The sequence below is a fragment of the uncultured Caulobacter sp. genome (assembly GCF_947036865.1).
In the GTDB taxonomy this organism is placed as follows: Bacteria; Pseudomonadota; Alphaproteobacteria; order Caulobacterales; family Caulobacteraceae; genus Caulobacter.
Map to the genome: position 1 here is coordinate 1 of NZ_CAMQSF010000029.1, position 48,088 is coordinate 48,088.

At 68.7% G+C, this 48,088-nt stretch carries 44 protein-coding genes and 1 pseudogene; 22 read left to right on the forward strand and 23 right to left on the reverse strand.

Features of this window, described 5'->3' with window-relative positions:
* The 11 genes from Q0V34_RS14625 to Q0V34_RS14675 all read right to left on the reverse strand — a co-directional run.
* A partial coding sequence (locus tag Q0V34_RS14625) for a biotin/lipoyl-containing protein (protein ID WP_297513144.1) occupies positions 1 to 270 on the reverse strand: 270 nt, incomplete at its 3' end.
* Between the two features lie 60 nt (positions 271 to 330).
* Positions 331 to 3,294, reverse strand: coding sequence for a 2-oxoglutarate dehydrogenase E1 component (locus Q0V34_RS14630; protein ID WP_297513146.1), 2,964 nt, complete (start codon positions 3,292 to 3,294; stop codon positions 331 to 333).
* A gap of 176 nt (positions 3,295 to 3,470) precedes the next feature.
* Positions 3,471 to 4,355, reverse strand: coding sequence for a succinate--CoA ligase subunit alpha (gene sucD, locus Q0V34_RS14635; RefSeq protein WP_297513148.1), 885 nt, complete (start codon positions 4,353 to 4,355; stop codon positions 3,471 to 3,473).
* On the reverse strand, positions 4,356 to 5,555 hold the full coding sequence (gene sucC / locus Q0V34_RS14640) for an ADP-forming succinate--CoA ligase subunit beta (RefSeq protein ID WP_297513150.1): 1,200 nt from the start codon (positions 5,553 to 5,555) through the stop codon (positions 4,356 to 4,358).
* Positions 5,556 to 5,901: 346 nt separating this feature from the next.
* Positions 5,902 to 7,515: an alpha/beta hydrolase-fold protein gene (locus Q0V34_RS14645; protein WP_297513152.1), complete on the reverse strand. Its 1,614-nt coding sequence runs from the start codon at positions 7,513 to 7,515 to the stop codon at positions 5,902 to 5,904.
* Between the two features lie 59 nt (positions 7,516 to 7,574).
* Positions 7,575 to 10,937 carry a glycosyltransferase gene (locus Q0V34_RS14650; protein ID WP_297513154.1) on the reverse strand — a complete coding sequence of 1,121 codons (3,363 nt, stop codon included), beginning with the start codon at positions 10,935 to 10,937 and terminating at the stop codon, positions 7,575 to 7,577.
* Between the two features lie 202 nt (positions 10,938 to 11,139).
* Positions 11,140 to 12,450: an MFS transporter gene (locus tag Q0V34_RS14655; protein WP_297513156.1), complete on the reverse strand. Its 1,311-nt coding sequence runs from the start codon at positions 12,448 to 12,450 to the stop codon at positions 11,140 to 11,142.
* Positions 12,451 to 12,536: 86 nt separating this feature from the next.
* On the reverse strand, positions 12,537 to 14,783 hold the full coding sequence (locus Q0V34_RS14660; protein WP_297513158.1) for a TonB-dependent receptor: 2,247 nt from the start codon (positions 14,781 to 14,783) through the stop codon (positions 12,537 to 12,539).
* A gap of 166 nt (positions 14,784 to 14,949) precedes the next feature.
* The gene (locus tag Q0V34_RS14665; RefSeq protein WP_297513160.1) at positions 14,950 to 15,642 is read right to left on the reverse strand and encodes a TetR/AcrR family transcriptional regulator; all 693 of its coding nucleotides are present in this window, start codon (positions 15,640 to 15,642) and stop codon (positions 14,950 to 14,952) included.
* Between the two features lie 72 nt (positions 15,643 to 15,714).
* Positions 15,715 to 16,146, reverse strand: coding sequence for a DUF2141 domain-containing protein (locus Q0V34_RS14670; RefSeq protein ID WP_297513163.1), 432 nt, complete (start codon positions 16,144 to 16,146; stop codon positions 15,715 to 15,717).
* Between the two features lie 28 nt (positions 16,147 to 16,174).
* Entirely contained in the window at positions 16,175 to 16,735 is a 561-nt protein-coding gene (locus tag Q0V34_RS14675; RefSeq protein WP_297513164.1) for a DUF2306 domain-containing protein, read from the reverse strand.
* 50 nt (positions 16,736 to 16,785) lie between these two features.
* Here Q0V34_RS14675 and Q0V34_RS14680 point away from each other — a divergent pair, with 50 nt between their 5' ends.
* Positions 16,786 to 17,625 carry a LytTR family DNA-binding domain-containing protein gene (locus tag Q0V34_RS14680; RefSeq protein ID WP_297513230.1) on the forward strand — a complete coding sequence of 280 codons (840 nt, stop codon included), beginning with the start codon at positions 16,786 to 16,788 and terminating at the stop codon, positions 17,623 to 17,625.
* Between the two features lie 148 nt (positions 17,626 to 17,773).
* Here Q0V34_RS14680 and Q0V34_RS14685 read toward each other — a convergent pair whose 3' ends face one another.
* From Q0V34_RS14685 to Q0V34_RS14695, 3 genes are all read right to left on the reverse strand, one after another.
* On the reverse strand, positions 17,774 to 19,171 hold the full coding sequence (locus tag Q0V34_RS14685) for an efflux transporter outer membrane subunit (protein ID WP_297513166.1): 1,398 nt from the start codon (positions 19,169 to 19,171) through the stop codon (positions 17,774 to 17,776).
* Between the two features lie 185 nt (positions 19,172 to 19,356).
* Complete coding sequence (locus Q0V34_RS14690; RefSeq protein ID WP_297513169.1) at positions 19,357 to 22,539, reverse strand: efflux RND transporter permease subunit; 3,183 nt, start codon at positions 22,537 to 22,539, stop codon at positions 19,357 to 19,359.
* A 222-nt stretch (positions 22,540 to 22,761) separates the two neighbouring features.
* Entirely contained in the window at positions 22,762 to 23,940 is a 1,179-nt protein-coding gene (locus tag Q0V34_RS14695) for an efflux RND transporter periplasmic adaptor subunit (protein WP_297513171.1), read from the reverse strand.
* 425 nt (positions 23,941 to 24,365) lie between these two features.
* On the opposite strand from Q0V34_RS14695, the gene Q0V34_RS14700 reads away from it, so the two are divergent.
* Positions 24,366 to 24,998 carry a TetR/AcrR family transcriptional regulator gene (locus Q0V34_RS14700; RefSeq protein ID WP_297513172.1) on the forward strand — a complete coding sequence of 211 codons (633 nt, stop codon included), beginning with the start codon at positions 24,366 to 24,368 and terminating at the stop codon, positions 24,996 to 24,998.
* Positions 24,999 to 25,146: 148 nt separating this feature from the next.
* Here Q0V34_RS14700 and modB read toward each other — a convergent pair whose 3' ends face one another.
* On the reverse strand, positions 25,147 to 25,818 hold the full coding sequence (gene modB / locus Q0V34_RS14705) for a molybdate ABC transporter permease subunit (protein ID WP_297513175.1): 672 nt from the start codon (positions 25,816 to 25,818) through the stop codon (positions 25,147 to 25,149).
* A gap of 2 nt (positions 25,819 to 25,820) precedes the next feature.
* Positions 25,821 to 26,579 (reverse strand): molybdate ABC transporter substrate-binding protein, encoded by a 759-nt coding sequence (modA, locus tag Q0V34_RS14710; protein WP_297513177.1) that lies wholly within the window; start codon positions 26,577 to 26,579, stop codon positions 25,821 to 25,823.
* A 70-nt stretch (positions 26,580 to 26,649) separates the two neighbouring features.
* On the opposite strand from modA, the gene Q0V34_RS14715 reads away from it, so the two are divergent.
* The gene (locus tag Q0V34_RS14715) at positions 26,650 to 27,399 is read left to right on the forward strand and encodes a TOBE domain-containing protein (protein ID WP_297513179.1); all 750 of its coding nucleotides are present in this window, start codon (positions 26,650 to 26,652) and stop codon (positions 27,397 to 27,399) included.
* 10 nt (positions 27,400 to 27,409) lie between these two features.
* On the opposite strand, the gene Q0V34_RS14720 is transcribed toward Q0V34_RS14715, so the two are convergent.
* The gene (locus Q0V34_RS14720) at positions 27,410 to 27,868 is read right to left on the reverse strand and encodes a MarR family winged helix-turn-helix transcriptional regulator (protein ID WP_297513181.1); all 459 of its coding nucleotides are present in this window, start codon (positions 27,866 to 27,868) and stop codon (positions 27,410 to 27,412) included.
* 122 nt (positions 27,869 to 27,990) lie between these two features.
* On the opposite strand from Q0V34_RS14720, the gene Q0V34_RS14725 reads away from it, so the two are divergent.
* Together Q0V34_RS14725 and Q0V34_RS14730 are read left to right on the forward strand one after the other, a co-directional pair.
* Positions 27,991 to 28,812, forward strand: a complete 822-nt coding sequence (locus Q0V34_RS14725; protein ID WP_297513183.1) for a VOC family protein — start codon at positions 27,991 to 27,993, stop codon at positions 28,810 to 28,812.
* A 14-nt stretch (positions 28,813 to 28,826) separates the two neighbouring features.
* Positions 28,827 to 29,396 carry a DUF1993 family protein gene (locus Q0V34_RS14730; RefSeq protein WP_297513186.1) on the forward strand — a complete coding sequence of 190 codons (570 nt, stop codon included), beginning with the start codon at positions 28,827 to 28,829 and terminating at the stop codon, positions 29,394 to 29,396.
* On the opposite strand, the gene Q0V34_RS14735 is transcribed toward Q0V34_RS14730, so the two are convergent.
* A complete protein-coding gene (locus tag Q0V34_RS14735) occupies positions 29,393 to 29,953 on the reverse strand; it encodes a GNAT family N-acetyltransferase (protein ID WP_297513188.1) in 561 nt (186 codons plus the stop codon). The two genes, Q0V34_RS14730 and Q0V34_RS14735, sit on opposite strands and share 4 nt — an antisense overlap.
* A 29-nt stretch (positions 29,954 to 29,982) precedes the next feature.
* The gene (gene mtgA / locus Q0V34_RS14740) at positions 29,983 to 30,678 is read right to left on the reverse strand and encodes a monofunctional biosynthetic peptidoglycan transglycosylase (protein ID WP_297513190.1); all 696 of its coding nucleotides are present in this window, start codon (positions 30,676 to 30,678) and stop codon (positions 29,983 to 29,985) included.
* An 85-nt stretch (positions 30,679 to 30,763) separates the two neighbouring features.
* Here mtgA and Q0V34_RS14745 point away from each other — a divergent pair, with 85 nt between their 5' ends.
* The 3 genes and pseudogenes from Q0V34_RS14745 to Q0V34_RS14755 all read left to right on the forward strand — a co-directional run.
* Entirely contained in the window at positions 30,764 to 31,426 is a 663-nt protein-coding gene (locus Q0V34_RS14745) for a nitroreductase (RefSeq protein WP_297513192.1), read from the forward strand.
* Positions 31,427 to 31,607: 181 nt separating this feature from the next.
* On the forward strand, positions 31,608 to 31,826 hold the full coding sequence (locus Q0V34_RS14750) for a GIY-YIG nuclease family protein (RefSeq protein WP_297513194.1): 219 nt from the start codon (positions 31,608 to 31,610) through the stop codon (positions 31,824 to 31,826).
* Between the two features lie 60 nt (positions 31,827 to 31,886).
* Positions 31,887 to 31,988 (forward strand): annotated as a pseudogene (locus Q0V34_RS14755) (hypothetical protein); the annotation flags it as partial.
* An 18-nt stretch (positions 31,989 to 32,006) separates the two neighbouring features.
* On the opposite strand, the gene Q0V34_RS14760 reads toward Q0V34_RS14755, so the two are convergent.
* Positions 32,007 to 33,038 (reverse strand): WD40 repeat domain-containing protein, encoded by a 1,032-nt coding sequence (locus tag Q0V34_RS14760; protein ID WP_297513232.1) that lies wholly within the window; start codon positions 33,036 to 33,038, stop codon positions 32,007 to 32,009.
* Between the two features lie 253 nt (positions 33,039 to 33,291).
* Between Q0V34_RS14760 and Q0V34_RS14765 the strand changes: the two genes are divergently transcribed.
* Positions 33,292 to 33,741 (forward strand): biopolymer transporter ExbD, encoded by a 450-nt coding sequence (locus tag Q0V34_RS14765; protein ID WP_297513196.1) that lies wholly within the window; start codon positions 33,292 to 33,294, stop codon positions 33,739 to 33,741.
* Positions 33,742 to 33,976: 235 nt separating this feature from the next.
* On the opposite strand, the gene Q0V34_RS14770 is transcribed toward Q0V34_RS14765, so the two are convergent.
* Both Q0V34_RS14770 and Q0V34_RS14775 read right to left on the reverse strand, forming a co-directional pair.
* The gene (locus Q0V34_RS14770; protein ID WP_297513198.1) at positions 33,977 to 35,068 is read right to left on the reverse strand and encodes a GTP-binding protein; all 1,092 of its coding nucleotides are present in this window, start codon (positions 35,066 to 35,068) and stop codon (positions 33,977 to 33,979) included.
* A 94-nt stretch (positions 35,069 to 35,162) separates the two neighbouring features.
* Positions 35,163 to 35,792: a hypothetical protein gene (locus tag Q0V34_RS14775; protein WP_297513200.1), complete on the reverse strand. Its 630-nt coding sequence runs from the start codon at positions 35,790 to 35,792 to the stop codon at positions 35,163 to 35,165.
* 203 nt (positions 35,793 to 35,995) lie between these two features.
* Between Q0V34_RS14775 and rplU the strand changes: the two genes are divergently transcribed.
* The 3 genes from rplU (at position 35,996) to Q0V34_RS14790 (ending at position 37,592) form a co-directional block, all read left to right on the forward strand.
* Complete coding sequence (gene rplU, locus Q0V34_RS14780; protein WP_297513202.1) at positions 35,996 to 36,574, forward strand: 50S ribosomal protein L21; 579 nt, start codon at positions 35,996 to 35,998, stop codon at positions 36,572 to 36,574.
* Between the two features lie 30 nt (positions 36,575 to 36,604).
* Entirely contained in the window at positions 36,605 to 36,874 is a 270-nt protein-coding gene (gene rpmA / locus Q0V34_RS14785; RefSeq protein ID WP_297513204.1) for a 50S ribosomal protein L27, read from the forward strand.
* 184 nt (positions 36,875 to 37,058) lie between these two features.
* Positions 37,059 to 37,592, forward strand: a complete 534-nt coding sequence (locus Q0V34_RS14790; RefSeq protein WP_297513206.1) for a GNAT family N-acetyltransferase — start codon at positions 37,059 to 37,061, stop codon at positions 37,590 to 37,592.
* A 7-nt stretch (positions 37,593 to 37,599) separates the two neighbouring features.
* Here Q0V34_RS14790 and Q0V34_RS14795 read toward each other — a convergent pair whose 3' ends face one another.
* Complete coding sequence (locus tag Q0V34_RS14795) at positions 37,600 to 38,559, reverse strand: hypothetical protein (protein ID WP_297513208.1); 960 nt, start codon at positions 38,557 to 38,559, stop codon at positions 37,600 to 37,602.
* 207 nt (positions 38,560 to 38,766) lie between these two features.
* On the opposite strand from Q0V34_RS14795, the gene obgE reads away from it, so the two are divergent.
* The 10 genes from obgE to Q0V34_RS14845 all read left to right on the forward strand — a co-directional run bounded on the left by obgE (position 38,767) and on the right by Q0V34_RS14845 (position 48,032).
* Entirely contained in the window at positions 38,767 to 39,831 is a 1,065-nt protein-coding gene (obgE, locus tag Q0V34_RS14800) for a GTPase ObgE (RefSeq protein WP_297513209.1), read from the forward strand.
* On the forward strand, positions 39,828 to 40,958 hold the full coding sequence (gene proB, locus Q0V34_RS14805) for a glutamate 5-kinase (protein ID WP_297513211.1): 1,131 nt from the start codon (positions 39,828 to 39,830) through the stop codon (positions 40,956 to 40,958). The genes obgE and proB overlap by 4 nt, the downstream gene beginning before the upstream one ends.
* 202 nt (positions 40,959 to 41,160) lie before the next feature.
* The gene (locus tag Q0V34_RS14810) at positions 41,161 to 42,693 is read left to right on the forward strand and encodes a UbiD family decarboxylase (protein WP_297513213.1); all 1,533 of its coding nucleotides are present in this window, start codon (positions 41,161 to 41,163) and stop codon (positions 42,691 to 42,693) included.
* Between the two features lie 38 nt (positions 42,694 to 42,731).
* Positions 42,732 to 42,992: an AbrB/MazE/SpoVT family DNA-binding domain-containing protein gene (locus tag Q0V34_RS14815; RefSeq protein WP_297513215.1), complete on the forward strand. Its 261-nt coding sequence runs from the start codon at positions 42,732 to 42,734 to the stop codon at positions 42,990 to 42,992.
* The gene (locus Q0V34_RS14820; RefSeq protein WP_297513217.1) at positions 42,986 to 43,303 is read left to right on the forward strand and encodes a type II toxin-antitoxin system PemK/MazF family toxin; all 318 of its coding nucleotides are present in this window, start codon (positions 42,986 to 42,988) and stop codon (positions 43,301 to 43,303) included. The genes Q0V34_RS14815 and Q0V34_RS14820 overlap by 7 nt, the downstream gene beginning before the upstream one ends.
* Positions 43,304 to 43,362: 59 nt before the next feature.
* Positions 43,363 to 45,138, forward strand: coding sequence for a M14 family metallopeptidase (locus Q0V34_RS14825; RefSeq protein ID WP_297513220.1), 1,776 nt, complete (start codon positions 43,363 to 43,365; stop codon positions 45,136 to 45,138).
* Between the two features lie 81 nt (positions 45,139 to 45,219).
* Positions 45,220 to 45,621: an MAPEG family protein gene (locus Q0V34_RS14830; protein ID WP_297513222.1), complete on the forward strand. Its 402-nt coding sequence runs from the start codon at positions 45,220 to 45,222 to the stop codon at positions 45,619 to 45,621.
* A 48-nt stretch (positions 45,622 to 45,669) separates the two neighbouring features.
* Entirely contained in the window at positions 45,670 to 47,001 is a 1,332-nt protein-coding gene (locus Q0V34_RS14835; RefSeq protein ID WP_297513224.1) for a TldD/PmbA family protein, read from the forward strand.
* Positions 46,998 to 47,777 carry a 3'(2'),5'-bisphosphate nucleotidase CysQ gene (locus Q0V34_RS14840; protein WP_297513226.1) on the forward strand — a complete coding sequence of 260 codons (780 nt, stop codon included), beginning with the start codon at positions 46,998 to 47,000 and terminating at the stop codon, positions 47,775 to 47,777. Before Q0V34_RS14835 ends, Q0V34_RS14840 begins: the two co-directional genes overlap by 4 nt.
* A 21-nt stretch (positions 47,778 to 47,798) precedes the next feature.
* Positions 47,799 to 48,032: a DUF4170 domain-containing protein gene (locus Q0V34_RS14845; protein WP_297513228.1), complete on the forward strand. Its 234-nt coding sequence runs from the start codon at positions 47,799 to 47,801 to the stop codon at positions 48,030 to 48,032.
* The last annotated feature ends 56 nt before the right edge of the window (positions 48,033 to 48,088 follow it).

Here is a 48,088-nt window from a genome sequence, read left to right on the forward strand (position 1 = left end):
AGCCGGCGCGGCGGCCGGCGCGGCCGAGGCCGTGGCGCCTTCGGCGATCACGCCCAGCACCGTGCCCGGCGTCACGGTCGCGCCTTCCTCGGCGCCGATGGCCGACAACACGCCGTCGGCGGGCGAGGCCACTTCCAGCGAAACCTTGTCGGTTTCCAGCTCGACGAGGATCTCGTCCTTCTTCACGGCCTCCCCGGCCTTCTTGGTCCAGCGGGCGACCGTCGCTTCGGTGACGGATTCGCCCAGGGCGGGGGTCATGATGTCGGCCATGGGGGCTGTTCCGAGTCTCTCTTGTTTGGTCCGGCGAGGTTTAGCGGTGAAGTCCGACGCTTACGCGAAGGCCTCGTTGAGGAAGGTCTCGAGCTCTTTCAGGTGGCGGCTCATCAGGCCAGCCGCCGTCGAGGCCGAGGCGGGACGACCGACATAGCGGGCGCGCTTGGCCTTGATGTCCAGCTTGTCCAGCGTCAGCTCCATCCACGGATCGACGAAGGTCCAGCCGCCCATGTTCTTCGGCTCTTCCTGGCACCAGACCAGGTCGGCGTTCTTGAACCGGCCGAGCACGTTCATCAGCGACTTCATCGGCCACGGATAGAACTGCTCCAGACGCAGCAGATAGACGTCGTCGCGACCGGTCTTGGCGCGCTGGTCGACGAGGTCGAAATAGACCTTGCCCGAGCAGACGATGACCCGCTTGATCTGATCGTCGCTCTTCAGCGTGATGCCGCCGACGTCGCAGCCGGCCTCGGCCCCGTCGACCATCACGCGGTGGAAGGTCGAGCCCTCGGTGAAGTCGGTCAGGTTCGAGACGGCGCGCTTGTGGCGCAGCAGGCTCTTGGGCGACATCACGATCAGCGGCTTGCGGAACTCGCGATGCATCTGCCGGCGCAGAGCGTGGAAGTAGTTGGCCGGCGTCGTGCAGTTGACGACCTGCATGTTGTCCTCGGCGCACAGCTGCAGGAAGCGCTCCAGGCGCGCCGAGCTGTGTTCCGGGCCTTGGCCCTCGTAACCGTGCGGCAGCAGCATGACGAGACCGCTCATCCGCAGCCACTTGCGCTCGCCCGAGCTGATGAACTGGTCGATCACGACCTGGGCGCCGTTCACGAAGTCGCCGAACTGGCCTTCCCACAGGGTCAGGGTGTTCGGATCGGCCAGCGAGAAGCCGTACTCGAAGCCCAGCACCGCCTCTTCCGACAGGGCCGAGTCGATGACCTCGTAATTGGCCTGCCCCGGACGGATGTTGTTCAGCGGCGTGTAGTGCTCTTCGGTCTTCTGGTCGATGATGTCCGAATGGCGCTGGGTGAAGGTGCCGCGCACCGAGTCCTGGCCCGACAGGCGGACCGGAATGCCCTCGTCGAGCAGGGTGGCGAAGGCCAGGTGCTCGGCCGTGCCCCAGTCGATGCCCTCGCCCTTCTCGATCGCCTCGCGGCGGTTCTCGATGGCGCGCTTGACGGTCTTGTGGGCGTCGATGCGCTCGGGGATCGTGGTGATCAGGCGGCCCAGCTCCAGGAGGCGGGTCTTGGGGAAGGCCGTCTTGCCGCGGCGATCCTCGTCGCCCGGCAGGGTCAGGCCGGCCCACTTGCCGTCCAGCCAGTCGGCCTTGTTGGCCTTGTAGGTCTTGCCGGCCTCGAACTCGGCGTCGAGGAACTTCTCGAACTCGCCGACCCAACCGTCGGATTCGGCCTGGGTGATGACGCCCTCGCCGATCAGGCGGTTCGAATAGAGCTCGCGGGTCGAGGGGTGGCCCTTGATCTTGGCGTACATCAGCGGCGACGTCATGGTCGGGTCGTCGCCTTCGTTGTGGCCGAAGCGACGGTAGCAGACCATGTCGATGACCACGTCCTTGCCGAACTTCTGGCGGTACTCGGTCGCGACCTTGGCGGCGAAGACGACGGCTTCCGGATCGTCGCCGTTCACGTGGAAGATCGGCGCCTCGACCATCAGCGCCATGTCGCTGGGATAGGGCGAGCTGCGCGAATAGCGCGGGCTGGTGGTGAAGCCGATCTGGTTGTTGACGATGAAGTGGATGGTGCCGCCCGTGCGGTAGCCCTTCAGGCCCGACAGGGTGAAGCACTCGGCCACCACGCCCTGGCCGGCGAAGGCCGCGTCGCCGTGCAGCAGCAGCGGCAGCACGTGGCCGCGGCCGGCGTCCGGCTGCTCGCGCAGCACGAAGGCCTGCTTGGCGCGGGCCTTGCCGATCACGACGGGGTTGACGATTTCCAGGTGCGAGGGGTTGGCCGTCAGCGACAGGTGGACCTTGTTGTCGTCGAACTCACGGTCCGACGAGGCGCCCATGTGGTACTTCACGTCGCCCGAACCCTCGATGTCCGAGGGCACCGACGAGCCGCCTTGGAACTCGTGGAAGATCACGTGATAGGGCTTGCCCATCACGGCGGCCAGCACGTTCAGGCGGCCGCGGTGCGGCATGCCCAGCACGATGTCCTTCACGCCCAGGGCGCCGCCGCGCTTGATGATCTGCTCCATGGCCGGAACCATGGCCTCGCCGCCGTCCAGGCCGAAGCGCTTGGTGCCGGGGAAGCGCTTGTGCAGGAAGCGCTCGAAGCCCTCGGCCTCGATCAGCTTCTTCAGGATGGCGACCTTGCCCTCCTTGGAGAAGGTGATCTCCTTGTCGCGACCCTCGATGCGCTCCTGCAGCCAGGCCTTCTCGGCCGGGTCGGAGATGTGCATGTACTGCACGCCGACATTGCCGCAGTAGGTGCGGCGCAGGATCGACAGGATCTCGCGGATCGTCGAGGTCTCCAGACCCAGCACGAAGTCGAGGAAGATCGGACGGTCGTAGTCGGCCTCGGTGAAGCCGTAGGTGGCCGGATCCAGCTCGCTGGCGTCCTTGGGCGGATCCAGGCCCAGCGGGTCGAGATTGGCCGCCAGGTGGCCGCGCATGCGGTAGGCGCGGATCATCATGATGGCGCGCAGGCTGTCCAGCGTGGCGGCGCGGACGGCCTCGGCATTGGCGCCGGGGGCCTTCGCCTCGATGGCCTTAGAGACCTTGGCCTCGACGGCCGGGGCGACGGTGGCCCACTGGCCATCCAGGGCCGACAGCCAGTCCGGACGGGCGGTCGGGACCTTCTTGGGGGTCCAGGCCGGGTCCTGGGCGGCGCGTTTGACCTGGTCGGCCTGCTCCTGCAGGCTGGCGAAGAAGGCGTTCCAGGACGGATCGACCGAGCCGGGGTTCTCCGCCCACTGGGCGTAGAGGTCTTCCACGAAGGCGGCGTTGGCGCCGTAGAGGAAGCTGGTCTCGGTCAAGACCTGGTTGATGATGCCTGCGTCGTCCGCCATGGAATTGTCGCCTTCAGATCCGCTGCTCACGGGACCGCTAACCCGCGGGCCGTAAATATAGTCTCTCAATCACCCGAGCGCCCGTCGCTTGGCGGGGCCCAGGTGATTTTTTCGGATCGTCGACTGGCGGTCGCAAAAAACCTGGGCCCCGCGCGAGGCGGGGTTTCGGTGTCTTATCAGCCTTTGAGCACTTCCAGCAGGGTCTCGCCCAGCTTGGCCGGCGACGGCGAGACGCGGATGCCCGCGCTCTCCATGGCCGCGATCTTGTCCTCGGCGCCGCCCTTGCCGCCCGAGACGATGGCGCCGGCGTGGCCCATGTGACGGCCCGGAGGCGCCGTGCGGCCGGCGATAAAGCCGACCATCGGCTTCTTGCGGCCGCGCTTGGCTTCGTCCTTCAGGAACTGGGCGGCGTCCTCCTCGGCCGAGCCGCCGATCTCGCCGATCATCACGATCGACTTGGTGGCGTCGTCGGCCAGGAACATTTCCAGGACGTCGATGAACTCGGTGCCCTTGACCGGGTCGCCGCCGATGCCCACGGCCGTGGTTTGGCCCAAGCCAGCGTTCGTGGTTTGGAAAACCGCTTCATAGGTCAAGGTGCCCGAGCGCGACACGACGCCGACCGAGCCTTCCGAGAAGATCGAGCCCGGCATGATGCCGATCTTGCACTGCTTGGGCGTCAGAACGCCGGGGCAGTTCGGGCCGATCAGGCGCGACTTGCTGCCTTGCAGGGCCTTCTTGACCTTGACCATGTCCAGCACCGGGATGCCCTCGGTGATGCAGACGATCAGCGGGATCTCGGCCTCGATGGCCTCGAGGATCGAGTCGGCCGCGAAGGGCGGCGGGACGTAGATCACCGAGGCGTCGGCGCCGGTGCGGTCCTTGGCTTCGGCGACGGTGTCGAACACCGGCAGGCCGATGTGCGTCTGACCGCCCTTGCCCGGGGTGACGCCGCCGACCATCTGGGTGCCGTAGGCAATGGCCTGCTCGGTGTGGAAGGTGCCTTGAGCGCCGGTGATGCCCTGGCAGATGACCTTGGTTTGCGAACCGATCAGAACCGACATTTAGCGGGCGCCCTTCACAGCGGCGACGATCTTCTCGGCGCCGTCAGACAGATCGTTGGCGGCGATGACGTTCAGGCCGCTTTCCGAGATGATTTTCTTGCCGAGTTCGACGTTGGTGCCTTCCAGGCGGACCACCAGCGGAACCTTGAGGCCGACTTCCTTCACCGCGGCGATGACGCCCTCGGCGATGATGTCGCAGCGCATGATGCCGCCGAAGATGTTGACCAGGATGCCTTTGACGGCCGGGTCGGCGGTGATGATCTTGAAGGCCGCGGTGACCTTCTCCTTGCTGGCGCCGCCGCCGACATCGAGGAAGTTGGCCGGCTCGGCGCCGTACAGCTTGATGATGTCCATGGTGGCCATGGCCAGGCCCGCGCCGTTGACCATGCAGCCGATCTCACCGTCCAGGGCGATGTAGGCGAGGTCGTACTTCGACGCTTCGATTTCCTTGGGGTCTTCCTCGGTCTCGTCGCGCAGCGCCTTGATGTCCGGGTGGCGGAACAGGCTGTTGCCGTCGAACGACAGCTTGGCGTCGAGGACGCGCAGGTGATCATCCGCCGTCACGATCAGCGGGTTGATCTCCAGCATGGCCATGTCCTTGGCCATGAACGCCGTATAGAGCTGGGTCAGCAGCGAGGCGGCTTCCTTGGCCAGGCCGCCGGTCAGGCCCAGGGCCTTGGCCAGGGCGCGCTGGTGGGTCGGCCACACGCCGGTCGCCGGGTCGATGGTGAAGGTGTGGATCTTCTCGGGCGTCGAGTGGGCGACGTCCTCGATGTCCATGCCGCCCTCGGTCGAGGCGACGACCGAGACCTTGCTCGAGGCGCGGTCGACCAGCAGCGACAGGTAGAATTCCTTGGCGATCGCCGCGCCTTCCTCGATGTAGAGGCGGTTGACCTGCTTGCCCTTGGGGCCCGTCTGGTGGGTCACCAGCACCCGGCCGAGCATTTCCTCGGCGTTGGCGCGAACCTCTTCGACCGACTTGACGACGCGGACGCCGCCCTTGGCGTCGGGGCCCAGGCCCTCGAACTTGCCCTTGCCGCGGCCGCCGGCGTGGATCTGGCTCTTCACGACGAAGACCGGCGTGCCGAGCTTTTCGGCGGCGGCGGCGGCTTCGTCCGGCGTGAAGGCGGGGAAGCCGCGCGGCACGGGAGCGCCGAACTCGGCGAGTACGGCTTTGGCTTGATGTTCGTGGATGTTCATGAGGGCCCGGTCTCGACGACGGCTTTCAGAAATGTGGCCGGGTTATAGGAGCGGTATTTCGCAGGCGCAACCGCGCGACGACGATAAGGTGAAGGCTTGCGCGGTTATGGGGTTCGATAGGACAGGCGGACCGGGCATCCGCGCCCCCGGAAGCCCTTCCCCTTGATGGGGAAGGGTTGGGATGGGGTGGCCGCTGAATTTCAGCCGCGACGCGCTCGGCCATGGTCATCGCCTTGCGAAGACGGCGAGCGCGTTTCACGGCGCCCAGCGGGCGCCTGGGGAAGGGAGAGGGTGACCCGACCTTTAGTTGTTTACCCGCTAGCCGATGCTTGGCGCATCAAGCCGCTTACGGCGCGGCCGGCGCGGTCGGGATCGGGACCGGCGGCTTGGAGCCCGGACGGGCGACCGCGTACATCTCCCAGGCGATCGTCTTCATCAGCGCCTGACGGTCCTCGCCGACGGCATAGAGGTCGCCGTGGGTCTTGTCCTTCAGGTAGCGGAAGTCGGTCTTGGCCCCCAGGCCCTTCATGACCGCCTCCAGTTTCCGGGCCGCGCCGTCCAGATAGAAGGTGTCGGCCGTGCCGACGATCAGGTGCACCTTGCCGTCGAGGTCCGGCTTCAGGGCCGGCCAGTTCGCCTTCAGCCGCGCGGCGATGTCGTAGTGCTGGCTCCAATAGGCGACGACCGCCGGATCGACGGCGCCGGTCGCCCGGTCGAACATCGGCACGGGCCGGCCGGCCGGACCGCGCGGCGAGAACACCCAGTCGAACGAGCCGAACTGGCCGCCGTACTCGCCCAGCACCTCTTCCAGGGCGACCATGTCCTTGAGCGTCGCCAGCACCTTGTCGTGGTCGCGGGCGATCGGGCGCGGCGAGCCGTCGGGCTTGTAATAGACGTTGGCGTTCGGGGCGTAGAGGTCGACGCCCGTGAAGTCGTGGAAGTCGCTGGGATCGGGCGAGGTCGACCACGTTCCGCCGAAGACCTTCGGATAGCGGGTCTGCAGCCACAGCGTCGCCCAGCCGCCCGAGGAGTGACCGTTCAGGAAGCGGCCATTGGCCTTGGCGTCCATCCGCCAGTGCTTTTCGAGATCGGGGATCAGTTCCTCGGTCAGGGCCTTGCCCCAGGGGCCGTTGTTGACGCTGTCGGCGAACTCGTGCGTGCCGGTGGCGCCGCTCTCGTCCAGATAGACCCAGATCATCTTCGGGGCCTCGCCCTTGGCCATCAGGTCGTACATGCGCGTGGCCTGGCCGACGAGATAGGGGTTCGAGCCGCCGAAGCCGTGCGTGTAGTAGGCGGTCGGGTAGCGCGCCTTGTCGGTCTCGTAGCCGGGCGGGGTCAGGACCCAGCCCTTCATCGTGATCGGCCGGCCGAAGAAGGCGCTGAGCGCGGGGCTGACGAAGTTCACCGGCGCGATGTGCGGCTTGGCCGCCGCCAGACGATCGACGGCCGCCTTGGGCGCCTGGGGCGGAAGCTTGAAGGGGTCGTAGTCCGGCTCGACCTTGTCCAGCACCAGCTTGGTCCCGGCCGCCAGCGGCAGGGTGATGGTGGTCACCGGGCTGACCAGGTCGCCGCCGCCTCGGCCGTTGTAGTTGTAGCTGTGGTCCTGATCGAGCACGGCCTGGACCGCGTACTCGCCCGGCGGCAGCCGCGAGAACAGCTTGGGCGCGGCGCGACCGTCGAGGTCGATGTCCAGCACGGCGCCGGCCGCGACCGTGCCGACCTCGCGGGCGGCCACCTGGCCCTCGCCCGAGAAGGGGTCGGCCTCGACGCTCTCGATGACCCCGCCCTTGGCGTCCGCCTTGGCCGCCGCCAGCGGCTCGGCGAAGATCAGCAGGCGGCCCGAGACCTGGCCCGGGATCCCGGGGCCGACCTGGACCTGAAGGATCGGATGATCCGCCGCGTTCGCGCCGCTCGCGCTCAAAGCCAGCAGCATCGCCGCCGAGATCATCATGGACCGCATGTCGCCTCCCCAAGGTTGGCCTAGCTAGGCCACGCCTCGGGGAGCCTGGCAAGCCGGGTCTAGCCGACCTTGACCGACACCGAGCCGCGCCGCTCCAGCTTGCCCCAGCCGACCCGGCCGCCGCGAATGGCCATGACCACCGACTTGACCACGACATAGTACATCAGCTGCCGGTAGCCGAAGCGCTGCACGGGCAGGAACGGCAGGTCGCCCCACGGGGCGCGCTTCTCCAGCAGCATGCCCAGCGCGCCGGCCGCCAGGTCGACGCCGATGAACACCGCCCAGTAGACCAGGCCCAGAATCAGGTCGTCGGGCCGCCATTCCACCGGGTGGGCGGCGGCGGCGTAGACGCTGCTGATCAGGGCCCAGATCACGCCCAGGTCGACCAGGGGCGCGGCGACGGCCAGCAGGATCTGGAAGAGCCAGATCTGCGGCAGGGCCACGAAACCCAGCACCGGGGTCTTGCGGTTGAACATCGCCCGGCGATGCTTCCAGACGCACTGCAGCGTGCCGAACGACCAGCGGAAGCGCTGCTTCAAGAGGCCGCCGACGGTGTCGGGCGCCTCGGTATAGGCGCGGGCCTCGGGGTCGAAGGCCACCTTCCAGCCCGCGCGCTGGCAGGCGATGGTCAGGTCCTGGTCCTCGGCCAGGGTGTCGGCCGGATAGCCGCCCAGATCGTCGAGCACGCTCTTGCGCCAGGCGCCCACCGCCCCCGGCACCACCGTCACGGCGCCCAGGGCCGACAGCGCCCGTCGCTCCAGGTTCTGGGCGGTGACATATTCCAGGGCCTGCCAGCGGGTGACGATGTTGACCCGGTTGCCGACGATGGCGTTGCCGGCCACCGCGCCGATGTCCTCGTCCTGGAACCAGCGGGCCAGGCGGCCGATCGTCTCGGGCGGGAACAGGGTGTCGGCGTCCAGCGCCACCACATATTCGCCCTTGGCCACGGCCAGGCCGCGATTGACCGCCCGCGCCTTGCCGCCGTTCGGGAACGACAGCAGCGTCACGCGCGGATCGTTGGCGAAATGCTTGCGGACCTCGTCGGCGGTGCGATCCTTGGAGCCGTCGTCGAGGACCAGCACCTCGAGGTTCTTCCAGTGGCTCTCGAGGATCCGCGCCACCGAGGCGGCGATGACCTTCTCCTCGTTGAAGCAGGGGATCAGCACGCTGACCAGCGGCCCGTCTTCCGGATCGAGGTCCTGCGGCTCCTCGTGGGTCCAGAAGCGGTGGACCAGCGCCAGGCTGGCCAGGAAGACGAGGCGCGCCACGCCCAGGAAGATCGCTGTCAGGAACAGCGCGGTCATCCCCGACTGGGCCCAGCGGAAGAAGTCGAAGCCCAGGCGATCGAGCGCCAGATCCAGCGCCGTGCGCGAGGTGGGCGGCATCACCTGCTCGGGGGTCATGCCGGCCAGCTCGCCGATGGTGACGAACCGATAGCCGCGCGCGCGGATCGCGTCGATCAGGCCCGGCAGCGCCGCCACGGTGCGACTGCGGTCGCCGCCGGCGTCGTGCAGCAGCACGACCTGCCCGGGGCGATTGCCGGGGTTGTCGAGGCGGTCCAGCGTGCGGTCGATGATCTCCTGCGGCGAGGGCTTCTGCCAGTCGTCGGGGTCGATCCGCAGGCCCACGGACATGTAGCCGAGGGTCTGGGCGATCACCAGCGGGGCCACCTCGTGCGGCGTCGAGGGCTCGGCGTCGCCGAAGAACGGCGGCCGGAACAGGCGCATGGAGCGGCCGGTCAGCACCTCGAACAGGCGCTGGGTGGCGTTCAGCTCGACGGTCACCTGCGCCAGCGGCGTCTCGGCGATGTTGGGGTGGGTCCAGCTGTGGCCGCCGACATCGTGACCCTCGGCGACCTCGCGCTGCACCAGGTCGGGCCGCTTCTGCATGTTCTGGCCGATCACGAAGAAGGTGGCCGGCGCCTTCTTGGCTTTCAGGATGTCGAGGATCTTCGGCGTCCAGCGCCCGTCCGGCCCGTCGTCGAAGGTCAGCGCCACCAGCCCCTTCTTCTGGCCGTAGCGCTCGATGACATAGGAGCTGGGGATCACGTCGTAGGTCTGGCCCGAGATCAGCCCCGTCGCGGGATCGAACGCCAGGCTGCGCTTGCCGGGCGTGGGCAGGGCGGCGACCCGCAGCACCTCGCCGCCGCCGTCGAAGTCGACGCCCTGGCCGTTGGCGAGGCTGGTCAGGCCGGTCGCGGTGACCTGGCCATAGGGCTTGCCCAGCAGCGACCAGACGCCGGGATCCTCCATCCCCATCCGCCACAGGCCATAGCCGCGCGGCTTCCAGGGGTCGGAGACCTTGACCTGGTTGAACAGGGTGACCGCGTCCAGGAACCAGACGACGTGGTTGTCGCCGTTGTCGTCGGTATAGGTATAGGTCGGGTTCAGGGCGTCGGCGTCCATGCGGATGGTCGCGCTGGCGTCCTGGGCGTTGCGCATCGCCTCGTGGAAGGTCGCCGGCGACCCGGAGGCGCGCGAGCCGTCGGGCTTCAGCGTCCAGTCGTAGCCATAGGCGCCGAGCGCCAGGATGGTCCGCGCCGGATCCAGCTGATGGGCGAAGCGTTTGCCCAGCTCGCTCTGGTACCAGTCCTGCCCGGCGTTCGGCCCCGGATCGCCCAGGGCGTAGTGCTGGTCATAGGCCATCAGCACCAGGGCGTCGGAACTGTCCTGCAGGCGCTTGAGCGGCCAGCCCTCCTCGTCGAACGGCGCGGTGACCCAGGCCTCGCGGCCGGTGTCCTTGAAGGCGGCGCGGGCCTCGTCGAGGAACTTGGGATAGGCGGCCAGACCCTTGGCCGACAGGTTCTCGAAGTCGAAGACATAGCCGCCATAGCCGTGCTGGGCGGCCAGGCGCGAGAGGTTGTCGATCAGCTTGGCGCGCGCGGCCGGGTCGGCCAGCAGGGCGTCGGCCAGGGGGCCGTTGAACTGAGCGTTGGCCGAGTTGTGAACCAGCGGCAGCACGGCCGGATGATTGGGCGCGTTGGCGATGCGCGCCACGCCCTCGGGATCGTCGACCAGGGTGATGTCGCCTTTCGCGCCCTTGATCGCCACCCACTGGGGCGAGACCACGTCGAGCTTGTCGACATTGCGGCGCAGCGATTCGCGGCTGTCCTCGTCCCAGGCCACGTAGAAGCCGACCGACAGGGGACGCACCGCCGCGCCGTTGGGCGCGGTCTTGGGCCGGGGCACGCGGCGCCAGGTCTCGGCCGGACGCGCCCGGCGCGGGCTTTCCTGGTGCAGGGCGGTCAGGACGTGGGGGTCCTTCAGCGGCGCGTCCGGCAAGCGGGGCGCGAAGGCCAGGGTCGCCACGAAGCCCGCCACGATGGCGGCGAGCGCCGAGATGACGATCCCCAGAACCAGCTTGGCCCGTCGCTCACGCTTGCCCGTGGGGTCGTGAAAGATGTGGCGGTCTTCGGGGGTCATTCAGGCGCTCGCGGTTCTTTGCGGCAGTGATACCTGAAATTGACGGAAGCGTGGCGATAGGTCCGCTAGAGCCTGTGTGTTTTGGATGGAATCATCCGGAACGCACGGGCTTGGTTTCAGGCCTCTGGCGCGTGGCGCCGCCGAAACGGCGCGCGCTTTCGGCTATCATGCTCCACGAAGGCGGCGTTTGGTCGCGGGGCCCCTACTCGACCCAGTCGCGGGCCAGCCGGCGCGCGGCGAGGATGAACAGCAGCGCCGCCAGCAGGTAGAAGCCCATGCCGGTATAGATCGCCCAGCGCAGCGATTCGGCCCCGAAGGTCGGCTTCAGCAGGTCCGAGACCAGGCCGAAATAATAGACCCCGACGGCGATCCCCAGGAGGTTGTTGATCAGCAGGAACAGGGCCGAGGCCGTGGTCCGCATCGGCGCGGGGGCCAGATGCTGCACGGCGGCGGTGATCGGTCCCAGCCAGGTCAGGTTCAGGCCCGTGGGGATCAGGAAGATCGCGAAGGCCAAGGCCAGCGAGGCCTGCCCCCCGAGCCCGCCCACCAGGCTGCCGCTGTTCATGGCCAGCAGGAAACAGGGCGCCGAGATCAGGAAGGCGATGGCCGGGGTCAGCGGGTAGGCGGCCTTGGACTTCGCGCCCAGCCGGTCGGCGACCGCGCCGCCCAGCCAGATGCCCAGCAGGCCGCCGAAGAAGGCGATGCCCGAATAGTACCAGGCGGTCTGCGCCAGGGTGAGGCCAAGGCTCCGCATGAAGAACGACGGCAGCCAGGCCGCGACGCCATAGCCGCAGACCGACGACGAGGCCGCGCCCAGCGACAGCAGCCAGAAGCTGGGCTTGGCGGCCAGCAGCCGGACCACCGCGCCGAACGGCGGGACGGGCGCGGCGACCAGAGGCGCCTCGGCCGGATCATCGGCGCCGCCGCGCTTGGGATCGCGCACGATCAGCCGGAACACCGGAGCCAGCAGCACGCCCAGCGCGCCCACCGCGACGAAGGCCGTGCGCCAGCCGTAGTGGACGGCCAGCAGGCCGCCGACCAGGGTCCCGGCGGCCGTGCCCAGCGGAATGCCGAAGGCGTAGGCGGCCAGGGCCCGGGCGCGTTGATGCTTGGGGAAATAGTCCGCGATCAGCGAATAGGCCGGGGCCACCCCGCCCGCCTCGCCGATGCCGACGCCCATGCGGGCCAGGAACAGGTGGCCAAAGCTTCCGACCATGCCGCACAGGGCGGTGAAGCCGCTCCACAGGGTCAGGGCCGCGGTGATGATCCAGACGCGGCTGAAGCGGTCGGCCAGCCAGGCGATCGGGATGGCCAGGGTGGTGTAGAGCAGCGCGAAGGCCAGGCCGCCCATCAGGCCGAACTGGCCGTCGGTCAGGTAGAACTCGTCCTTGATCGGCTTGGCCAGGATGCCGAGGATCTGCCGATCGAGAAAGTTCAGCGTGTAGGCCAGGATCAGCATGGCCAGGACCACGTAGCGATAGCCGCCCGTCGTCGTCGTCCGCCACTCGCTCATCGCCCCGCCCCCGTCACGCCGCCGCTTACATAAGGAAAGGGCGGGATCCGTTGCAGCGGATCCCGCCCAGTTGGTCGCCTAGATGATTAGAACGCCACCTCGACCGAGGCGGACACGGTGCGCGGCGGACCGTAGAAGCCGATCACCGAGTTGTTGTAGGTCGGCGCCCCGAAGTTGTAGCCGCCGGTGCGGTACTTCTCGTTGGTCAGGTTCTTGCCGGTCAGGGCCAGCTTGTAGCGGCCGCCCGGCGCGGTCCAGATCGCCGTCAGGTCGACCAGGGTGAAGGCCTTCTGGTCCAGCAGCGGCAGGGGCTGCTCGAACTGCTGATAGCTGTCGCGATAGCTGACCATCGGGGTGATCGCCAGGTCGCCGCCCGCCAGGTCGCCGCGCCAGGTCAGGCTGACATTGCCCGTCCACCGAGGCGTGTTCTGGAAGCCGTAGAGATTGGCCACGTTGACGACCTGGCCGGTGGCCAGGGTCTGGGACGGATTCACCGGGTTCGGCGCGCCGGCCGGCACGAAGCGGCTGAAGCGATCGTACTTGGCGTGGATGTAGCCGAGGGCGACATTGCCCGACAGGTGCTGGCTGAGCTTGGCGTTGGCTTCGAACTCGGCGCCGTACAGCGTCGAGGCGCCGGCGTTGTCGACCGAGCTGGCGATGCCCGAGGGCACCACGACCTGGGTCGTGACCTGCTGGTCGGTGTATTTCGACAGGAAGATCGCCGACGAGAACGAGACGCGGCGGTCGAGGGCGAAGCCCTTCAGGCCGGCTTCGTAGGTCTTGACGATTTCCGGGCGGTAGCCCTGGGTCGTCTGCGGGGTGATGAGCGCGTCGCCGCGCATGTCCCAGCCGCCCGACTTGAAGCCCTTCGAGAACGACACGTACGACGTCAGGTCGTCGCTGAGTTCGTACGAGGCCGAGATGCGGGGCGTGAACTGGTCGAAGGTCTTCTGAGCGGTGTAGTTGGTGCGCGTCTGCAGGATCGGCCGCTGGGCGCCGCCCTGATAGGGCGACCGCGTCGCGCCGAGATAGAAGAACCGGTAGACATTGGCGTGCTTGGCGTCGCTGGTGGCGCGGGCGCCCAGCGAGACCTTGAACTTGTCGGTCAGGTTGGCGCTGAAGTCGAAGAACGCCGCGAAGCTCCGGGTGCTGACCTTGCCGCCGTCGGCGATCGAGACGCCGAGGTTGCCGGCGATGGTGTCGAACTCGCCCGAGGCCTGGCTGTTCATGTAGTAGAGGCCGAAGACGCCCTGGACGTTCTCGTCCGAGTAGACGGCCTGCAGTTCCTGCGAGAACGAGCGGTCGTCGTAGGTGGCCGGCACGTCCAGGGTCGGCAGCGGCGTGCCGTCGAAGTCGATCAGGGTGTCGGTGTGGCCGCGGCGATTGGCGGTGATCGACTTGAACGTCAGGTTCTTGGTCGCCTGCCACTCGCCCGTCAGCGACATGCCCCGGGTCTCGACGTGGTTCTGGTCGCCCAGACCGGCCTGGGTGTCGTAGATGCCGAGGATCGGATAGTTCCCCACCGTCGGCAGGGTCTCGCGGTGCCCGTGACGCGGGTTGGAGTCGTCCACGACCTTGTCGTAGGCCAGACGGAAGAACAAGGCGTCGGTCGGCTTGTACTCGGCGCTCAGGCGGTAGGCGTGAACGTCCTTGTTGTAGTGCTGGGCGCCGGTGGTCAGGTTCTTGCCATAGCCGTCGCGGTTGTAGAGCGCGTAGGCGGCGCCGATCGACAGACCCGTGTCGGCGATCGGAGTCTGGGCGGTCACCAGGACATCGGTCTGGTTATAGCTGCCATAGGTGGCTCGCACCTTGGCGGCCGCCTCGTCGCCCAGGCGCTTGGTCACATACTTGATGGCGCCGCCGATGGTGTTGCGGCCGTACAGCGTGCCTTGCGGCCCGCGCAGCACTTCGATGCGCTGCACGTCGAAGATGTCGAGCACCGCGCCCTGCGGACGGTAGATATAGACGTCGTCGACATAGAGGCCGACGCCGGGCTCGTAGCCCCACAGCGGATCCTGCTGGCCCACGCCGCGGATGTAGCTGATCAGGGTCGAGTTCGACCCGCGCGCGGTCTGAACGGTGATGTTCGGGGTGGTCTGCGACAGGACGGTGATGTCCGTGCCGCCCGAGCGCTCCAGCTTCTCGCCCGAGAAGGCCGAGACGGCCACCGGGACGTCCTTGAGATTTTCCTCGCGGCGCCGGGCCGTGACGACGACCTGATCCACCGCGATGGCGCTGTCGCCCGTCGGGGCCTGTTGCCGCGCCGACGCGACGCCCGCGATCGCGCTCCACGCCGCGCCGGCCAGCAGCGCGACCTTCCACATCGAAGTCATGGGGTTCCCTCCCTTGCGTTCCGCCCGTCCGAGCCGGATCCGTCTTTCGCGGACGCAAGCTCGGCTTCGCCCATTCATCGAACGGCGAATTGCGGACACAATCACCCGAACCGGCTCCGGACGCCAGCGCTTTTTTCATCAGGTGATGAAAAATGGTGCGGCGGACCTATCCCGCCTTGGCGATCACCGCCTCGAAGCCGGCGGCGCAGTAGGCGAACAGCCGCTGGCGCACCGCTTCCAGGTCGCTGGAGTGGCACTCGCCCTCGGACAGCGAGTCGATCCGTCCGGTCTCGGACAGGGACAGCATCATCGATCCGGTCAGGAACTGATAGCACCAGTAGAGGTCGCGATAGGCCGCCTGGGGCCGCACGGTCTTCAGCGTCTCGACCAGCTGATGCACGACGGGATCGAAGAACCGGGCCATGGTCTCGCCGCCCCAGGCCGGCGTGTTGTTCACCTGGGCGACCAGGGCGAAGTAGTTCTTCCAGCCCGCCCCGCCCTCCTGAGAGATGCGCAGCAGCGGCTCGATGAAGGCCTCGATCACGCCCTCGACGGTCATGGCCTCGGCGTGGGCCTTCACATAGGCGTTCATCGACGCCTCGCGGGCCGTGTTCAGGATCTCGGCCCGGCGCAGGAACACCGCGTCGAACAGCTCGCGCTTGGCGCCGAAATAGTAGTGGATCAGCGCCGTATCGACCCCGGCCTCGGCCGCCACCTGCCGGGTGGTCACACCGTGGAAGCCGTGACGCGCGAACAGGCCCTCGGCGGCGTCGAGGATGGTTTCCTTCAGGTCCAGGCCCTTGGCCTTGGACGGACGCCCCCGGCCGCCGGCGCGGGCGCGGGGCTTGGCTACGGTCATGGACAGGGGCTCGCCGTGGGTTGCGCTCCGTCCTCGGATAGGCGCAACCCGGCGGCCCTGGCAAGATCGGCGTTACTTCAGATGGATGACCTGGGTGTTGGCGCCTGCCTTCACGGCGAACGCAGCGTCGTCGAAGCTGGGCGGCCCCATGGTGATCGGCGCGTCGCGCGAGAAGCCGAACGGCTCGGTCGGATAGCCGTAGTTGTCGCGGGCCAGCTTGCCGTCGCCGTCGACGTCCTGGAACACCTTCACGCCATAGGTCCCGGGCGGCAGGGCGACGATCTTGGCGGTCGCGTCGGCGGCCGGGACCACCGCCACCCTCACAGGCTTGCTGGCGGCCCAGCCCGCGGCGCCGTCATAGACGCCGATCATCAGCTTGCCCGAGGTCGACTTCAGTCCGGGGAAGCTCAGGGTCAGGTCGCCGAGCGCCTCCTGGGCGTGGGCGGCGGAGGCGATGGCGGCCGCGGCGATCAGCGACAGGCCGAGGGTCTTCAGCGGGGTCATGGGGAAATCCTTTCCAATCAAGCTTGGCTCAGCCCAGGAACATCGTCCAGAGCAGGCGGCCGGGAATGAAGGCGAACAGGCCGGCCAGCAGCAGGCCGCCGACGAACATGCCGGTCATGGCCCTGCGGTGGGCGGCCACCTTGCCGCGCTTGATCGCGTAGACCGCGCCGGGCAGGCCCACGATCGTCCACCCCGACAGCAGGTGAATGAAGCTGAAGTGGCCGTTGTTCAGTTGGCGGATGAACAGGGAGCTGACCGCCGTGACGCCCATGGCGATCACCCAGGTCCAGCCCAGCGCCTTGTGCAGGCGCGTGCCCTTGACGCGCATCATCAGGGCGACGCCGATGATCAGGGCGGACAGGGCCGCCGTCAGGTGGATCTGGACGGCCAGGGGCTCGGCCGCCAGCAGCGACAGGTCCGGCGCGTGGGGATGGACGCCCCGCGCGACCAGGAACGCGCCGATGCCGGTGAACAGCCTCGGCGCGGCGACCACGACCACCAGAATGGCCAGGGTCACGCCCAGGACGGCGTTCCGCAGGGCGTCGTCGCCGAGGATCAGGCGACCGATTGACTTGGCCTTCGCATGCATCTTCCTTCACTCCCGGTTCGAGCGGGGCGACCGATCGCCTCGCCGTCGACATCGGTGTTGGAGCGGGCGGCCTCGTGTCTCAATCGGCTTTGCGTCAAACGCCGGCCTCGCTGCGTGAGCGGCTGGCCGGCGCCGTTCACGCTTCGCGAACGGTATGGTTCGGACGCGACGCGCTGCGCGGCTACCTCGTGTCTGGCGGCGCGGGGGTGTTCCTGGCGCTGATCGGCGCCATGGGCTCGTACCAGGCGCCGCTGCTCCCGCGCCTGCTCTACTGGGTGGGTCTGAGCGTCGCGGGCGCCGTGGTCGGGACGGGCGTCACCCAGCTGATCGGCCGCGAGGGCCGCGCCGACAACCACCCATGGCTCTATGGGACGGCGACGGTGATCCTGATCACCCTGCCCTTCACCGTGGTCGTCTGGCTCGTCAGCGAAGCGCTGTTCGTCGGCCGTCTGAGGCCCGAGACCCTGCCGCGCTATCTGCTCCCGGTGCTGATCGTGACGACGGCGATGACGGCGCTGAACTTCCTGGTGCAGCGCCGCCCGCCCGAGACCCACGCCGCGCCGACGGGCGCGCCGGCGCCCCGGTTCCTCGATCGCCTGCCGCCCAAGCTGCGCGGCGCCGAGCTCTACGCGGTCGAGGCGGAGGACCATTATCTGCGCCTGCACACCTCGCGCGGCCAGGACCTGATCCTGATGCGCCTGTCCGACGCGGTGGCGGAGCTGGAGGGCATCGAAGGCGCCCAGACCCACCGCTCGTGGTGGGTGGCCAAGGCGGCGGTCGAAGCCGCCCGGCGCGGCGACGGCCGGGCGACGCTGTCGCTGAAGGGCGGCGCCGAGGCCCCGGTCAGCAGGGCCTACGCCAAGGCCCTGCGCGAGGCGGGCTGGTACTGAGGCGGGGGCGTCTCCGTTTTCCCGGCGAATGCCGGGACCCAGATCTCGGAGCGTTCGAGGTGATCGGAAGAGCGCCGCGCGGCGAGAGCCCGCCCCGGCGCTTTTCCATCTGGGCCCCGGCGTTCGCCGGGGAAATCGGGGATGGGTTTCAAGCCTTCCAGCCCCCGCCCAGAGCCTTGTAGATCGCCACCACGTCGGTGTTGACCCCCGTCTCGGCGACGCTGAGCGCGTCCTCGGCGGCCAGCAGCGTGCGCTCGGCGTCGAGCAGGACCAGAAAGTCGATGCCGCCCTCGCGATACTGGATGCGGGCCAGCTCGGCCGCCCGGCGCGAGGCGGCGGCCTGGTCGGCCAGGCTCTTCAGCTGGGCTTGCTGCTGGCGGTAGGCGACCAGGGCGTTCTCCAGGTCCTCCAGCGCCCGCAGCACGGTCTGGTCGTAATTGGCCAGGGCCGCGTCGTCGCGGGCCCGCGCCGCGCGGAGGCGAGCGTGGGCGCTGCCGAGGTCGAGGGCCGGCCAGCTGACCGAGGGGGCGACCGACCAGGCCTTGCTGGCGCTGTTGCCGAACCCGGCCGAGGTCCCCGACAGGAAGCCGACGAAGCCGGTCACCGAGACGCGCGGGAAGAGGTCGGCCGTCGCCACGCCCACCTGAGCGGTGGAGGCCGCCAGCCGACGCTCGGCCGCCTGCACGTCGGGACGACGGCGCAGCAGGTCGCCGGCCTCGCCGATCGGCAGGGCCGCGACGCGCGGACGGATGTCGGCCTCGCGCGGCGCCAGCAGGGCGTCCAGGGCGCCCGGCCGCTGGCCGGTCAGGACCGCGAGGCGGTAGTTGGCGCGCGTCTCGGCCGTGATCAGCGACGGGATCGCCGCCTCGGTGGCGTTGAGGCGGGCTTGAGCGGACGCCACGTCGATCGGGCTCCCGGCCCCGGCGTCGAACCGCACCTTGGTCAGGCGCACGGTCTCGCGCTGGGTCTCGAGATTGCGCTGGGCGACCTTCAGGCGAGCCTGGGCGCCGCGCAGTTCGAGATAGTTTCGAGCGACCTCCGCGGCCACGGTGACCTGGGCGTCGCGCAGCTCGGCCTGGGCCGCCCCGGCTTCCGCCCCCGCCGCCTCGACACCGCGCCGGACGCGGCCGAAGAGGTCGATCTCCCAGCCGGCGTCGAAGCCGGCCTGATAGGTCTGGCTCTCGACCCGGCGGCCGTTCGAGCCGGGCTGCTGCTGGTCGCTTTTGGCATAGACGCCGTCGGCGGTGACGTGCGGCAGGAGGTCCAGCTTCTGCTCGGTGAACAGGGCGCGGGCCTCGGCGACGCGGGCGACGGCGATCTTCAGATCCAGATTCGCGGCGAGGGCCTGGCCGACCAGCTGGTCCAGCACCGGATCGCCGAACGCCTTCCACCATTCAGCCTCGGGATTGGCGGCGGTGAAGACGGCCGGATCGGCGTTCTGGAAGGCGGCCGGCGGGGTCGCCGGCGCCTTGTAGTTCGGCCCCACCGCGCAGGCGGCGGCGGTGAGGGAGATACTGGCGATCAGGGAAAGTCTCAGAGCATTCATGACAGACCTCGTAGGTCTCCCTTCCCCCTTGGATGGGGGAAGGTTGGAGATGGGGGCCAGGGATGTGATGGGGGTGAAAGAGGTTCCGGAGGTGGCGCGGTCGAGCTGAAGTCCGCCGGCGCTGTCACCCCCACCCCTGCCCCTCCCCCATCGAAGGGGGAGGGCGTTGGGTGCGCGGGCTGGCATCAGTGGCTCTCCACTGGCGTTGCTTCGATCCGCTCCGCCCTCAGCGCGGCCCGCCGGGCCGTCCCCCGGCGGATGACGTAGTAGAAGATCGGCGTCAGGATCAGGCCGAACACCGTGACGCCCAGCATGCCGGCGAACACCGCCACGCCCATGGCGCGGCGCATCTCGGCCCCGGCCCCGTGCGACACCACCAGGGGATAGACCCCCATGATGAAGGCGATCGAGGTCATCAGGATCGGCCGCAGGCGCAGGCGGCAGGCCTCCAGGACCGCCTGGAGCGGGCTGTCGCCGTGCTCCTCGCGCTCCTTGGCGAACTCCACGATCAGGATGGCGTTCTTGCAGGCCAGGCCCACCAGCACGATCAGGCCGATCTGGGTGAAGATGTTGTTGTCGCCCTTGCTGATCCACACGCCGGCCAGGGCCGACAGCAGGGTCATCGGCACGATCAGGATCACGACCAGCGGCAGGCTCCAGCTCTCGTACTGGGCGACCAGCACCAGGAAGGCCAAGAGCACGCAGAGCGGGAAGATGAAGACCGCCGTGTTGCCCGCCAGGATCTGCTGGTAGGTCAGCTCGGTCCACTCGTAGCCCATGCCGTTCGGCAGCTCCTTCTTGGCCAGGTCTTCAAGCGCCTTCTGGGCCTGACCGGTCGAGTAGCCAGGCGCCGGGCCGCCGTTGATCTCGGCGGTCAGCATGCCGTTGTAGTGGCTCTCGCGGTCCGGACCGGTCGTCTCGTGGAAGTTCACGAAGGCGCCCAGCGGGATCATCTGGCCCGAGCCGTTGCGGGTCTGCAGGCGCAGCATCTGCTCGGGCTGCAGGCGGAAGCGCTGGTCGGCCTGGACATTGACCTCGTAGGTCCGCCCGAAGCGGTTGAAGTCGTTGACGTACAGCGAGCCCAGATAGACCTGCATCGTCTCGAAGAGGTCGGTCAGGGACACGCCTTGCGCCCTCGCCTTCTCGCGGTCGATGTCGGCCTGGATCTTCGGGACGCTGACCTGGTAGCTGGAGAAGATGCCGGCCAGGGCCGGGTCCTTGCGCGCCTTGTCCATCAGGTTCTGGGTGGCCTTGTTCAGCTCTTCCGGACCCAGGCCCGCCTTGTCGACGATCTGCATGCGGAAGCCGCCGATGGTGCCCAGGCCCTGGACGGACGGGGGCGGGAAGACGGCGATCTGGGCGTCGGGGATGGCGCCGAACTTCTGGTTCAGGGCCGCCACGATCGCGCCGGCCTGCTTGTCCTTGTCCCGACGGTTCTTGAAGTCGTCGAGGGGATAGAACACCGCGCCGGAATTGGGGCTGTTGATCAGGCCGTTCACGGACAGGCCCGGGAAGGCCACCGAGTGCTTGAGGCCCGGCACCGTCTTGGCGATCTCGCCCATCTGGCGGATCACCGCCTCGGTGCGGTCCAGCGAGGCCGCGTCGGGCAGCTGCACGACCGCGACCACATAGGCCTTGTCCTGCTGCGGCACGAAGCCGGTCGGGGTCTTGGCGAAGGCGAAGGCCGTCAGGGCCAGCAGCACACCGTAGACGACGAGGCCCGCGGTGGAGCGGCCCAGGGTCTTGGCCACGCCGCCGACATAGCCGTTCGAGGCCTTGGCGAAGAAGCGGTTGAACGGGTTGAACAGCCAGCCGAGGCCTAGGTCGATCAGCTTCTGGAAGCGGTCCTTGGGCGCGTCATGCGACTTCAGCAGCACCGCGGCCAAGGCCGGCGACAGGGTCAGGGAGTTGAAGGCCGAGATCACCGTCGAGATGGCGATGGTGAGGGCGAACTGGCGATAGAACTGGCCCGACAGGCCGCTGATGAAGGCGGTGGGGATGAACACCGCGCACAGCACCAGGGCCGTCGAGACGATGGGTCCCGTCACCTCGGTCATGGCCTTGCGTGTGGCGTCGGGCGGGGCGAGGCCGAGGCTGATGTTCCGCTCGACGTTCTCGACCACGACGATGGCGTCGTCGACGACGATGCCGATGGCGAGAACCAGGCCAAACAGCGTCAGGGCGTTGAGTCCAAAGCCCATCAGCAACATCACGGCGAAGGTGCCGATCAAGCTGACGGGCACGGCGATCAGCGGGATCACCGAGGCGCGCCAGCCCTGCAGGAAGATCACCACCACGATGACGACCAGGATGATCGCCTCGATCAGGGTGTGGACCACCGAGTCGATCGACTGCTGCACGAAGGCGGTGGTGTCGTAGATGATCTCGTAATCGACGCCCTCCGGGAACTCCTTCTTGAGTTCCTTCATGGTCTTCTTGACCTCGGCCGCCATCTGCAGGGCGTTGGAGCCGGGGCGCTGGAAGATCGGCATGGCGACGGCCGACTTGTTGTCGAGCAGAGAGCGCAGGGCGTAGTTGTTGGCCCCCAGCTCGACGCGGGCCACGTCGCCCAGGCGGGTGATCTGGCCGTTGTCGCCCGAGCGGATGATAACGTTCCGGAACTGCTCCTCGTCGGTCAGGCGGCCGGGCGCGTTGATCGACAGCTGGAAGTCGGCGCCGGAGCCGGCGTTGGGCGGCGCGCCCAGCTGACCGGCGGCCACCTGGACGTTCTGTTCCCGGAGCGCCTTGACCACGTCGCCGGCGGTCATCGACAGAGCGGCCAGCTTTTCAGGATCCAGCCAGACGCGCATCGAGTACGACCCCGCGCCGAAGATCTGCACGTCGCCGACGCCGTTGATCCGCTTCAGCCGATCCCGGACGTTCAGCTGCGCGTAGTTGCTGAGATACAGCATGTCGTAGCGGTTGTTCGGCGAGATCATGTGCACGACCAGGGTCAGGTCGGGCGAGGCCTTGTCGGTCGTCACGCCGATCCGCTGCACCTCCTGGGGCAGCTTGGGCAGGGCCTGGGCGACGCGGTTCTGGACCTGCACCTGGGCCTTGTCGAGGTCGGTGCCGAGCGCGAAGGTCACCGTCAGCAGCATGGCCCCGTCGGCGGCCGACTGGGACGACTGGTAGATCATCCCCTCGACCCCGTTGATCGCCTGCTCCAGCGGCGCGGCGACGGTCTGGCCGATCACGGACGGGTTGGCGCCGGGATAGGCCGCGCGTACGACCACGGTCGGCGGCACCACCTCCGGATACTCGGAAATCGGCAGCTGCGGCAGGGACACCAGGCCGGCGATGAAGATGATGATCGAGAGCACCGCCGCGAAGCGGGGTCGGCTCACGAAGAACTTGGAAAAGGACATGCGGGTCGTCCTGAGGAGAAGGCTTTCCGGGGGAGGAAGCGTGTTTTGCCTCTCCCCTCCCCCTTGATGGGGGAGGGGCAGGGGTGGGGGTGATCGCCGAGGGTGGGGTGATCGCCGAGGATGCGGGGATCGCCGAGGGGGAAGGCGAGCGCGGCGCGTGATCTAAGCGCCGAAGTCACCCCCATCCCCGCCCTTCCCCCATCAAGGGGGAAGGGAGAGTTTCTAGTTCTGCCCGGTGGAGCGTCCCTCGACGATCTGGCGGCCGCCGACTTCAAGCTGTCCAAGGTCGGCGAGGTCGGTCTTGACCTTGACCGGTGCGACGGTGTCGCCCGGCTTGACCTTCTGCAGGCCGCCGACGATCACGCGGTCGCCAGGCTTCAGGCCCGAGCGGATGATGCGCAGATTGCCCGCCAGCGGGCCGATCTCGACCGGGCGGTACTCGGCCTTGTTCGCGCCGTTGACCACCACCACGAACCGCTTGCCCAGATCGGTGCCGATGGCGCGGTCGGGCGCCAGGGCCACGGTCTGGCTGTCGGCGCTGACCAGGCGGATGCGGGCGAACAGGCCCGGCGTGAAGCGGCCGTCGGCGTTGGCGAAGATCGCCCGGCCGTTGATCGTGCCGCTCTTGGCGTCGAGCGCGTTGTCGATGAAGGCCAGCTTGCCGACGTGCGGATAGCCGTCCTCGGTGATCAGGCCCATATAGACCGGGCTCTGCTTGCCGCGTTCGCCGGCGGCGTACTTCAGGAAGGTCTGCTCGTCGGCGTTGAAGGTCGCGTAGATCGGGGTGTCGGAGACCACGGTCGTCAGCAGCGACGACTGGGTCACCAGGTTGCCCCGGGTGATGATGGCCTTGGAGACCCGGCCGTCGATCGGCGAGGTCACGCGGGTCCATTCCAGGTTCAGGCGGGCGGTCTGATAGGCGGCCTGGGCGGAGGAGAGATTGGCCTGGGCGGCGCGCTCTTCCGACGACAGACGATCGAATTCGCTGCGCGCCAGGGCGTTCTGCTCCAGGAGGCGCTCGCCCCGCTGGCGGTTGATGCTGGCGAGGTCCAGCTGGGCCTTGGCGCGGGCCACCTCGGCGGCGGCGCGGTCGGCCTCGGCCTTGTAGGGACGTGGGTCGATCTGGAACAGCACCTGGCCCTTGTGGACGCGGGCGCCCTCGGCGAACTGGGCGCCGTCGACATAGCCGGAAACGCGCGGACGGATCTCGACGGTGTCGATCGGCTCGAGGCGGCCGGTGAAGTCGTCCCACTGACGCAGGGACTTGAAGGCGACGTCGGCGACGGTGACCTGGGCCGGCGGCGGGGCGGCGGCTTCCTGCTTGGCCTGCGCCGAGCAGGCCGCCAGCACGGCCATGGCGGCCAGACCGGCGAACGAGGTGAGAACGGGTTGGAGACGCATGGGGGAGGACTCTGGCGGACGGTGAAGCGGGGGGCGGCGGGGGGCTGGCGCGGGCGTCATTCGAGGACGGGCCGGCGGGCCGAGCGGCCGCCGTTCGAAGACCAGGTCTGGCCCAAGGCCCGGACCGTGGTCCACGGGCGGCCGTGGCCGCCCCAGCGGCGGCTGGCCTTCGGCGCGCGCGTCAGGAAACCGAGAAATCCCTTGGGAAGGGCGGTCCGGGGCGCGGGGGCGTGATCGATCGCTCGAGGGGGCATTGTCGCGCGCTCCATATTTGCGGTTAAAGGGACCTAAAATGTCGCAAGGGCTGTTACTTGACCCGGGCGACCGGAAGGACGATTTAGGGATGTGACGAGACCGTTCGGTATCATCTCCACGGCGGAGAGATACTGACCGGTAACTCTCACGTCAAGGAGAGGTCTGCCAAGATGGCGACAAGAAATTCTGGGGAGGACGTTCACGGCGACTCGGAGGCCGGCGTCGCCGCGCCCGCGTCCAAGCGTCCGGCCCGTGACCGGATCTTCGAAACCGCGCGCGAGCTGTTCTATCAGCACGGCATCCGCGCGGTCGGCGTCGAGACCATCGCCGCCGAGGCCGACGCCACCAAGATGACGCTCTATCGGAACTTCCCGTCCAAGGACGAGCTGGTCGCCGAGGTGCTGCGCGAGCAGGAGCGGGAATACTGGGCCTGGTGGGAAGGCGTGACGGCCTGCTGCTGCGGCGATCCGCGCGGCCAGCTGGAGGCGATCTTCGACGCCTTCGAGACCAAGGCCTGCGACAGCGACATCCACGGCTGCCCGCTGTCGAACGCCGCGATCGAGCTGCACGAGGAAAACCACCCGGCCCAGGTGGTCTCGGTCAACTACAAGAAGGAGCTGCACCGGCGCCTGGTGGAGCTGTGCCGGGGCGCCGGAGCCAAGAACGACGACCTGGCCGACGCCCTGATGCTGATGATGGAGGGGGCCTATATCTCCCGCGTCACCCTGGGCGCCGAAGGCCCCGTCCGCGCGGTCTCGCGCTCGGCCCGGGCGCTGATCAAGCTGCACCTGGACGGCTGCTGATCTTCTCCGATTTCCCCGGCGAACGCCGGGGCCCAGATCGAACCCCGGCGCGTGGCGGGCCGTTCGCCGTCGGTAGGCGCGTCAGCCCGAGAAGCTCGGGATGAATCTGGGTCCCGGCATTCGCCGGGAAGATCGGGTTTGGGGCCTATCAGCGCGTCCGCGCCAGAACCTTCGACCGCGCCTCGAGGCCCAGCAGGGCCAGCAGCACCAGGAAGCCGAAGGCCAGCAGCAGCAGCGACAGGCGGTGGGCCTCGCGCCACTCCAGCGCCTCGACCAGGCGGTAGATCTCGGTCGACAGCACCGCCGTCGCGCCGGGGATGTTCCCGCCCAACATCATCACCACCCCGAACTCGCCGACCGTATGGGCGAAGACCAGGATCGCGGCCGCCACATAGCCGGGGATGGCCAGCGGCAGGGCCACGCGCCAGAAGCGCTGCCAGGGCGAGGCGCCCAGGGTGGCGGCGGCCTCCAGCGGCTCGTCGCCGACGGCCAGGAAGGCGTTGCGCAGCGGCTGCGCCGCGAACGGCAGCGACGAGATCAGCGAGCCGATCACCAGGCCCTCGAAGGTGAAGGCCAGGGTCCGGACCCCGAACGGCCGCAAGAGCGCCATCAGCGGGCTTTGGGGTCCCAGCGCGATCAGCAGGTAGAAGCCCAGCACCGTCGGCGGCAGCACGATCGGCAGGGCGACGAGGGCGGTGACCGCCGTCCGCGAGGCCGACCGTCCGCGCGCCAGCCACCAGGCCAGCGGCGTGGCCAGGATCAGCAGCAGGAGGGTCGTGATCCCCGCCAGCTTCGCCGTCAGCCACAGGACCTCGCCCATGCTCAGCGGACCTCGTAGCCGTAGCGCCGGATGATCGCCTTGGCCTCGCCGCTCCTCAGAAAGGCCATGAAAGCCTTGGCGGCGGCGCTGTCCTGGCCGGTCTTCAGCAGCACCGCCTGCTGCTCGATCGGCGCGTGGTCGGCGGCCGGGACGAGCCAGCGCGAGCCGCCCTTCTCGCCCGCCACCTGCGACAGCGCCACGAAGCCCAGCTCGGCCGCGCCGGTCTGGACGTACTGGTAGGCCTGGGTGATCGAACCGCCTTGGACGATCTTCGGCTTCAGGGCGTCGTAGAGCTTCAGCTTCGTCAGGGTCTCGAGCGCCGCCTGGCCGTAGGGCGCGGCCTTGGGATCGGCGATGGCCAGCTTCTCGAACCTGCCCGACCGCAGCACCGCGCCCCGGCCGTCCACCAAGCCGGGCGTCTTGCTGAACAGCACCAGCCGCCCGGTCGCGTAGGTGAAGCGCGAGCCGGGAACCGCCAGCCCCTCGGCCTCGGCCTTCCGGGGCCGCTCGACGTCGGCCGACAGGAAGACCTCGTACGGCGCGCCGTTGGCGATCTGGGCGTAGAACTGGCCCGAGGCGCCGAAGCTCAGGGTCGCCTCATGGCCGGTCTTCGCCTTGAAGCGGGCGGCGATGTCCTTGGCCGCCTCGGTGAAGTTGGCCGCCACCGCCACCTTGGTCTCGCCGGCGGACGCCGCGCCGCCCAAGGCCAGCGACAGAGCCCCCGCGAGGGCGGCGATCAGCATCGGACGGCGCGCGATCATCTGGTAATCCTGGGGCATGGGCTGCGGTTATGCAGCTCAACTACATAACGACGAACGCGAGGCGCGACCAGTGAGCGACGACGGCGAGTTCAGCGCCTCCCTGATCCTGAAGGGCGGCGGCGCCCGGGTGGGGCTCGAGCGCATCGCGCTGCTGGAGGCGGTCGCGAGTCTCGGCGCGATCAGCGCGGCGGCCAAGGCCGTGGGGCTCTCCTACAAGGGCGCCTGGGACGGGGTGCAGGCGCTGAACAATCTGTTCGACGAGCCTTTGGTCATCGCCGCGCCGGGCGGACGCGGCGGCGGCGCGGCCGAGGTCACGCCGCACGGCCAGGCGGTGATCCGCGCCTTCCGGACCGCCGAGCGCGAGCTCGGCGCGGCCTTCGCGCGACTGGAGGGCGGACTGCTCTGGACGCTTGGCCTGCGCACCAGCGCCCGCAACGCCCTGCGCGGCGTGGTGGCGGCCATCGACGGCGACGGCGTCACCGCCGGCGTGACCCTTAGCCTGGCCGAAGACCTTAGGCTGCGCGCCTCGATCACCCGCCGGAGCGTCGAGGACCTTGCCTTGGCGCCCGGTCGGCCGGCCATCGCCCTGATCAAGTCGAGCTTCGTGCGGCTTGGCGAAGGCGACGGCGAAAACCGCCTCCCGGGCGAGGTCGTCGACCGCGAGGCCGGCGAGGCCTCGGCCGAGGTGACCCTGGCCCTGTCGGCCGGCAAGACCCTGGTCGCCACCGCGCGCCCCGGCGATCCCGGCTGGGCGCTGGCGGTCGGAGATCGGGTCGAGGCGCGGATCGCCGCCGACGAGGTGATCCTGGCGGTGGATTGAGGCGCGCCCGTCAGGCGATGGCGCGCAGGCCCGCGCGCAACGGTTCGCTCCCGCCGAGCTCTTCGTCGAGGCGCGCGTGTTCGGCGGTCCAGATCGGCAGGGCCCTGGTCAGCGCCGCGTGGCCCTCGGCGGTCAGGCTCAGCACCCGCGCGCGGCGGTCATTGGGGCCGGGGGCGACGGTGACCAGCCCTCGCCGCTCCAGCGGCTTCAGCGCCGCCGTCAGGGTGGTGCGGTCCATGGCCAGCAGGCTGGCCACCGCGCCCAGGCCTGGCGGCTCGGGACGGTTCAGCGACATCAGCAGCGAGAACTGGCCGTTGGTCAGGCCCACCGGCCGCAGGGCCTCGTCGAAGCGCCGGGCCAGGGCCCGCGCGGCGCGCTGGACGTGCAGACAGAGGCAGGTGTCGCGGACATGCAGCGTCGCCGCGTAGGGAACCGTCGCTTCGGAGGGAATCACCACCGGCTTTGACATGGTCCATTTATGTTGATATCAACGTTATTAGTCAAGGCAGAACCGCTCAGCTTACGGAGGACAAGATGCCGCGGTCGGTCGCTTTTCGCCGCGCCGGGCGGATCGGGTCCGCCGCCTGAGCCATGATCCGATCCTGGAACGCCTTCGTCTCGGCCCTGCCGGACGCCCCCCTTTCCACGCCTCCGCTGGAGACCCCCATGGTCAATGACCTCTGCTGGTTCGAGCTCGTCACCCCCGTCACCGAGGCCGCCGGCGCCTTCTACAAGGCCGTGGTCGGCTGGACCGACGAGATGTCGAGCGGTCCGAACGGTCCGTACACGATCTTCAAGGCCGGCGAGCACCCCGTCGGCGGCATGCTGCGCATGGCCGACATGCCGCCGGCGTGGCTGGCCTATGTCGCGGTCGACGACGTCGACGCCCATGCCGGCAAGGTCAAGGCGGCGGGCGGCCAGATCCACCAGCCGCCGCTGGACATTCCCCAGGTCGGCCGCTTCGCCGTGGTCGCCGACCCGCAAGGCGCGGCCTTCATCCTATTCCGGGCCTCGGTGGACCAAGCGCCGCCCCGGCCCGCGCCGATGGCGCCCGGGTCGCTGGGCTGGGCCGAGCTGCACGCCGCCGACGGAGAAGCGGTCTTTCCCTTCTACGCGGACCTCTTCGGCTGGGTGAGGCACGACGCCATCCCGATGGGCGAGATGGGCGTCTACCAGACCTTCGGCTCTCCCCAGGAAGCCTTCGGCGGCATGATGACCGGCCACCAGCCGGCGCCTCGTCCGTACTGGCTGCTCTATTTCGGCGTCGAGGACATCGACGCGGCCCAGGCCCGCGTGGAGGCGAACGGCGGCCGGATGCTGATGGGGCCGACCGAGGTCCCCGGCGGCGCCTTCGTGCTCAACGCCATGGATCCGCAAGGCGGCCTCTTCGCCCTGCTCGGGCCAAAGCTCTAGACCCTGGACATCTGATGACGATCTCGCTCTACGACCTTGGCGTCCCGACCTTCCTGCAGACCCTGAGAGCCCTTGGCGGCGTCCTCGACCGCGCGGCCCGGCATCGCGCCGAAACCGGCGGCGATCCGGACGACTTCGTGACCGCCAAGCTGGTCGACGACATGGCGCCGTTCCACTTCCAGATCGAGGCCCTGACGCATCACGCGGCCTGGGGCATGGAAGCCGCCAAGACTGGCGTGTTCGCCCCGCCGCCGCTGATCGGCGCCATGCCTTTCGCCGAGCTGCGGGCGATGGTCGATCGGGCGATAGCGGCCTTGGAGGCGCTCGACCCCGACGAGGTCAACAGCTGGTCCGGCAGGAACCTGGACATGGACCTCTACCGGCCGGTCGATCCGCGCAACGCCTCGACCTCGGCCTGGGCGCCGCGGACCCTTGCCCTGACGCCGGAGCTCTATCTGCTGACCTACGCCATGCCGAACTTCTATTTCCACGTCGTCACCGCCTACGCCATCCTGCGGGCGGCGGGCGCGCCGATCGGCAAGGGCGACTACGAAGGGACGCTGCGGGTCCGACCGGCCGCTTAGGCCGTCGCGGCGCCTCGGCGCCGCGCGCGCCACTGCTCGGCGCTCTGGCCCCACATCTCGATCTCCACGGCGTCATAGGGCGCCGGCAGCCGGCCGGGGCCGTGGTTCGTCGAGCCGATCCGCTGGGCGACCTTGATCGACGGCAGGTTGGCCGGGTCGATGCAGTGGTAAACCTCGGTCCAGCCCAGCTGGTCGAAGGCCCAGTCGATCGTCGCCTCGGCCGCCTCTCGCGCATAGCCCTGGCCCCAGGCGGCGGGACGCAGGCCCCAGCCCACCTCGGTCCCGGGCCAGCCCTCGGGAACCCAGGGACCGACGCGGCCCAGCCAGCGGCCGCTGGCCTTGTCGATCACCGAGAACATGCCAAAGCCCTTCAGCGCCCAGGAACCGGCCATGGTCGCCATGAAGCGCCAGGCCACGGCCCGCGGCTGCTGGCCGCCGATGAAGCGGGCCGCGACGGGATCGGCCATCAGCTCGGCCCAGCCGTCCAGATCGACGTCGGCCGGCGGCCGCAGGATCAGGCGTTCGGTCTCGAGCGTCGGCCCCGGCGCGACTCGCATGGCGTTCATCCTCCCGTTGCGCCGCCACCCTAGCTCAAGCAGTCGGCCAAGCCATCCCGCCGCACCGCGCCCGAGGCCTTGCCGATCTTCTGGGTCCGCTTGGCCACGTACCGGCCCGGCTTGATCACCCGCCACTTCAGGGGGCTGGGCAGGATGGCCGCCAGCCGCGCGGCCTGGGCCTGGGTGAGCTTGTCGGCGTCGACTTTGAAATAGCGCTGGGCGGCGGCCTGGGCGCCGTAGACGCCGGAGCCGAACTCGATCGAGTTCAGATAGACCTCCATGATCCGGGGCTTGCCCCAGATCGTCTCGATCAGCACCGTGAACCAGGCCTCCAGCCCCTTGCGCACGTATGAGCGCCCCGGCCACAGAAAGACGTTCTTGGCCGTCTGCTGGCTGATCGTCGAGCCGCCGCGGATCTTCTTGCCGGCCTCGTTGTTGGCGTAGGCCTTCTGCAGGGCGTCGAAATCAAAGCCGTGATGCTCGCAGAACCGGGCGTCCTCGGCCGCGATCAGCGCCCGGGGCAGGGCCGGCGAGACCTTGGACATCGGCCGCCAGCGATGGTCGAGCCCCCGGCCCTCGACGGCGCGGATCACCATCAGCGGCGTCACCGGCGGCGGGATGAACCGGTAGAGGACCACGGTCACGATCGGCCCGGCCACCAGCACGATGAACAGGGCCAGGGCGATGTTACGCAAAAGTCGCCGCACGAACGTCCTCGAAACCATCTTGTCTTGACGCAGCGGCGGGATGCTAACGCCCTGAGACGCCGCTGTCGCGAGGGATACGGCGCTGGGGTTAAGGGAGCCTTCGATGGACGTGATCGACGCCGTCAACCGCCGCATGTCGGTGCGCGCCTTCAAGCCCGATCCGGTGGACGGGGCCTTGGTTCGCGAGTTGCTGGAGGCCGCCGCCCGCGCGCCGTCGGGCGGCAATCTCCAGCCCTGGCGGGTGCAGGCCGTGGCCGGCGCGCCGCTGGAGGCGCTGAAGGCGACCATGCTGGCCCGCGTCGCCTCGCCTGATCCGACCGAGTACGACGTCTATCCGGCCAATCTCTGGGAGCCTTTGCGCGGCCGCCGCTTCCAGGTCGGCGAGGACATGTACGGCGCGCTGGGCATCCCGCGCGAGGACAAGCTGGCCCGCCTGCAATGGTTCTCGACCAATGGCCAAGGCTTCGGGGCGCCGGTGCAACTGTTCTTCTCGATCGACCGCCGCTGCGGCCCGCCGCAGTGGAGCGACGTCGGCATGCTGATGCAGACCTTCATGCTGCTGGCGGTCGAGCGGGGGCTCGACACCTGCCCGCAGGAGTTCTGGTCGCACTACAACAAGGTCGTCGACGACCATGTCGGCCTGCCGGAGGGCCACATGCTGTTCTCGGGCATGGCGCTCGGCTACCGCGACGACGCCGCGCCGGTGAACAACTTCCGCTCGCGCCGGGCCCCGTTCGAGGAGTGGGGGGAGCTGAAGGGGTTCTAAAGGGGGGGCTCGGCCGGGCCCTCGCCCTTCGACAAGCTCAGGGTGAGGGCGTGGTGTTCGAGCGATGGGCGTTCAAAACGCCTCATCCTGAGCTTGTCGAAGGACGAGGTGTTCGCCCCTAAGTCGACAAACTCTACCCATGGATGCATCTTGCCCACAAATTCCCTGAAGGAAATGGGCGATGTACGACGTGCAGTCGGCTTGGGTTTACATCCTGCGCTGCGCCGATGACTCCTACTATGTCGGCTCGCATCGTGGCCCCGACCCCGCCGTCCGCGTGAGCGGCCACAACGCGGGGCTCGATCCGAAGGCCTATACCTATAGGCGACGCCCCGTCGAACTGGCCTGGCCGGCTGCTTCCAGTTCATCAGCGACGCCATCGCCTTCGAGCGCAAACTGAAGGGCTGGAGCCGCGCGAAGAAAGAGGCGGTGATCCGAGGCGATTGGGAGATGCTTCCCGATCTGGCGCGTTGCCGGACACCTCGCCCTTCGACAGGCTCAGGGTGAGGTGTCTTTGACGCCGCGCTCTTGTCCTCACCCTGAGCTTGTCGAAGGGCGAGGACACGCACAGCGTCTAAATTCACCCCGCGAACTGACGCGGCCCGAACAGATCCGGGATCTCCAGCACCCCCGCCTCGCCGCTCTCGTCGCCCCAGGCCAGGCGATGGCCGTCGGCGCTGACCGACAGGGCGCTGATCGGCGCGCCCTTTTCGGCCTTCAGCGTCTCGATGCGGCCGTTGCGCATGTGGGCGGCCCAGATCTTGCCGTTGTCCTGGCCGGCGATGCAGACCGGCTGAACGTCGATCCCCGCCACCCGGACGACCAGCGAATCGCGGGAGAAGCCGATCTCGGCCGCCTCCTTGCCCATCGGGCCACCCGCGCCGGCGAACGGCCAGATCACCGCGCCCGAGGCGCCGGCCGTGACCAGCAGGTTCCCCTTGTCGAAGAAGGCCAGGCTCTTGATCTTGGACGGATAGCCGCCCATCCGCATGTCCTTGCCGTCGGACAGCCGCCAGCCGTGCAGCTGATTCTCCTGCATCGACGAGATCAGGAACTTGCCGTCGGGGCTGAAGGCCACGGCGATGTGGCTGCCGGCCCACTTCATCAGGGTCGGCTTCTGGTCGGCGATGCGGGCGTACCACAGATAGGCGCCGCCGTAGGTCGCCGTCGCCAGCCGCCGGCCCTTGGGCTCGAAGGCCAGGCCCGACACGGTCTTCTCGTGGGCGAAGGTCCGCGCGAAGGCCGGGTCGGCGGCGTCGCGGACATGCGCCGTCTTGCCGGCGGTGAAGGCGATCAAGCCCGAGGCGGCGCTGGTCGCCACGTGCTCGATCCACTGGTTCCTGACCTCGGCGATCAGGGTCGCCACGACCTCCCCGCCCTCGATCCGGCTCCAGACCACCCGACCATCGTCGCCGCCGGTGACGATCCCGACGCCGCTGGGATGGACGGCGGCGGCCAGCACCGCGCCGCCCAGCGGCCCGCCATGGGCCTCGACCGTGACGAACCCGTCGTCGGTCTGCAGGCGCACCGTGCCGTCGCCCAGCGCGAACAGCGCGCGGCCGGAGCGGTCGAACAGGGCGTCGGTGACGAAGGCGTCGAAGGAAAAGATCATGCGCGCGAGATAGGACACGCGGCCGCCGACGACCAGGGTCTTTGCGAAAACGCCGCCTTTCGCGCCTGGCGAGAGCCCTACGCCCGCGCGCCGCGCATCTGAACGGCGTTCGGCAAAAAAGACTCGAAAAGGGGGTTGCCATCGCGGCGCATCGTCGGGCTTTACTTCCGCGCCCGTCTGCGCCAGACGTGGCTTGGTAACGACATTGCAGGCGCGCGCGGGGTCGCGCGGCCTTCTGGGAGACAGTCAGGCTATGGCGGCTAAACTTGCTGGCGGCGGCGGTGGCCGTTATTCGCTGGGCCAGAATTCCGAAATCAACGTCACGCCCTTCGTGGACATCCTGCTGGTGCTGCTGATCATCTTCATGGTCGCCGTGCCGATGGCCGTGACCTCGATCAAGATCGACCTGCCGCCGGCGGTCCCGCCGCCCCCGAACGCGCCGAAGCCGAAGGAGCCGGTCTTCATCTCGATCCAGAAGTCGGGCGCGATCTTCATCGCCGAAAAGCAGACCAGCCTCGACAACCTGGAAAGCGACCTGAACGCCAAGTTCGCCGCCAACGGCCAGTCGGGCCCGAAGGACGATCAGCGCATCATGATCCGCGCCGACGCCGACGTGCAGTACGCCGACTTCATGGGCGTGCTGAACCAGCTGCAGACCTCGGGTTGGTTCAAGGTCGGCCTGATCAACGAGGACATCCACTAAGGATTGTCCTTCGCGAGCGCCAAGAACACGAAAGCCCCGGAACGAACGTTCCGGGGCTTTTTGTTTGCCTTCTCCCCTTGCGGGAGAAGGTGTCGGCGTAGCCGACGGATGAGGGGTCACGCAACGAAAACCGGCCCGACTGCGGTCAGGCTGTCGCGGCGGCTCTCGTCTTCAACCCCTCACCCGACCACCTTCGGCGGCCACCCTCTCCCGCAAGGGGAGAGGGAAAATCTCTCTAAGCCGCCGTCGCTTCGAAGCCCTTGCGCAGCTCGGCTTCGTCCAGATCGCGGCCGATGAACACCATGCGGCTGTAGCGCTTGTCCTTGTCGGTCCACTCGCGCTGGAAGTCGCCTTCCAGGATCATGTGCACGGCCTGGAAGACCAGGCGCTTGTTCTCGCCCTTCACGTCGATGATGCCCTTGGCTCGCAGGATGTCGGGGCCGCGGGTCGCCAGGAGGTCGTTGAGCCAGGCGGTGATCTTCTGGCCGTCGACCGGCTTGTCCAAGGTCAGGGAGATCCCCTTCACGCCGTCATCGTGGATGTCGCTCTTGTCGTCGTGATGGTGATCATGGCCGTGATGGTGGTGGTCATGATCGTGATGATGATGATCGTGGCCGCAGTGTTCGTCGTGCACGTGGCCCGGCTCGCCGTGGGCGGGATTGAGGAAGTCCGGCTCCAGTTCGGTGATCCGGTCCAGGTCGAAACTGTGCTTGCCCAGGATCGCGGTCAGCGGGACGTTCGAACGCTGGGCGCGATGGATCGGGGCCAGCGGGTTGATCCGGCGGATGCGGGCCTCGACATGGCGCAGGTCGTCCTCGGAAACGAGGTCGGTCTTGTTCAGCACGATCTGGTCGGCGAAGGCGATCTGCTCGACCGCCTCCTTGCTGTCGGACAGCCGCAGAAGAATGTGCTTGGCGTCGACCACGGCGGTCACCGAGTCGAGCGCCGTGCGGGCCTTGACGTCATCGTCGACGAAGAAGGTCTGGGCCACCGGGCCGGGATCGGCCAGGCCCGTGGTCTCGACGATGATGGCGTCGAAGCCGCCCTTCCGCTTCATCAGGCCCTGGAGCACCCGGATCAGGTCGCCGCGCACCGTGCAGCAGACGCAGCCGTTGTTCATCTCGAACACTTCCTCGTCCGCGCCGACCACCAGGTCGTTGTCGATGCCGACCTCGCCGAACTCGTTGACGATCACGGCGTAGCGCTTGCCGTGCTCCTCGGTGAGGATGCGGTTGAGAAGCGTGGTCTTGCCGGCGCCGAGATAGCCGGTCAGCACGGTGACGGGGATCTTGCCGGACGCGGCTGCCGAGGACGTGTCTTGGGTCATGGCCGCTATGTAGGCGTTCGGAGACCCGAGTAAAACCACCGATCGCCGGTCCTGAATCCGTTCTCCCCGCGAAAGCGGGGATGGTCGGTGAAGCTCAGAGCTCCAGGAACGCGACGCCGGCCCCCATGGCGATCAGCGCCAGGCCCAGGATCGTCGACTCGTAGCGGGCGACCTTCTCCAGGCCCAGGCGCCGCACGCCGGCCAGGCTGAGCGTCGTGAACAGCAGCATGCCGGTGGCCGTGGCCGTCATCAGCACGGCGCTGAGCGCGGCGAAGCCGGTCCAGCCGTGCTTCACGCCCGCCAGATAGATCGGCAGGAAGGCCTCGCAGGGAGACAGGGTCAGCAGCACCACCAGGGCCAGGATGGCGGCGCGGTCCGAAGCGTAGCGGCGGGTCGTCACGTCGCCCTCGCCGTGATCGTGTCGGCCGCGCCAGAGATAGAAGAGTCCCAGGCCCATCATCAGCGCGCCGACGCCCCAGCCGAAATAGTCGCCCAGGCGCGGCTGCACGGCGAGGCCGGCCCCGACCAGGCCAAGGCCCAGCAGGATGGTGAAGGCCACGTGGCCGAGGCCCGCCAGCGCCGTGACGCTCAGCGTCTTGCTCGCCGACCAGTGCTGGCCGCGCCCCACCAGGACGAACGGCAGCCAATGGGTCGGCAGGGCCGCGTGGAGGAAGGCGACCGCGAAGCCGGTGACGGCGATCGGAGCAAGGAGCGTCGGGTTCACGCCGATGGCTATAGCGTGTTATAAAGTAACACACCAGAAGTTCTTGCGGCCTCGGCCGGGCAAATGACTTCAGGGCGGGGAATCCGCCGCGACGGCGTTGACTCTCGGGCCTTGGGCTGTATAAGTCGCGCCCTCTTCGCCCGCCGGGTTTCCGAGCGGGCGTTCCCTATTTTGCGAACGCACGTTTTTAAGGCGCTAAACCTATGTACGCGGTGATCAAAACCGGCGGCAAGCAGTACCGGGTTCAAGCCGGCGACCTGCTGGTGGTCGAAAAGCTTGAAGGTGAACCCGGCGCGGCCGTGGCCTTCAATGAAGTCCTGATGCTTGGCGAAGGCGAGGCCGTGACGGTCGGCGCCCCTCTCGTGGACGGCGCCGTCGTCACGGGCGCCCTGATCGAAACCCGCAAGGGCGAGAAGGTGAAGATCTTCAAGAAGATCCGCCGTCAGGGCTATCGCCGCACCCGCGGTCACCGCCAGTTCGAATCCGTCGTGCGCGTCACGTCGGTCGCCGGCGCCGGTCAGGAAGCCAAGTGGGAAGGGTCGATCGACCTGACCCCGAAGGTCATCCTGGACGCCCGCGCTCGCGGCCTGGGCGACGCCGCCGTGCCCTTCACCGCGCCGGCCGCCATCGAAGCGACCCCGGTCGCCACGAAGGCCAGCAAGGCCAGCCCGAAGGTCGAGGCCGCCGTCGTCGAACACGCCGACCCGGTCGCCGAAGCCGCCCCGAAGAAGAAGGCCGCCCCTAAGAAGGCCGCCGCCAAGACGGAGGAAGGCGAAGCCTAAGGGCGACGCCTTCTAAGGTAGGAGAGCAAGATGGCTCACAAGAAATCCGGCGGCTCGTCCAGCAACGGTCGCGACTCAGAGTCGAAGCGCCTTGGCGTGAAGAAGTTCGGCGGCGAGAAGGTTCTGGCCGGCAACATCCTCGTGCGTCAGCGCGGCACCAAGTTCTACCCGGGTTCGGGCGTGGGCATGGGCAAGGATCACACCCTCTTCGCGCTCGTGCAGGGCGCGGTGGGCTTCGTGACCAAGAAGCACAACCGCACCTACGTGACCGTGACCCCGTCCGCTCAGCCGGCCGAGTAAGCACGATCCAAGGTTCTTTCGGATCGTGCTTCGACAAGAAGACGATCCGGACAGACGATCTCGAGCGGGGAGTCCGGAACGCCGGGCTCCCCGCTTTTGTTTTGTCTCGCCGCCGTAACAGGACTCGCCACGGCGGCGTCACGGTCCCGCTTCAAGAGGGCCGGAGGAACCTTGGGAGGCGCCGATGTGCGTCATCGAACAGAGACCCGTCATCGAGACCGAGCGGCTGACGCTGCGCGCGCCGCTTCGCCAGGACATCGAGCGCGTGGCGGCGTTCTGCGTCGACCATGACGTCGCGCGGATGACCACGCGCATGCCCTCGCCCTACACCCGCGCCCACGCCGAGGATTTCGTGGCCCGCTGCGGAACCCAGGACCGCGCGCGCGACAACACCTTCGCCATCGAACTGGCCGACGAGGGCCTGATCGGCGTCGTCGGGCTGTTCACCCACGCCGAGGGCCAGGTGGAGATGGGCTACTGGATCGGCCGGCCCTATTGGGGGCGAGGCTACGCCACCGAGGCGGCCAGGGGCGCGCTCGACTGGGCGCGCGCGGCCTGGAAGAAGCGCTATGTCACCGCCGGCCACTTCGCCGACAACGACGCCTCGGGCCGCGTGCTGATCAAGGCGGGCTTCCTCTACACCGGCGTCGTCGAGCACAAGCCGTCGATCGCGCGCGGCGCGCCGGCCGCGACGCGGATGATGGTGTGGCTGGCCTAGGGCCCCCTCAAGCCGCGCGGTGCGTGTGGATCACCTTCTGCGGGCCTTCGCGGAAGCGCTTCTCGGCCGTGGTGATCCGCTCGCAGAGCGCGTCGAGATCGCTGAGCAGGGAGTAGGTGGCGTAGATGGGGATCTCCATCATCGCCACCTGCGCGCGCGGCATGAACTCGGTGTACTTCTTCCAGGCCACATGGTTGTCGCGGGCGTTCAGCGCCCGCTGGCCCAGCGGGTTCCACAGGTCCAGATCGATCAGCTCGTCGCGGCACTGCTTCATCACCGGCAGGGCGATGTAGAGGAACAGGAAGGTCGGGGTGGCCGCGCGCTGGAACTGCGGCTGCACCTGCAGGTGCCAGATGCGGTAGGCCTCGAAGAAGCCCGCCTTGCGGCTGGGGTCCGGCGGCAGCCAGGTGGCGTTCTCGTTGATCAGATCGTTCGAGGCGGCCGAACGCTTGACCAGTTCGTCGGCGCTGGCGCCGTTGACCATGGTCTTGGACAGGGCCGAGATCGGAATGGCCAGCTTCTTGGCGACGTCGGTATAGGCCACCGGCTTGCCGCCCAGCGGCGTCCACTGGCCGAACGACGGCGCGCCCGGCGTGCTGGCGCGCTTGGCGGCGGCGGTCTTGTGCATCAGCAACTGCTCTTCGCGCTGCTTTTCGGCGCGAAGGCGGTCGAACTCGATCTCGTGGGCCGCGGCTTCCTCGGCGGTCATCCAGCGAGCCCGGCCGGGGCCGTAGGTGCGTTCGTAGCGATTCAGCAGCACCAGGCTATGATCGGACGAGGGTTTAGGACCCACCTCCGCCAGAAAGACCTTGAAGTCGCGCCATTGGGGCGCGACCCCGGTGCCGCGGCTGATCAGAATATTGCGGTGCGTCGAGGCCTCGACGCTATACTTGCGGTGGAGCTCCTGCGCGCTTAGATCGCGCAAATCCTTCGCCAGCAACGCGTTGTCGTCTTCTACCGTACCCAAAGGTCAGTCTCCCGCTCCACCACAGAAAAAACCGCGGTTTTGCTGCCAAGACACTTTGTCGCACTGGGTGTTTTAACATTTCGTCACGATGGTCCACAGCAACGGCGGTTTCCCCGCAACCGCCGCGCGGCCAAGCGTCACAGTAAGCCGAACCGCCCGCGCCCCTTTGGGCTCGACGCGCGGGACCGCTTGGGACAAAAGAGCCCCATGAAATTCTTGGACCAATGCAAGATCTATGTCCGCTCCGGCAACGGCGGCGGCGGATCGGTGTCGTTCCGCCGCGAGAAGTACATCGAGTACGGCGGTCCGGACGGCGGCGACGGCGGTCGCGGCGGCGACGTGTGGATCGAGGCCGTCGAGGGCCTGAACACCCTGATCGACTATCGCTACCAGCAGCACTTCAAGGCCGGCACGGGCGTGCACGGCATGGGCCGCGCGCGCCATGGCGCGGCCGGCGAGGACGTGGTGCTGAAGGTTCCCGTCGGCACCGAGGTGCTGGAGGAGGACAAGGAGACCCTGATCGCCGACCTCGACCACGCCGGCATGCGGGTGCTGCTGGCCCAGGGCGGCAATGGCGGCTGGGGCAACCTGCACTTCAAGGGTCCGGTCAATCAGGCGCCGAAATACGCCAATCCCGGACAGGAGGGCGAGGAGCGCTGGATCTGGCTGCGGCTGAAGCTGATCGCCGACGTCGGCCTGGTGGGCCTGCCGAACGCCGGCAAGTCGACCTTCCTGGCCGCGGCCAGCGCCGCCAAGCCGAAGATCGCCGACTATCCGTTCACGACCCTGACCCCGAACCTCGGCGTCGTGGACCTGTCGAGCAGCGAGCGCTTCGTGCTGGCCGACATCCCCGGCCTGATCGAGGGCGCCAGCGAGGGGGCGGGCCTGGGCACCCGGTTCCTGGGCCACGTCGAGCGTTCGGCGACCCTGATCCACCTGATCGACGCCACCCAGGACGACGTCGTGGGGGCCTACGAGACGATCCGGGGCGAGCTGGAAGCCTATGGCGAGGACCTGGCGGACAAGGCCGAGATCCTGGCCCTGAACAAGATCGACGCCCTCGACGAGGAGACCCTCGCCGAGAAGGTCGCCGAGCTCGAGGCCGTGGCCGGCGTGAAGCCGCGCCTGGTGTCCGGCGTCTCCGGCCAGGGCGTGAAAGAGCTGCTGCGCGCGGCCTACCGGCAGGTGCGCATCCGTCGCGGCGATCTGGAGGACGAGATCGAGGACGACGAGGACCATATCGACGAGACGCCCGGAGGCTGGACGCCGTGACCGGAGCCCGCGAGGCGTTCCAGAACGCCCGCCGCATCGTGTTCAAGGTCGGCTCGGCCCTGCTGGTCGACGCCGAAAGCGGGCGCGCCGACCGCGCCTGGCTGGAAGCCTTCTGCGCCGAGGCCGCGGCCCTGCGCGCGGCCGGCAAGCAGGTGCTGGTGGTCTCGTCCGGCGCCGTCGCCCTGGGCCGCCGCCGCCTGGGCCTCGCCGCCCGCAAGGCGACCCTGCCGGAGAAGCAGGCCGCCGCCGCCGCCGGCCAGTCCCTCCTGATGCGCGCCTGGGAGGAGGCGTTCGAACCGCATGGCGTTGGCGTCGCGCAGATCCTGCTGACCCGCGACGACACCGAGACCCGCCGCCGCTGGCTCAATGCTCGCGCCACGACCGAGACCCTGATGGGCCTGGGCGTCGTGCCGGTGGTCAACGAGAACGACACGGTCGTCACCGAGGAGATCCGCTACGGCGACAACGATCGTCTGGCCGCCCGCGTGGCCCAGATGGCGGGCGCGGACCTGCTGGTGCTGCTGTCGGACGTGGATGGCCTCTACACCGCCGACCCGCGCCGCGATCCGAAGGCCGCGCACATACCACTGGTCAGCGAGATCACGGCCGAGATCGCCGGCATGGCCGAGGGGGCGAACGCCGCCGCCGGGGTCGGCACCGGCGGCATGGCCACCAAGATCGCCGCCGCCCGCATCGCCCGCGCCGCCGGCTGCGCGACGCTCATTACGCTGGGGTCGCGTCCCCATCCGCTGACCGCGATCGCCGAGGGCGAGAAGGCCACCTTGATCGAGGCCGGGGCCTCGCCCGCCGCCGCCTATAAGGCCTGGATCGCGGGCTCGCTGGCGCCGCAGGGCTGGGTCACGGTCGACGCCGGCGCCGCGAACGCCCTCTCGGCCGGCAAGAGCCTGCTGGCCGCCGGGGTCCGCGCCGTCGAGGGCCCGTTCGACAAGGGTGACGCGGTGCGCGTGCGCGACGAGACCGGCCGCGAGGTGGCGCGCGGCCTCGTCCGCTACGACAGCGCCGACGCCCAGCGCATCGCCGGCCTGCGCTCCGACGCCATCGAGGCGGAACTGGGCTTCACCGAGGGGCCGATGATCCACGCCGATGATCTGGCCGTATCGGCCTGAACAACAGACCCGATCTCCCCGGCGAACGTCGGGACCCAGATCGAACCCACGAGCGCTCCCATAAGATCTTCGCGATATTGATCGCGAACACCCCAACCTCGCCGGGTGGATCTGGGCCCCGGCGTTCGCCGGGGAAATCGGGGGTTAGGGTTCAGTTCTAGACCCACCCAGTCTAGGGTCCGCCGCGTTCCCAGGAGCTCCCATGGCCTACCGTTCCCTTCGCGAATTCATCGATGTCCTGGAGGCCAAGGGCGAGCTGGTGCGGGTCAAGGAGCCGGTTTCCAGCGTGCTGGAGATGACCGAGATCCAGACCCGCCTGCTGGCGACCGGCGGACCGGCGGTGCTGTTCGAGCACGTGCTGCTGCCCGACGGCTCGCGCTCGGAAATGCCGGCCCTGGCCAACCTGTTCGGCACGGTCAAGCGGGTAGCCATGGGCGTGACGCTGGGCGGCGAGCCGCGCGAGACCGCCGGCGAGCTGCGCGAGGTCGGCGAACTCTTGGCGTTCCTGCGCCAGCCGGCGCCGCCCAAGGGGCTGAAGGACGCCCTCGACATGCTGCCGCTCGCCAAGACCGTCATGGCCATGCGTCCGGGGACGGTGAAGAAGGCGCCCGTGCAGGAGGTCGTCCTGACCGGCGATCAGATCGACCTGACCAGGCTGCCGGTCCAGACCTGCTGGCCGGGCGAGCCCGCGCCGCTGATCACCTGGCCGCTGGTGGTGACCAAGGGCCCCGGCAAGGACCGCGAGGACGACTTCAATCTCGGCATCTACCGCATGCAGGTGCTGGGCAAGGATCGTTGCATCATGCGCTGGCTGGCCCACCGTGGCGGCGCCCAGCACTACGCCCGTCACAAGAAGTCGGGCACGCGCGAGCCCCTGCCCGCCTGCGCCGTGCTGGGCGCCGATCCCGGCACGATCCTGGCGGCCGTGACGCCGGTGCCCGACACCCTGTCGGAATACCAGTTCGCCGGCCTGCTGCGCGGGGCCAAGGTCGATCTCGTCCCGGCCAAGACCGTGCCGCTGATGGTCCCGGCCCACGCCGAGATCGTCATCGAGGGCCACGTCCTCTTGGACGAGTACGCCGACGAAGGGCCGTACGGCGACCACACCGGCTACTACAACAGCGTCGAGAAGTTCCCGGTCTTCCAGGTGACCGCGATCACCATGCGCAAGAACCCGATCTACCTGACCACCTTCACTGGCCGGCCGCCGGACGAGCCCAGCGTGCTGGGCGAGGCGCTGAACGAGGTGTTCATTCCGCTGATCCGCCAGCAGTTCCCCGAGATCGTCGACTTCTGGCTGCCGCCCGAGGGCTGCAGCTACCGCATCGCCGTGGTGTCGATGAAGAAGGCCTATCCGGGCCACGCCAAGCGCGTGATGCTGGGCGTCTGGAGCTATCTGCGCCAGTTCATGTACACCAAGTGGGTGATCGTCGTGGACCACGACATCAACGCCCGCGACTGGAAGGACGTGATGTGGGCGATCAGCACCAAGATGGACCCGGCGCGGGACATCACCGTGATCGAGCACACCCCGATCGACTATCTGGACTTCGCCTCGCCCGAGAGCGGCCTAGGTTCCAAGATCGGCCTCGACGCCACCGACAAGTGGCCGCCCGAGACCAAGCGCGAATGGGGCCAGGAGATCCGCATGGACCAGGCCGTGGTCGACGCGGTCAGCGAGAAGTGGGCGCGCCTGGGCTTGCCGGGTGACGGGAAGCCGATCTGGAAGAAATAGCCGTCCCATGTTATTACTCCGTTGCAACGGAGTCCGTCATGTCCTCGGCTATTCGCAAGATCGGCAATTCAGCGGGGGTTATCATCCCCAAGCCGGTGCTGGAGACGCTCGGCGCCAAGCTGGGCGACCGTATCGACTTCGTGGCGGAGGATGGTCGCGTTTTCCTGACGCCGGTTAAGGCCGACCCTCGCGAAGGCTGGGAAGAAGCCGCCAAGGCGATCGCCGCCGAGGGCTTGACCGAGGAGGAGCGGAAGTGGCTCGACGCGCCGCTGACCGACGATGAGGACTGGGTTTGGTAGCGCGCGGCGATATCTGGCTGGTCCGGCTGGATCCCACCGCCGGCGGCGAGATCAAGAAGACCCGTCCGTGCGTGGTCGTGTCCCCTGACGGCCTGAATCATCTCCCCGTCCACCTCATCGTGCCGATGACGACGGGCAGCCGTCCGTCGCCGTTCCGGCCGACCGTGGAGTTCGCCGGACGACACGGCCTTCTACTGCCCGATCAGATCAAGTCCGTCGCCCGCGAGCGTATGCTCCGCAAGATCGGCGTTTTGGACCCTGCGGCGCTTTCACAGCTGTTGGACGTACTGCGGCGCGTGTTCGAAGACTGACACCCCGCCCCCCGCCTTGGTACGGTCGACCGATTGTCGCCTTGTCAAAGAGTCCCGCCATGTCCCAAACGCCACCGCCCAAAGCCCCCTGGGACAAGCCCTTCCTGCCGCCGGCCCCGCCGTGGCAGGGCGCCAGCCAGGCGCTGCTGCGGGACGCGTCCAATCCGTGGGTGACGCCGTTCGAGGCCGACGCCGAGCATGACTTCTCGCCGAACTACGCCGACACCCGCGCCTGGTTCGACCGGCTGGAAGCGGCGTCCGACCTGATCCGGATCGAGCCGTTCGGGACCTCGCCGCAGGGCCGCGAGATCTATGCCGTCATCGCCAGCAAGGACGGCGCGACCCTTGATCCCGCGAAGCCGCTGCTGCTGGTCCAGTGCGGCATCCACCCCGGCGAGATCGACGGCAAGGACGCCGGCATGATGCTGCTGCGGGACATGGCGTTTCACGGCAAGGACGGCCTGCTGGACCAGGTCAACCTGGTCCTGATCCCGATCCTGTCCGTCGACGGCCATGAGCGCTCGGGTCCGTATTCCCGCCCCAACCAGCGCGGGCCGCGCATACAGGGCTGGCGGAACACGGCGACCAACCAGAACCTGAACCGCGACTTTCTCAAGCTGGACCAGCCGGAGATGCGGGCGCTGAAGCGCCTGCAGGCCAGGTACAAGGCCGATCTCTATGTCGACGTCCACGTCACCGACGGCATGGACTACCAGTACGACGTCACCTACGGCTTCAATGGCGAGAACGGCGTCTGGTGTCGCTCGCCCGCCATCGCCGCCTGGCTGGACGGGGTGCTGAAGCCCGTCATGAACGCCCGCCTGGAGGCCGAGGGGCACATCCCCGGCGAGCTGGTGTTCGGCCTCGACGAGCGTGACCCCAAGGCCGGTCTGAACGACGGCGGCCTGGGCGAGCGCTTCTCGAACGGCTGGGGCGCGGCGGCCCACGTGCCGACCATCCTGATCGAGAACCATAGCCTGAAGCCTCACGCCCAGCGGGTGCTCGGAACCTATGTCTTCATCGAGACGGCCCTGAAGCTTTTGGCCGAGCGGGGCCAGGACCTGCGCGCCGCCATCGCCGCAGACAGCGCCCTGCGGCCGGCCGAGATCCCGGCCAATTTCGTCTCGGACGACCAGCCCAGCCACACGCGCGCCTTCAAGGCCATTCGCTACGAGATGTACGACAGCCCCGCCTCGGGCCGCCGGGAAGTGCGCTGGCTGGGCGAGGCCGATCCGGAGCTCTGGAGGCTCCCGTTCCACGGCTCGCACCCGACCCTGACGCTCAAGCGCCCCGTCGCCTACTATGTGCCCAGCTACCGCGCCGACCTGATCGAGCGCCTGGCCCTGCACGGCGTCGCCTTCGAGACCCTGACCGAGGACAGGACCGTCGAGGTCGAGATGATCCGGCTGATCGACCCCAGGCTGGCCGACCGCGCCAACGAGGGTCACGTCCAGGTCAGCGTCGAGCAAGTCGCGACCGAGAGGCGGCCTTGGACCTTCCCGAAGGGCTCGGCCCGCGTGCCGACCGACCAGCCGCTGGGCGACCTCGTGGTGCTGTTCCTTGAGCCCCAATCCAGCGAGAGCGTCTTCGCCTGGGGCATGGTCCCCGAGGTGCTGAGCCGAGTCGAATATATCGAGCCCTACGCCATCGCGCCGCTGGCCGAGGCGATGCTGGCGAACGACCCGGCGCTGAAGGCGGCGTTCGAGGCCAAGCTGGCCGCCGAGCCGGCCTTCGCCGCCGATGCCGACGCCCGCCTGGCCTGGTTCTACGAGCGCACCCCGTTCTACGACGACCACTACCTGCTCTACCCCATCGCCCGCGAAGTCGCCCTATAGGCGGGCTCGCTTGCCGACCGTATGCGGAAGGCCTCATATGGCCGCTCGCTCGGGGGCGGGCGCGCTTGGGACTAGGGACTGATGGATACGATCGTTTCGGGCCACGCGGCCGCGTTGTGGGCCGGGCTGCACCTTTTTCTGCTGCTGATCCTGTCGCTGCTGGTGGTGCGCCTGCGCCAGAAACACAAGGTGGCGCTGGGCGACGAGGGCATCCCCGAACTGGCCCGCGCGATCCGCGCCTTCGGCAACGCCACCGAATATGTCCCGGCCGGTGTCGCCGCCCTGGCGGTGCTGGCGGTGGCCGGCGCCTCGCCGCTGGCCATCCATGTGGTGGGCTTCGTCCTGTTCGCGGGCCGGGTGGTTCACGCCGTCGGCCTCTCCAACAGCGGCGGCGCCTCGATCCCGCGCGCGGTCGGCATGGTCTGCACCTGGCTGGCCTACATCTTCGCCGGCGTCGCCCTGCTGCTGTCGGCGATCGGATAAGGCCGGCCCACGCTTGCCCACGCCGGGGCCCGTCGTCCATAAGACCCCATGGACGATAATCTGCTGCATGACGTGGTCGCCGCCGCGCGCAAGGCCGGGGCGGACGCCGCCGAGGCTGTCTTCGCCGAGCGACAATCCCTCTCCGTTTCGGTGCGCCTGGGCGAACTCGAGGAGGTCGAGCGCGAGGAGGCCCGCGATTTGGGCCTGCGCGTCTTCATCGGCCAGCGCAGCGCCACGGTCTCCGGCTCCGACATCTCGGCCGAGGCCCGCGCCCGGCTGATCGAGCGGGCCGTGGCCATGGCCCGCCTCGCGCCGGAGGACCCCTATGCCAGCCTCGCGCCGCGCGACCGCCTGGCCGCCGGCCCCTTCCCCGCCCTCGACCTTATCGACCCCTACGAGCCCACGGCCGAGGCGCTTGAGACCCAGGCCCGTCTGGCCGAGCACGCCGCCCGCGCCGTCAAGGGCGTCACCAATTCCGACGGCGGGTCAGCCACCTGGTCGTCCTCGACCTGGTCGCTGGTGACCAGCGACGGCTTCCACGGAACCCACGCGGCGACCGGCCACTCGATCTCGGCCTCCGCTATCGCCGGCGAGGGGGCGGGCATGGAGCGCGGCGGCGAAGGCCGCTCGACCCGCCACTTCGGCGACCTGCCGGCCGCCGGCGACATCGGGGCGGAAGCCGGACGCCAGGCGGTGGCGCGGCTGAACCCGCGCAAGATCGCCTCGACCACCGCCCCGGTGATCTTCGAAAATCGCCTGGCTATGAGCCTGATCGGCCCGCTGCTGGGCGCGATCTCGGGACCCTCGATCGCCCGGGGCACCTCGTTCCTGAAGGATAAGCTGGGCCAGCGGATCTTCGCGCCCGGGGTGCGTCTGCTGGAAGACCCGCACCGCGTCCGGGGCCTCGGCTCGGCCCCGTTCGACGACGAGGGCGTGGCCACGCAGGCTCGGGCCCTGATCGACGATGGCGTCCTGACCACCTGGCTGCTGAATACCAGCTCGGCCAAACAGCTGGGCCTGGTGACCACCGGCCACGCCTCGCGCGGCCTCGCCGGCCCGTCCGGCGTCTCGACCCACAACCTGACCCTCCAGCCGGGCGACAAGGACCTGGCCGGCCTGATGAAGGACGCCGGGACGGGCCTCGTCGTCACCTCGATGTTCGGGCCGTCGCTGAACGGCAATACCGGCGACTGGTCGGTCGGCTGCTCGGGCTACTGGTTCGAGAATGGCGAGAGCACGGGCCCCGTCACCGAGATCACCGTGGCCGGCAATCTGATCGACATCTATGCTCGCCTGATCCCCGGCTCGGACCTCTTGCTGCGCGGGGCCAGCAACAGCCCGTCGCTGCTGGTCGACGCCCTGGCGATCGCGGGCAAATGACCGACCTCGACCTGATCCTTCAAGCCGCCAAGGCGGCCGGCGAGCTGGCGCTCAACGCCCGCGCGGGCGGCTTGAAGATCTGGTCCAAGGACGGCGGCTCGCCGGTCACCGACGCGGATCTCGCCGTCGACACCCTGCTGAAGACCGAGCTGCAGGCCGCGCGGCCCGACTATGGCTGGCTGTCGGAGGAGACGGCCGACGATCCGGCGCGGCTGACGACGACCCGCCAGTTCGTGGTCGACCCCATCGACGGCACGGTGGCCTTCATGAAGGGCAAGCCCTGGTTCGCCGTCTCGATCGCGGTCGTCGAGAACGGTCAGCCGGTCGCCGGCGTCGTCCACGCGCCCGCCCTGAACGAGACCTACGCGGCGACCGCCGACGGTCCGGCCACCCTGAACGGCGTGATCATCGAACCCAGCGCCACCCAGGCCCTCGAAGGCGCGGCCATGCTGGGCGACGCCAAGATGTTCCGCCATCCCGCCTGGCGCGAGCCCTGGCCGGACATGCGGATCGAGAGCCGCAACTCGATCGCCTACCGGGTCTGCCTGGTGGCGGCCGGCGCCTTCGACGCGGCCGTGGCGCTGTCGGCCAAGAGCGAGTGGGACGTCGCCGCCGCCGACCTGATCCGCCGCCGCGCCGGCGCCTGGCTCAGCGATCACCAGGGCCGCGACTACGCCTATAATCGACCCATTCCCCAGGTTCCGAGCCTGGTTTGCGCCAATCAGGCCCTCGCGCCATTGATCCTGTCACGCGTCGGGCATATCGAGCTCCCCTAATAACCATCCCTCGCAGGAACCTTGCTCGAAATGCCTGACAAGCAGCTGCTCCATATCGTCGTCGGCGGTGAACTGAAGGATGTCGCCGGCGTCGAATTCCGCGACCTCTCCAAGGTCGAGTTCGTCGGCGCGTTCCCGAACTACGAAGAGGCCCACAAGGCCTGGAAGGCCAAGGCCCAGGCCACGGTCGACAACGCCCACGCCCGCTACTTCATCATCCACGCCCACAAGCTGCTGGATCCGAGCGAGGACTGAAAGTCCGAGCGTCTCCTCCCCCGCTGGGGGAGGTGGCCCGGAGGGCCGGAGGGGGC

What these genes read in the sequence shown, in the direction of transcription:
- Q0V34_RS14660 (WP_297513158.1), bottom strand. Translation starts at nt 14,783, where the DNA reads ATGACTTCGATGTGGAAGGTCGCGCTGCTGGCCGGCGCGGCGTGGAGC.
- Q0V34_RS14830 (WP_297513222.1), top strand. Translation starts at nt 45,220, where the DNA reads ATGGATACGATCGTTTCGGGCCACGCGGCCGCGTTGTGGGCCGGGCTG.
- sucD (WP_297513148.1), bottom strand. Translation starts at nt 4,355, where the DNA reads ATGTCGGTTCTGATCGGTTCGCAAACCAAGGTCATCTGCCAGGGCATC.
- Q0V34_RS14690 (WP_297513169.1), bottom strand. Translation starts at nt 22,539, where the DNA reads ATGTCCTTTTCCAAGTTCTTCGTGAGCCGACCCCGCTTCGCGGCGGTG.
- mtgA (WP_297513190.1), bottom strand. Translation starts at nt 30,678, where the DNA reads ATGGTTTCGAGGACGTTCGTGCGGCGACTTTTGCGTAACATCGCCCTG.
- Q0V34_RS14810 (WP_297513213.1), top strand. Translation starts at nt 41,161, where the DNA reads ATGGCCTACCGTTCCCTTCGCGAATTCATCGATGTCCTGGAGGCCAAG.
- Q0V34_RS14650 (WP_297513154.1), bottom strand. Translation starts at nt 10,937, where the DNA reads ATGACCCCCGAAGACCGCCACATCTTTCACGACCCCACGGGCAAGCGT.
- obgE (WP_297513209.1), top strand. Translation starts at nt 38,767, where the DNA reads ATGAAATTCTTGGACCAATGCAAGATCTATGTCCGCTCCGGCAACGGC.
- Q0V34_RS14725 (WP_297513183.1), top strand. Translation starts at nt 27,991, where the DNA reads ATGATCCGATCCTGGAACGCCTTCGTCTCGGCCCTGCCGGACGCCCCC.
- Q0V34_RS14815 (WP_297513215.1), top strand. Translation starts at nt 42,732, where the DNA reads ATGTCCTCGGCTATTCGCAAGATCGGCAATTCAGCGGGGGTTATCATC.
- Q0V34_RS14695 (WP_297513171.1), bottom strand. Translation starts at nt 23,940, where the DNA reads ATGCGTCTCCAACCCGTTCTCACCTCGTTCGCCGGTCTGGCCGCCATG.
- Q0V34_RS14700 (WP_297513172.1), top strand. Translation starts at nt 24,366, where the DNA reads ATGGCGACAAGAAATTCTGGGGAGGACGTTCACGGCGACTCGGAGGCC.
- rpmA (WP_297513204.1), top strand. Translation starts at nt 36,605, where the DNA reads ATGGCTCACAAGAAATCCGGCGGCTCGTCCAGCAACGGTCGCGACTCA.
- Q0V34_RS14765 (WP_297513196.1), top strand. Translation starts at nt 33,292, where the DNA reads ATGGCGGCTAAACTTGCTGGCGGCGGCGGTGGCCGTTATTCGCTGGGC.
- Q0V34_RS14770 (WP_297513198.1), bottom strand. Translation starts at nt 35,068, where the DNA reads ATGACCCAAGACACGTCCTCGGCAGCCGCGTCCGGCAAGATCCCCGTC.
- modA (WP_297513177.1), bottom strand. Translation starts at nt 26,579, where the DNA reads ATGATCGCGCGCCGTCCGATGCTGATCGCCGCCCTCGCGGGGGCTCTG.
- Q0V34_RS14675 (WP_297513164.1), bottom strand. Translation starts at nt 16,735, where the DNA reads ATGCATGCGAAGGCCAAGTCAATCGGTCGCCTGATCCTCGGCGACGAC.
- Q0V34_RS14750 (WP_297513194.1), top strand. Translation starts at nt 31,608, where the DNA reads ATGTACGACGTGCAGTCGGCTTGGGTTTACATCCTGCGCTGCGCCGAT.
- Q0V34_RS14840 (WP_297513226.1), top strand. Translation starts at nt 46,998, where the DNA reads ATGACCGACCTCGACCTGATCCTTCAAGCCGCCAAGGCGGCCGGCGAG.
- Q0V34_RS14745 (WP_297513192.1), top strand. Translation starts at nt 30,764, where the DNA reads ATGGACGTGATCGACGCCGTCAACCGCCGCATGTCGGTGCGCGCCTTC.
- rplU (WP_297513202.1), top strand. Translation starts at nt 35,996, where the DNA reads ATGTACGCGGTGATCAAAACCGGCGGCAAGCAGTACCGGGTTCAAGCC.
- Q0V34_RS14825 (WP_297513220.1), top strand. Translation starts at nt 43,363, where the DNA reads ATGTCCCAAACGCCACCGCCCAAAGCCCCCTGGGACAAGCCCTTCCTG.
- Q0V34_RS14760 (WP_297513232.1), bottom strand. Translation starts at nt 33,038, where the DNA reads ATGATCTTTTCCTTCGACGCCTTCGTCACCGACGCCCTGTTCGACCGC.
- Q0V34_RS14665 (WP_297513160.1), bottom strand. Translation starts at nt 15,642, where the DNA reads ATGACCGTAGCCAAGCCCCGCGCCCGCGCCGGCGGCCGGGGGCGTCCG.
- Q0V34_RS14655 (WP_297513156.1), bottom strand. Translation starts at nt 12,450, where the DNA reads ATGAGCGAGTGGCGGACGACGACGACGGGCGGCTATCGCTACGTGGTC.
- Q0V34_RS14685 (WP_297513166.1), bottom strand. Translation starts at nt 19,171, where the DNA reads ATGAATGCTCTGAGACTTTCCCTGATCGCCAGTATCTCCCTCACCGCC.
- Q0V34_RS14735 (WP_297513188.1), bottom strand. Translation starts at nt 29,953, where the DNA reads ATGCGAGTCGCGCCGGGGCCGACGCTCGAGACCGAACGCCTGATCCTG.
- sucC (WP_297513150.1), bottom strand. Translation starts at nt 5,555, where the DNA reads ATGAACATCCACGAACATCAAGCCAAAGCCGTACTCGCCGAGTTCGGC.
- modB (WP_297513175.1), bottom strand. Translation starts at nt 25,818, where the DNA reads ATGGGCGAGGTCCTGTGGCTGACGGCGAAGCTGGCGGGGATCACGACC.
- Q0V34_RS14835 (WP_297513224.1), top strand. Translation starts at nt 45,670, where the DNA reads ATGGACGATAATCTGCTGCATGACGTGGTCGCCGCCGCGCGCAAGGCC.
- Q0V34_RS14720 (WP_297513181.1), bottom strand. Translation starts at nt 27,868, where the DNA reads ATGTCAAAGCCGGTGGTGATTCCCTCCGAAGCGACGGTTCCCTACGCG.
- Q0V34_RS14645 (WP_297513152.1), bottom strand. Translation starts at nt 7,515, where the DNA reads ATGCGGTCCATGATGATCTCGGCGGCGATGCTGCTGGCTTTGAGCGCG.
- Q0V34_RS14630 (WP_297513146.1), bottom strand. Translation starts at nt 3,294, where the DNA reads ATGGCGGACGACGCAGGCATCATCAACCAGGTCTTGACCGAGACCAGC.
- Q0V34_RS14730 (WP_297513186.1), top strand. Translation starts at nt 28,827, where the DNA reads ATGACGATCTCGCTCTACGACCTTGGCGTCCCGACCTTCCTGCAGACC.
- Q0V34_RS14670 (WP_297513163.1), bottom strand. Translation starts at nt 16,146, where the DNA reads ATGACCCCGCTGAAGACCCTCGGCCTGTCGCTGATCGCCGCGGCCGCC.
- Q0V34_RS14790 (WP_297513206.1), top strand. Translation starts at nt 37,059, where the DNA reads ATGTGCGTCATCGAACAGAGACCCGTCATCGAGACCGAGCGGCTGACG.